We start from the raw sequence: 57,671 nt of genomic DNA, 5'->3' as shown, positions 1-57,671 counted from the left end.
AGATGATGCTGATCGTGCGCCGCACGGCCGTGAACGGCCGCATGGCGCTGCGCCGCTACGTGCACCTCGGCACCGGCAACTACCATCCGCGCACGGCACGCCTCTACACCGACTTCGGCCTCATGACTTCGCAGCCGAAAATGTGCGAGGACGTCCACCACGTGTTCCAGCAGCTCACGGGTATCGGTGGTGAGCTGCAACTGCATGAGATGTGGCAGTCGCCGTTCACGCTGCATCCGAAGATGATCGAGTCGATCCGCGCCGAAGCCGACGCCGCGCGCGCCGGCAAGAAGGCTCGCATCGTCGCCAAGATGAACGCGCTGCTCGAACCCACGGTGATCGACGAGCTTTACGAAGCGTCGCAGGCCGGCGTGAAGATCGACCTGATCATTCGCGGCGTGTGCTCGCTGCAGCCGGGCGTGCCGGGGCTTTCGGAAAACATCACGGTGCGCTCGATCGTCGGGCGCTTCCTCGAGCATCACCGCATCTACTATTTCTACGCGGGTGGCGCGGAAAATGTCTATCTGTCGAGCGCCGACTGGATGGACCGCAACCTGTTTCGCCGTGTCGAGGTAGCGTTCCCGATCCACGACCGGCGCCTGAAGCGCCGCGTGATCGCCGAAGGCCTCTCGTGCTTCCTCGGCGACAATCAGTGCGCGTGGCTCATGCAAAGCGATGGCCATTACCGGCGCCGCCGCGCCGGCAAGGCTGTGCGCAATGCGCAAATGAACCTGCTGGCGAAGTTCTGTTCCTGATTGCCGATGTTGCAGTGACGGCAGGCACATAAGCCTCGATGCAAAAATGCCGCTTCAATGAAGCGGCATTTTTTATTCTGCAAGCCTGAGCAAGGTGCGTGGCGCGTTTTGTGCGCGCCTCACACCGGCGCCGGCTGCCGGCGCGCCGTGCGCGCGGCCGGGAAGCGCACCGTGAAGGTGCTGCCGCGCCCTTCCTCGCTCTTCACTTCGAGCGCCGCATCGTGGCGCTGCAGCACGTGCTTGACGATCGCGAGACCGAGCCCCGTGCCGCCCGTATCGCGCGAACGGCTACGGTCCACGCGATAAAAGCGCTCGGTCAGGCGCGGGATGTCGCTCGCGGGAATGCCGTAGCCGCTATCGGTGACCGAGAACACCGCCTGACCGCCTTCGGTACGCCACGACAGTTGCACCGCGCCGCCGTCCGGCGTGTAACGCACCGCATTGGTGGCGAGATTGCCGAGCGCGCTCAATATTTCGGTCTCCGATCCAGTCAGGCTCAAGCCATCGTCGAAATCGGCCGTGATCCGATGATGCCCGCCCGAGAGGCTTTCCGCGTCCTCGCGCACGTGGCCGAGCACCGCGCGCATGTCGATCATCTGCTCGCCGGGCGCGCGCCCCTCGCCTTCGAGCTTCGCCAGCACGAGCAGGTCGGTCACGATATGGCGCATGCGCGAGGCCTGCTGCTCCATCAGATCGAAATAGCGCTCGCGCTCGTCCTCGGAGAGCGGCAGTTCACGCATCGTCTCCAGAAAACCCGACAGCACCGTGAGCGGCGTTTTCAGTTCGTGCGAGACGTTGGCGACGAAGTCGCGCCGCATGGAGTCGGTGCGCTCGAGTTCCGTGATGTCCTGCGACAGCACGAGCTTGCGATTCTCGCCGTACGGAAACACCTGCACCGAAATCACGTTCTGGCGCTTCACACCCATGCCGCGCATGACCAGCGTGTCCTGGTAGTCGTGCGAATTGAGGTAGCGCACGAAGTCGGGCTGACGCACGAGGTGGGTGATGTGCTGGCGCAGGTCGCGCTTCGCGTCGAGGCCGAAATGCACCTCGGAGATGGCGTTGCACCACTCGATCTGGTCGTGGTCGTCGAGCATGGCCACGCCGTTGGGCGACGCCTGGATCGCCTGGATGAAGCGCGAGTGCTGCTGCTCCACCTGGCGCACCTGGGCGTGCCAGCGCTTGGCGAGCTTGTGCAGGCGGTAATAGATTTCGCCCCAGATGCCGGGGGCGCTCGGCACTTCGCCGTAGACGGGCGCGTCGAGCAGGCGCCAGAGGCGCTGCTTATGGAAGGTGCTGAAAAACATTTGGCCGATCAGCACGACAACAGCCACGGCCAGCGCGACCTTCACGCCGAAGATCGCGCCGACGCCCGCGCAGACGAGCGCGAGCAGTACAAGCGATACGAGGGCGCGCGCCCAGATGATGTTCATGTTCCTGCGATCGAAGAGAATGACGGTCCGGACCGGGGCGCTGCGGATTCGGAACACCGGCGCTGCGTGAAACGCCGCGCCGGCGTGCTACTGCCTTGACTCGGGCGACGCGTTTCAGGCGCCCTTCGCGAGACGGTAGCCGCTGCCGCGCACCGTTTCGATCATAGCATCGCACCCCGCCGGCTTGAGCGCGGCGCGCAGGCGCTTGATATGCACATCCACCGTGCGCTCCTCCACGAATACGTGATCGCCCCACACCTGATCGAGCAATTGCGTGCGGCTGTGCACGCGCTCGGGGTGCGTCATGAAGAAGTGCAGCAGGCGGAATTCGGTCGGGCCGAGATCGAGCTTGATCTCGGAGCCTTCCGCGTGAGCGGCGACGCGGTGCGTGGCCGGATCGAGCTTCAGCCCGTTGATCGCCACCACGTCTTCGGTGAGCTGCGGCGCGCGGCGGCGCAGAACCGCCTTGATGCGCGCCATCAGCTCCTTCGGCGAGAACGGCTTCGTCACGTAATCGTCCGCGCCGATCTCGAGGCCGAGCACCTTGTCCTGCTCGTCGCCGCGCGCGGTCAGCATGATGATCGGAATATGCTTCGTGCGCTCGTTGTTGCGCAGATCGCGCGCGAAATTCACGCCCGACTTGCCCGGCAGCATCCAGTCGAGCAGGATGAGATCGGGCAGCACGTCGCTGATCAGGCTCTGCGCCTGCTCCGCGTTGTAGGCACGGATCGGGCAATGACCCGCGTGCTGCAGATTCACGGAAATCAGCTCGGAAATTGCGGGCTCGTCTTCGATGACGAGAATGCTGCTGGGCATCGGCACCTCTTGACCTTAAGACCTGTTGAAACGGTTGAATGCGCGAACCAACGCGCTACATATATTTAACTGAGCGCTTCGCGTTCGAGCGCGTCGCGCGACTTGTGCCGCACGTCGGTGCCCTTCACGATATAGATGATGAATTCGGCGATGTTCTTCGCGTGGTCACCAATGCGCTCAATCGCCTTGGCGATGAACAGATAGTCGAGGCCCACGGAAATCGTGCGCGGATCTTCCATCATGTAGCTCACGAGCTTGCGCACGAAGGCGCGGAATTCCTCGTCGATGGCCTTGTCGTCGCGCACGATCTGCGCGGCGGCTACCGTGTCCAGACGCGCGAATGCGTCGAGCGCGCGGCGCAGGATCGAGACGGCCATCTCGCCCGAGACCTTGATCTCGGCGATATTGACCGTGCGCGACGCGCCGTCTTCCATCAGGCGCTTCGTGCGCTTGGCGATCTTCTCGGCCTCGTCGCCGGCGCGCTCGAGGTTCGTGATGGTCTTCGAAATCGCGAGCACGAGGCGCAAATCGCGCGCGGCCGGCTGGCGGCGCGCGATGATATTGCTGCACTCCTCATCGATTTCGACTTCCATCGTGTTGAGGCGGTCTTCGGCGACGATCACGCGCTCGGCGGCCGCGCCGTCGAACTCGTTCAAAGCCTGCATCGCCGTGATGATCTGCGACTCCACGAGGCCGCCCATTTCGAGCACCTTCGAGGAAATCAGATTCAGGTCGGCGTCGAACTGGCTGGACAGATGCTTATCGGACATGTTGTTCCCCTTCTCGGCTCGGCGGATCAGCCGAAGCGGCCGGTGATGTAGTCTTCCGTTTCCTTGCGGACCGGCTTGATGAAGATCTTCTCGGTGTCGCCGAATTCGATCAGCTCGCCGAGGTACATGTAGGCAGTGTAGTCCGAGCAGCGCGCGGCCTGCTGCATGTTATGGGTCACGATCACCACCGTGTAATCGCTCTTGAGTTCGGCGATCAGCTCTTCGATGCGGCCCGTCGAAATCGGGTCGAGCGCCGAGCAAGGCTCGTCGAGCAACAGCACTTCGGGACGGATCGCAATGCCGCGCGCGATGCACAGACGCTGCTGCTGGCCGCCCGAAAGACCGTAGCCGCTCTGGCCGAGCTTGTCCTTCACTTCGTTCCAAAGCGCGGCCTTGGTGAGCGCCCACTCGACGCGGTCATCCATCTCAGGGCGCGAGAGCTTCTCGAACATCTTCACGCCGAACGCGATGTTGTCGTAAATCGACATCGGGAACGGAGTCGGCTTCTGAAACACCATGCCCACGCGCGCGCGCAGCAGCGAGATATCGCGGTTGTAGGTGAGCAGGTTCTCGCCGTCCATCAAGATCTCGCCCTCGGCGCGCTGCTCCGGATAGAGCGCGTACATCTTGTTGAACGTGCGCAAGAGCGTGGACTTGCCGCAGCCCGACGGGCCGATGAACGCGGTCACCTTGCCTTCGGGAATCTGCAGGTTGATGTTCTTGAGCGCGTGATACTTGCCGTAGAAGAAGTTCAGGTCCTTGACTTCGATCTTCGGCGTGGCCGACATGAGGCCGCGGTTGCCCTGGGCGGGGTCGATGCCGGACGGCGCCGTAGTGTTGAGGTGACTCTCTGCCATATTCATCGGATGACTCCGCCCTTACTTATTCGAAAAGATGGTGCGCGCGAGGATATTCAGACCCAGCACGCCCAGCGTGATCAGGAAAACGCCGGCCCAAGCAAGCGACTGCCACTGCGCGAACGGGCTCATCGCAAACTTGTAGATCGTGACCGGCAGGTTCGCCATCGGCTGATTCATATCGGCGCTGAAGAACTGATTGGACAGCGCGGTGAAGAGCAGCGGCGCGGTCTCGCCGGCGATACGCGCAATCGCGAGCAGCACGCCCGTCACGATGCCCGCGACCGACGCCTTGAGCGTGATCGAGAGCACCATCTTCCACTTCGGCGTGCCGAGCGCGAAAGCCGCCTCGCGCAGGTTATTGGGCACCAGCTTGAGCATGTTCTCGGTCGTGCGGATCACGATCGGAATCTGCAGGAGTGCGAGCGAAATCGCCCCCGCCCAGCCGCTGAAGTGGCCCATCTTCGCCACCACGAGCGCGTAGACGAACAGGCCCACGACGATCGACGGCGCCGACAGCAAAATGTCGTTGATGAAGCGCGTCACGCTCGCGAGCCAGCTTTTCTGGCCATATTCGGCGAGATAGACGCCCGCGAGAATGCCGATCGGCGTGCCCACCAGCGTCGCGACGCCCACCAGCATCAGGCTGCCGACAATCGCGTTGGCGAGACCGCCGCCATCGGTGTTCGGCGGCGGAGTCGACTGCGTGAAGAGCTGCACCGAAAGGCCGCCAATACCGAGCGAGAGCGTCGTGTAGAGAATCCACACGAGCCAGATAATGCCGAAAGCCATCGCGGCGAGCGAAAGCGTCAGCGCAATCGCGTTGGTCACTTTGCGGCGGCTTTGCAGCTTCGAGCGCATGCGCTCCAGTTCCGGGCCGTAGGCCGCACCGGGAATCTTCATCATCGGTTCGCTCATCGTGCGCCCTCCGACTTTTCAAGGCGCAGCAGCAGCAGCTTAGAGATCGCGAGCACGATGAACGTGATCACGAACAGAATGAGGCCGAGTTCCATCAGCGCGGCGGTATGCAGGCCGGGGCCGGCCTCGGCGAACTCGTTGGCGAGCGCTGAGGTAATGCTGTTGCCGGGCGAGAACAGCGACACGTTATCGAGCAGGTTCGTATTGCCGATCACGAACGTGACAGCCATGGTCTCGCCGAGTGCGCGGCCAAGACCCAGCATCACACCGCCGATCACGCCGGTCTTGGTGAACGGCAGCACGATCTTCCACATGACTTCCCAGGTCGTGCAGCCGATGCCATACGCCGATTCCTTGAGCAGCACGGGCGTGACTTCAAACACGTCGCGCATCACCGAGGCAATGTACGGAATGATCATGATCGCGAGAATCACGCCCGCGCACAGCATGCCGATGCCGATGGGCGCACCCTGAAACAGCGCGCCGACGATCGGCATGCCGCCCAGCAGCTGGCCGATCGGCTTCTCGAAGTACTGCGCGAAGATCGGCGCGAACACGAGCAGGCCCCACATGCCGTAGACGATCGACGGGATCGCGGCCAGCAGTTCGATGGCGATGCCGAGCGGGCGGCGCAGCCAGGCGGGCGAGAGCTCAGTGAGAAAGAGCGCGATGCCGAAGCTCACGGGCACGGCGATGATGAGCGCGATCAGCGAAGTGGCGATCGTGCCGTAGATGGGCACGAGCGCGCCGAACTGCTCGCTGGGGGGATCCCAGTCGGCAGTCCAGAGGAATGAGAGACCGAACTTGTGGATCGTCGGCATCGAAGCGACGATCAGCGACACGATGATGCCACCGAGCAGCAACAACGTGACGATGGCGGCGCCGCGTGCGAGGCCGCCGAAAATGATGTCCCCTGCCGGGCTGGGCGCTTGCTGCTGCGCGGCGCTGCCAGGCGGGTTCGAGACGAGCGGGACGTCGGACATGATGAGCTGTTTCCAGTGGCCGCGAGCGTCTGGCTCGCGACGTTGATGCGGTTCCGGAACCGCCGGCCGCCCGGTGACAGATCGGACGGCAAATCGTAGCGGGTGGTATTACGTGCTTTGTGGGTATTACGGGCGGTATGCGTACCGCGCTGCGGGGACCACTTCGGCCGGCATGCAGCATCGGCCAGCAAGCAGAACGGGCCGCGCGCGGTGTGCGCGGCGGCCCTTGCTTTGGCCCTGCCATTCAGCAGGGCCAGTCCGCCTTACTCGGCAACTGCCTTGCCGCCGGCGTCCTTCACCTTCTCTTTCCACTGCGACTCGATTTCGCTCACGACCGACTGCGGCAGCGAGATGTAGTCGAGATCGTTAGCCGCGCCCGAACCGTTCTTGAAGGCCCACTGGAAGAACTTGAGCGTTTCCTTGCCCTGCTCCGGCTTGTCCTGCGCCGTGTGCAGCAGCACGAAGGTCGCGCCGACGACCGGCCATGCGTCCTTGCCCGGCTCGTTCGTGAGGATCTGGTAGAACGACTTCTTCCAGTCCGCGCCGGCCGCTGCGGCCTTGAACGACTCGGTGGTCGGCTCGACGACCGCGCCCGACTCGTTCTTCATCGCAGTGTAGACCATGTGATTTTGCTTGGCGTACGCCCACTCGACGTAGCCAATCGCGCCCGGCAGGCGCTGCACGAAGGCTGCGACGCCGTCGTTGCCCTTGCCGCCCGTGCCGGTCGGCCAGTTCACGGTCGTGCCTTCGCCGACCTTGGTCTTCCACTCGGGATTGACCTTCGAGAGGTAGTTCGTCCAGATGAAGCTGGTGCCCGAACCGTCGGCGCGGCGAACCACGGCGATGTCCAGATCAGGCAGCTTTGCCTTCGGGTTCAGCGCGGCGATGGCCGGATCGTTCCACTTCTTAATCTTGCCGAGATAGATGTCGCCGAGCACCGGGCCCGACAGCGTGATTTCGCCGGCCTTGATGCCCGGCACGTTGATCGCCGGCACGACGCCGCCCACCACCGTCGGGAACTGGAACAGACCGTCCTTGGCCAGTTGATCGTCCTTCAGCGGGGCGTCCGAGCCTGCGAAGTCAACGGTCTTTGCCTGAATCTGCTTGATGCCGCCCGACGAGCCAATGCCCTGGTAGTTGACCTTGCCGCCACCCGACTTCTGATAGGCGTCCGCCCATTTCGTGTAGATCGGTGCTGCGAAGGTGCTGCCCGCGCCGGTGATGTCAGCAGCTTGCGCTGCGATCGCGAAAAGCGCGCCAGCAACGCCAGCGAGCGCGGTTTGCATCAGTTTCATGTGGCCTCCAGGTGTGTGAGCGGATAAACGACACCGCGAAGCTTAGGGGCTCTCTGTGACAGTAACGTGACGATTCATGAAGCAGCCGTGACAAAACCATTACCGGCTGAAAGCCAGGCGCATCGCGCTGGATGCGCCTGCTGCAAAGGCGTGCACGCCCCGTCGAACAGGGCGCTCGTAAATGGCACGCATGCCGAAGGCATTCATTGCGCGACTCGGGGTCGGATGAGCAAAATGCCTCATGCATGTGCGGGAGGAGGCTGACGCAATAGTGAAACGTTTGCTTCAGCCGAAATGCAATACAAAACGCGGCGTCATGCTGGCTGCATGACACCGCGTTCGATCGGTGCTGGATCGCTCCGGCAACGCCCGTGTCAGGCGATTGTGCGCTTGACCGTGTCGGCGATCGATTCGGCGTACTGAGCCGTGTCGAGTTCGTCGCGCGCTTCCACCATCACGCGCAGCACGGGCTCGGTGCCCGAAGCGCGGATCAACACACGGCCTTTGCCCTTGAGCTCGGATTGCGCGTCGGCGATCGCCTTCTGGATCTCGGCGTTGCCTTTCCAGTCCGCGCCCTGCGCGATGCGCACGTTGATAAGCTTCTGCGGAAACAGCGTCACGCCGTCGAGCAACTCCGCCAGGGTCTGGCCGCTGCGCTTCATCGCGGCGAGCACCAGCAGCGCCGAAACGATGCCGTCGCCGGTCGTGTGGCGGTCCAGCGACAGGATGTGCCCCGACCCCTCCGCGCCGATCAGCCAGCCGTGCTCGCGTAGTTGCTCCAGCACGTAGCGATCGCCCACATTCGCGCGCACGAACGGCACGCCGATGCGCTCGAGCGCCTGCTCGACCGCCAGGTTCGTCATCAGGGTGCCGACCGCGCCATCGACCTTGCCGTCGGTCGCGATGCGGTCCTTCACGAGCACGTAGAGGAGTTCATCGCCGTTATAGAGCCGGCCCTGCGCATCCACGATCTGCAGGCGGTCCGCATCGCCATCGAGCGCGATGCCGAGGTCGGCGTGATTCGCGCGCACCGCGCGCACGAGCGCATCGGGCGCAGTGGCGCCCACGCCGTCATTGATGTTGAAACCGTTCGGCGAGACGCCGATGGGAATCACATCCGCGCCCAGTTCATGAAACACATGAGGCGCGATGTCGTAGGCCGCGCCGTTGGCGCAGTCGACCACCAGCTTCAGCCCACGCAGGTTGAACGCCTGCGGGAAGGTGCTCTTGCAGAACTCGATATAGCGGCCGCCCGCGTCGTTCAGGCGGCGCGCCCGGCCGAGCTGCTCCGACGGCGCGCATTCAAGCGGCAATTCGAGTTGCGCCTCGATCTGCGTTTCGACTTCGTCGGGCAGCTTGTTGCCATCGGCGGAAAAGAACTTGATGCCGTTGTCGAAGTACGGATTGTGCGAAGCGCTGATCACCACCCCCGCGGAAAGACGCAGCGCGCGCGTGAGATAGGCAATGCCTGGCGTCGTCATCGGGCCCGCGAGCATCACGTCGATGCCAGCGGCCGAAAGCCCCGCTTCGAGCGACGCTTCGAGCATATAGCCCGAAATACGCGTGTCCTTGCCGATCAGCACGGACGGACGCGAACGCGACTCCCCTGCCGCGCCAGCCAGCACCTTGCCCGCCGCGTAACCCAGACGCAGCACGAAATCCGGCGTGATCGGCACTTCGCCGACCTTGCCGCGAACCCCATCGGTTCCAAAATAGCGACGACCCATGATTCAAACCTCACATTGGCATTGTTTTGCGGCGCATTCGTGCGCCGTGTTCGCTTAATGACGCGCCGCGTCGCGCATCGCACCCCAGACCTTGAGCGCATCGACCGTCGCCGCGACGTCGTGCACTCGGATAATGGCCGCACCCTGCTGGGCCGCGCACACCGCCGCCGCGACGCTGGCCGCTACGCGCTCGGCTGCGGGCCGGTTCACGAGTGCGCCGAGCATCGACTTGCGCGACATGCCAGCAAGAATCGGATACGGCGTGCCGTCAGCCGCAACGGGCGCCGTCTCGCGCAGATGCGCGAGCAACGTGTAATTGTGCTCGACCACCGACTTGCCGAAGCCAAAACCCGGGTCGACGCTAATACGCGCCTTCGCCACGCCAGCCGCCTCGAGTTCGGTACAGCGCGCCTGCAGGAACTCGCGCACCTCGCGCACGACATCCACGTAATCGGGCTCGCCGACCTGCATAGTCCGCGGCTCGCCGAGCATATGCATCACGCACAGCCCGCAGTTGCTCTCCCGCACCGCATCGATCGCGCCGGGCATGCGAAAACCCCATACGTCGTTGATCAGATCCGCGCCCGCCGCCAGCGCGTGGCGCATCACTTCCGGCTTGTACGTGTCGATCGAAAGCGGCACGTTCGCGCCCTTCAGCCGCTCGACCAGCGGAATCACCCGTTCGAGTTCTTCCTCGAGCGCAACGGGCGGTGCGCCCGGACGCGTCGACTCGCCGCCGATGTCGATCATGTCCACGCCGTCGGACAACATTTGCTCGGCGCGGCGCAATGCATCGTCGAAGGCAAGATACCTGCCGCCGTCCGAAAACGAATCCGGCGTAGCGTTGAGTATTCCCATGACGAGCGGACGCTCGAAAGTCAGTGTGAAACGGCCACAGATGAGCGGTTCGGGCCCAGCCGCGTTGGGGAGCGCACTGGACAGCGCGTTTGGCAGATTACCCTGCGAAGTTGGATTGGACACGTCAAGAAACGTCAGATATGTAACTTAATGATGCACGGCCAGAAATGCAAAACGGGCCGATGTGAACATCACACCGGCCCGCAACTTTAGCCGACTTGGCGCCGTATCCGGTCAGGCCGGTGCGGTGGCGTTGCCGGGCTTGACCTCAGTGCCCGTGCTGCCGCCTGACGAAGGCGCATCACCCGGCGACGGGGTGTTCTTCGGCGAGCGCGGCGGACGGCCAGCCATGATGTCGTTGATCTGATCGGCGTCGATCGTTTCCCACTCCATCAACGCCGCGGTCATGGCTTCCACCTTGTCGCGGTTCTCATCGAGCAGGCGCTTCGCGAGGCTGTACTGCTCGTCGAGCACGCGGCGGATTTCCGCGTCGACCTTCTGCTGTGTGGCTTCCGAGATCGCGCGCGTGAAACCCTTGCCGAACGCACCGCCGTCGTTGTCGTCGTCGGCGTAGACCATCGGTCCGAGCGCGTCGGTCATGCCGAAGCGCGTGACCATCGCGCGGGCCGTCTGCGTGGCCTTGTTGAAGTCGTCCGAGGCGCCCGTGCTGATCAGGTTCATGAACAGTTCTTCCGCCACACGGCCGCCGAACAGGATCGCCAGACGGTCGAGCAGATAGTCCTTCGAGTAAGTCTCGTTGTCATGCTCCGGCAACTGCCACGTCACGCCCAGCGCGCGGCCGCGCGGGATGATCGTGACCTTGTGTACCGGATCGGCCTTCGGCAGCAGCTTCGCAACCACCGCGTGACCCGACTCGTGGTACGCCGTCGCGCGCTTCGCCTCTTCGCGAATGACCGCCGACTTGCGCTCCGGACCCATGAAGATCTTGTCCTTGGCGTCTTCGAAGTCCTGCATCTCGACGATGCGCTTGCCGCGACGCGCCGCGAACAGTGCCGCTTCGTTCACGAGGTTCGCGAGATCGGCGCCCGAGAAACCCGGCGTGCCGCGCGCGATGACCGCTGCATCAACGTCGTTGGCGATCGGCACCTTGCGCAGGTGAACCTTCATGATCTGCTCGCGGCCGCGAATGTCGGGCAGGCCGACATAAACCTGGCGGTCGAAACGGCCCGGACGCAGCAGCGCCTTGTCGAGCACGTCAGAACGGTTGGTTGCCGCGATCACGATGACGCCCGAGTTGGCCTCGAAGCCGTCCATCTCGACCAGCATCTGGTTCAGCGTCTGCTCGCGTTCGTCGTTGCCACCGCCCATGCCGGCGCCGCGATGGCGGCCGACCGCGTCGATTTCGTCGATGAACACGATACACGGCGCATGCTTCTTGGCCTGTTCGAACATGTCGCGCACGCGGGCTGCGCCCACGCCGACGAACATTTCAACGAAGTCCGAACCCGAGATGCTGAAGAACGGCACCTTCGCCTCGCCGGCGATAGCACGCGCGAGCAACGTCTTACCGGTGCCCGGAGGGCCGACCAGCAGAACGCCGCGCGGGATGCGCCCGCCCAGCTTCTGGAATTTTTGCGGATCGCGCAGGAAGTCGACGAGCTCGGACACTTCTTCCTTGGCTTCGTCGCAGCCTGCGACGTCGGAGAAGTTGACCGCGTTGTTGTTCTCGTCGATCAGGCGGGCGCGCGATTTACCAAAGGAAAACGCCCCGCCTTTGCCGCCTCCCTGCATCTGTCTCATCATGTAGAACCAGAACACGATGATCAGGAGCGTCGGTCCAAGGTAATACAACGCAGAAACAAGCGCATTGGGCTCTTCGTCAGCCTTGCCGCTCACCTGCACGCCGTATTTCATCAGGTCGCCGACCATCCAGATGTCTCCCGGGGAGACGATCTGATACTTCTGGCCGTCGGCCGGAGTGACCGTGAGGTTCCGCCCCTGCACCACGACGCTCTTGACCTTGCCGGCCTTCGCGTCGTCCATGAACTGCGAGTACGAAACGCCTTCCTGGACACGGGGCTTGTCGAACTGCTTGAACACCGTAAACAGCACCAGTGCGATTACCAACCACACCGCTGCCTTCGAAAACATGTTGTTGTTCAAAGCACCACTCCTTCACTCATAGACGGGCGCCTACATTTGCCTTGCGACACCACCAAAGCATTCTAATCCAGTACGCAGGGGCTCGCCATAGCGTTTCGCTAAGACGGAAATAGCCCGGGCGCCTTGTCGGGACAGCGTCTCGAAGCCAATTCGAGGCGATCTTCACAGTCCTTGCAACACGCGTTGCGCACTGGAGCCGATCTTTGACCCTACCCCGGCTGACTGAATAATTAGCGGGGTCGCTTCAGATGTTTACCCAATATAAACGTTTCGGACGATTTATCGCGCGAAGCCTTCGGTTTGCGCGCGGCCACGACCTTGAACTGATGCTTGAACTTCTCGACGATCTGGCTGTAACCACTGCCGTGGAAGCATTTTACTAAAAGGGCACCATCGGATTTCAAATGATTCTGCGAAAACTCGAGCGCGAGGTCGCACAAGTGCTCGATACGCGCGGCGTCTGCCGACGCCACCCCAGACAGATTGGGTGCCATGTCGGAAATTACAAGATCCACGGGACGGCCACCCACCGCTTCTTCCAGTTGTGCGAGCACGGCGTCCTCGCGGAAGTCGCCCTGCAGAAATTGCACGTCGGCGATGGGTTCCATCGGCAGGATGTCGAGCGCAATAATCGTGCCGTCGATCCCGCCCTCGCGCTGGTCATCGCGCTTCGAACTCTGCACGAGCTTGTTGCGCGCATACTGGCTCCAGCTGCCCGGCACGGCGCCGAGATCGACGATTACCATGCCCGGGCGGATCAGCTTGTCCTGCTCGTCGATTTCCTTGAGCTTGTACGCAGCGCGGGCGCGATAGCCCTCCCGTTGCGCCATTTTCACGTACGGATCGTTAATATGGTCGTGCAGCCACGACTGATTGAAGCGGTTTTTTGCCATTAAAGGTGAACTCTTGCTGCGTGATATCGCGCTTTTAGCGGATAATACGCGTTTAATTCGTGCGGTCGTCGCGGCCCGTCGGGTTGCCGGCGCGCGGTTCTCACCGCCTCGCTCGCCGACCGCACCACGCCGTTGCCGTTCTCCACGGTTTTTCCATTGTTTCGACGCGCTCCCCGCCTGGCGGCCCCTAATTGTGTGGCCTGTCATGCCGGTGTTTCACGCTGACTGGCGGGCGCCGTCATTTTAGTCGAGTCTGCCACATCCCATGCCCGCCCTCACTCTTACTGCCGAACAGCGCTCCGAACTGCGCTCCGCCGCTCACGCGCTCAAACCGGTCGTGCTCATCGGCGCCGAGGGACTGACCGACGCCGTCCTCAAGGAAATCGAGGTCCATCTGGACGCGCACCAGCTTATCAAGGTGCGTGTGTTCGGCGACGAGCGCGAAGAGCGCATCGCGATCTACGAAGAAATCTGCGACCGCCTGAACTCGGCGCCCATCCAGCATATCGGCAAGCTGCTCGTGATCTACAAGCCCGAGGCAGCCAAACCGAAAACCGCCACGGCCCGCGCCGGCGCGCGCGGCACCGTCAAGCGTCCTGCCGGCGACGTACCGAGCGCGCGCGAAGCGGGCAAGCATGGCGCGGCGCCTCGCACCGTGAAGGTCGTCAAGCCGTCGGACAACCCGATGCGCAAACCGAAGTCGCAAAAAGTCGTCGTCAAGGGCAATGAACGTGTCACCCAGGGCGGCAACGTCAAGCGCGCCAAGAAACGCCAGACCAGTTCGAAGCGAGCCCATCAAGGCTCGAAGTAAGAAAAGCGCGGCCAATGTGCCGCGCTTTTTTCTTCTTACCGGAGCGCGCCTGAACAACGCGCAAGCGACGCCCGGCGTAGCGACGCCCGGATGAACGCTCTCAACGCCGCGCTTGCGTACCGCGCGCGGACGGCAGCAGCCAGACGAGCCACGCACCCAACACGCTCTGAACCAGATAGAACGCGCTCGACACGCCATGGAGCATGCCAAAGCGGCTCGCCCAGGCCGAATGCGCGATGTCGACGCCTGCCCGTATCGCATTCATGCGCATGGCGTTCATGAACGGCTGCAGCGCGTAGTAACCGATCAGCACGCACAACAGCATGCCGATCAGCAGCCAGCGCAGCCGCCGATAGCCGGTCTCGCCACGGCGGATCAGCACGTTCGCAAGGCCGAGCAGCAGCACGCCGCTCACGGCGCCCACCATGCCCTCGATGCGAAAAAGCTGCGCAGCAAGCGAGCCCGCTAACGCGCGATCGAGCGAGGTGAACAGCACCGGCGCGACCGCATAGCCAATCGTCACCTGGCTGCCCACCCACAACATGGCAAGCAGCGCGAACACGCGGTGCGCCACGAGCGGCGAAGCCGGGCTGACCGAATTCGTCGAGGTATTCACGTTCCCGCTACGTCAAATGTAGCGGACGTCGATGATTTCGTACTCGCGCACGCCGCTGGGGGCCTGCACTTCGGCAACATCGCCCTCGGACTTGCCAATCAGCGCGCGTGCGATAGGCGAGCTCACGGAGATCAGGCCGTGCTCGAGATCGGCTTCGTCGTCGCCGACGATCTGGTAGGTGACCGTCTTGCCCGAATCGAGGTCTTCGAGGTCGATAGTCGAGCCGAACACCACGCGGCCATCGGCTTCGAGCGATGCCGGGTCGATGATCTGGGCCGCCGCCAGCTTCGACTCGATTTCCGCGATGCGGCCTTCGATGAAGCCCTGCTTTTCCTTCGCGGCGTCGTATTCCGCGTTTTCCGACAGATCGCCTTGCGCGCGCGCTTCGGCGATGGCATTGATGACCGCCGGACGCTCGACGGATTTCAGGCGCTGCAGTTCTCCGCGAAGCTGGTCTGCACCGCGCCTGGTCAAGGGAATCGTGCTCATAAAACAACTCATTCAGCCACTTAGGGCCGTATTGATGCCGCACCAATAATTGTTGCGGCCATAAAAAAAATCACCGCGGTCAAGTGCATCCCGCGAGGGTGGCAGCGCGTACTGGCGCAGCCTGAAAAACCCTGTTGGGACGCCGCTTAACCGCGGCACATTCAGCTTTGTATTCAGCCTGTTGTCTGCCTTTTCAGTATTGGACAGACAATCGAAGCCTTAGTTTAGGCGAGCGTGGAGGCCTTGTAAATCATAGACTTCCAGGTTCTTCAGGTAACGCAAGCCCTCGACCGCGGCGCGTGCGCCGGACATCGTGGTGTAGTACGTGACCTTGTTCGCCTGTGCGCTCATACGGATCGAACGCGAATCGGCAATCGCGGCGCGGGTCTCGTCGACCGTTGTGAAAACGAGCGAAATTTCGCCGTTCTTGATCATGTCGACCACGTGCGGACGGCCATCCTTCACCTTGTTCACGACCTTCACCGGCACACCGGCCGCTTCGATCGCAGCAGCCGTGCCGCGCGTCGCGACGAGCGGGTAGCCGAGCTCATGCAGCATGCGCGCGACTTCGACGGCCTTGGGCTTGTCCGCGTCCATCACGGTGATGAAAACCGTGCCCGACTCGGGCAGGCGCGAGCCGGCCGCGAGCTGCGACTTGAAGAGCGCTTCGCCGAAGGTCTTGCCTACGCCCATCACTTCGCCGGTCGAACGCATTTCGGGTCCGAGCACCGGATCGACGGTCGGGAACTTCACGAACGGGAACACCGCTTCCTTCACGCTGAAATACGGCGGCACGACTTCCTTCGTCACACCCTGCTGTGCGAGCGTCTGGCCGACCATCGCGCGCGCCGCGATCTTCGCGAGCGGCAGGCTGGTGGCCTTCGAGACGTACGGCACGGTACGCGAAGCGCGCGGGTTCACTTCCAGCACGTAGATGATGTCCTGCTTCGAACCATCGGCCTGCGGCACTTGCTGGATTGCGAACTGCACGTTCATCAGGCCGACCACGTTGAGCGCCTTGGCCATCGCGGCCGTCTGACGCTTCAGTTCAGCCACCGTTTCCTGCGACAGCGAGTACGGCGGCAGCGAGCACGCCGAGTCGCCCGAGTGCACACCCGCCTGCTCGATGTGCTCCATCACGCCGCCGATGAACACGTCCGTGCCATCGGAGATGCAGTCGACGTCGCATTCGATCGCGTCGTTCAGGAAGCGGTCGAGCAGCACCGGCGAATCGTTCGACACCTTCACGGCCTCGCGCATGTAGCGCTCGAGGTCGCGCGGCTCGTGGACGATTTCCATGGCGCGGCCGCCCAGCACGTACGACGGACGCACGACGAGCGGGTAGCCGATTTCGTCGGCGAGCTTGAGCGCTTCGTCTTCTGCGCGCGCGGTACGGTTCGGCGGCTGACGCAGGTTCAGGTCCTGCAGCAGTTTCTGGAAGCGCTCGCGGTCTTCGGCCGCGTCGATCATGTCCGGCGAGGTGCCGACGATAGGCACGCCATTCGCCTCGAGATCGAGCGCAAGCTTCAGCGGCGTCTGGCCGCCGTACTGCACGATCACGCCGACGGGCTTTTCCAGGTCCACGACTTCGAGCACGTCTTCGAGCGTCAGCGGCTCGAAATACAGACGGTCGGACGTGTCGTAGTCGGTCGAAACGGTCTCGGGGTTGCAGTTGACCATGATCGTTTCGTAGCCGTCTTCGCGCATCGCGAGCGCGGCGTGCACGCAGCAGTAGTCGAACTCGATACCCTGGCCGATCCGGTTCGGGCCGCCGCCCAGCACCATGATCTTCTTGTTGGTGGTCGGGTTGGCCTCGCACTCTTCCTCATAGGTCGAGTACATGTAGGCGGTCTTGGTGGCGAATTCGGCCGCGCAGGTGTCCACGCGCTTGTAGACCGGACGCACGTTCAGCTCGATACGGCGCTTGCGCACGTCAGCGGCATTCGCGCCGAGCAGCTTCGCAAGACGGCGATCCGAGAAGCCGCTCTGCTTGAGGAAGCGCAGCTCGTCCTTCGAGAGACTGGCGAGCGTGCGGCCCTTGACGGCCTCTTCCTTCTTGATGATTTCTTCGATCTGCGCGAGGAACCACGGGTCGATCGCGGTTTCTTCGAAGATCTCTTCGCGCGTCATGCCCACGCGGAACGCGTCGCCCACGAACCAGATGCGGTCCGGACCGGCTTCGCCGATCTCGCGGATGACTTCGTCGCGGCTCGTGGTCTTCTCGTCGAGACCGTCGACGCCCACTTCGAGGCCGCGCAGCGCCTTCTGGAACGATTCCTGGAAGGTGCGGCCGATGGCCATCACTTCGCCCACGGACTTCATCTGCGTGGTGAGGCGCGGGTCGGCTTCGCGGAACTTCTCGAACGCGAAACGCGGAATCTTCGTGACGACGTAGTCGATGGTCGGCTCGAACGAGGCCGGCGTCTGGCCGCCCGTGATCTCGTTGCGCAGCTCGTCGAGCGTGTAGCCGACGGCCAGCTTCGCCGCGACCTTGGCGATCGGGAAGCCGGTAGCCTTCGAGGCCAGCGCCGACGAACGCGACACGCGCGGGTTCATTTCGATCACGATCATGCGGCCCGTGCGCGGGTCGATCGAGAACTGCACGTTCGAACCGCCCGTGTCCACGCCGATCTCGCGCAGAACCGCCAGCGAGGCGTCGCGCAGGATCTGGTATTCCTTGTCGGTGAGCGTTTGCGCCGGCGCGACCGTGATGGAGTCGCCGGTGTGGATGCCCATCGGGTCGAGGTTTTCGATCGAGCAGACGATGATGCAGTTATCCGCCTTGTCGCGGACCACTTCCATCTCGTATTCCTTCCAGCCGAGCAGCGACTCTTCGATCAGCAGTTCGCGCGTGGGCGAAAGGTCGAGACCGCGCTTGCAGATCTCTTCGAACTCTTCGCGGTTGTAGGCGATGCCGCCGCCCGAGCCGCCCAGCGTGAAGGACGGACGGATCACGATCGGATAGCCGCTCGTACCGGTGATCTCGGCGATCTCGGCGTGAACCTTGGTCGCCTCTTCCATCGAGTGGGCCACACCCGACTTCGCCGAGCCGAGGCCGATCTTCGTCATCGCGTCCTTGAACTTCTGGCGGTCTTCGGCCTTGTCGATCGCTTCCGGCGACGCGCCGATCAGCTCGACGTTGTACTTCTTGAGCACGCCGTGGTGATGCAGGTCGAGCGCGCAGTTCAGCGCGGTCTGGCCGCCCATCGTCGGCAGGATCGCGTCGGGGCGCTCCTTCTCGATGATGCGCTCCACCACTTCCCACGTGATCGGCTCGATGTAGGTGACGTCGGCCGTGTTCGGGTCGGTCATGATCGTCGCCGGATTGCTGTTGACGAGAATGACCTTGTAGCCTTCCTCACGCAGCGCCTTGCACGCCTGCGCGCCCGAGTAGTCGAACTCGCAGGCCTGGCCGATGATGATCGGCCCCGCGCCGATGATAAGAATGCTCTTGATGTCTGTCCGCTTGGGCATAACGCTCTCGCTAAATATTCCTGTGTCTTTTACGTCTTGCGGCTTGCTGCTCGCCGCCGGGTACGCGCGTGGGCCGTTTTTTGACTCCGGCTCGCTGCGCACCCTGCTCTGCTCGTTCCTGCTGGCTCGCTCGATAAGCGCTTACGCCTTCGCCTTGTCCATCAGCGCGGTGAAGCGATCGAACAGATAGCCGATGTCCTGCGGGCCGGGCGACGCTTCCGGGTGGCCCTGGAAGCAGAACGCGGGCTTGTCGGTGAGTTCGAAGCCTTGCAGCGTACCGTCGAAGAGCGAGACGTGCGTAACGCGCGTGTTCGCCGGCAGCGTGTCGGCGTCCACCGCGAAGCCGTGGTTCTGCGACGTGATGACGACGCGGCCGTCGCCGAGATCCTTCACCGGATGATTCGCGCCGTGGTGGCCGGTCTTCATCTTGATGGTCTTCGCGCCGAGCGCGAGGCCCATGATCTGGTGACCAAGGCAGATGCCGAAGGTCGGAATGCCGCGCGCGATGAATTCCTGCGTGGCCTTGATCGCGTAGTCGCACGGCTCCGGGTCGCCCGGGCCGTTCGAGAGGAACACGCCGTCCGGGTTGAGCGCGAGCGCGTCAGCCGCGGTGGCCTGCGCCGGCAGCACCGTGACATGGCAGCCGCGCTCGGCCAGCATGCGCAGGATGTTCTGCTTCACACCGAAGTCGAACGCCACGACCTTGTACTTCGGCGCGGACTGCGTGCGGTAGCCTTCGCCCAGGCGCCATTCGGTGGTCGTCCACTCATACGGCTTGTCGGTCGAGACGACCTTCGCGAGGTCCATGCCCGCGAGGCCCGGGAACGAGCGCGCGAGTTCGATGGCCTTGGCTTCGTCGTCGGAGCCCGCGAGGATCGCGCCGTTCTGGGCGCCCTTCTCGCGCAGGATACGCGTGAGCTTGCGCGTGTCGATGCCGGCGATCGCCACCACGCCTTCGTCCTTCAGATAGTCGCCGAGCGTGCGCTCCATGCGGAAGTTCGAGGCGAGCGTGGGCAGGTCGCGAATGATAAGACCGGCGGCATGGACTTTCGTGGCTTCGACGTCTTCGGCATTGACGCCGACGTTGCCGATATGCGGATACGTGAGGGTAACGATCTGGCGAGCGTAGCTCGGGTCAGTCAGGATTTCCTGATAACCGGTGATGGCCGTGTTGAACACGACTTCACCGATCGTATGACCCGGCGCGCCGATCGAGTAACCACGAAAGACCGTGCCGTCGGCGAGCGCGAGCAGAGCGGGAGAGAATGACGGCAACACGGGAGACTCCTTGGGGAGCACCCTGTGCCGACCTGTTATCCGACGTTGCGTGTCTTGCGACCTGGGAACGGCTGCGGCGTCGGCACCCTGATCCAGGTGATCAGGACGCGCGCGCGGCGCGCTCCGCAGTCTGCTTACGCGACTTATCCGTGTTTGACCGTGTGTCGGGCGCCGGGCCGCGAAGGTGCGTTTGTGACGCTCGATCGGGCGGCAGCCAGCCAGTTGAAACGGAAAGCGCGGGCGGCGGATGAACGAATGGGGGAGGTAGGCGCTAGGGTGCGGGTTGATAAGCTCAAACCTTGAAATTATAGCGCGAAAACGCCCTTTCTTTCAAATTTCGGGATGACGCCCACCGGGCGGCGCGGCGCTGCCAGTTGGCACAGCGCCCTTTCCACTATAGCCCCCGAAAAACGCACAACAAGCGCAGCGCGGGTCATCCACGGCGTGCTAAAGCTGCGATCGCACCCTTTTCCCCGCAAATGAAAACGCCGCCACCCGGCAGGGTGGCGGCGTGAGCACCAAGTGGCAAAAGTGATCGGAGCGAAACACCATGCACTGCCCCCGCAGTGCACGGCTGAGCATCCTTCGCCAGCCGCTATTTGGATTTTTGCTTCTGCGTTTGGGTCCCGGCCTTCGGGCGGCTTGCCGCACCCTTCGACGCCTTGCTGGGCGCTGCGCTGGAGGCCTTTTCCTTGACTGGTTCGGAAACCTTGACAACCTCGGTATGCGCGCGACCGTGCTTCTTATCGTAGCGCGACTTGGAGCCCGTGTCTGCAACCCGGGTCCCGATGCGCTGCACGCCACCACCGGATACATTCGTCGCCAGCTTCTCCGGACCGGGCTCGCTCGGCATCGCCTTGCCGACCGGCACGTGCAGCACGAGCACCTGCCCGGGGCTCACTGCGTCGCGACGCGTCTTGTTCCAGGCCTTGAGCTGGCCGACCGAAACACCATAGCGCCCTGCCACCGTTTCCATCGACTGCTTGCGGCGCACGCGGATCAGCATCTTGCGCGTGTCGGGCACGTCCGGCTCCATAGCCAGCACGGCGCTTTCGGCAACGTCAGCGCTGATGTCCTCGTCGTCGCCGTCGTCGGTGCGCGGCACCACGAGCGTCGAGCCGGCCTTCAGGCGCATGCCCGCCGGAATCTTGTTGACCGACATGAGCGTGTCGGCGTCCACGCCAATCTTCTGCGCAATGGCCGCCGGCGTGGCGCGCGAATCCGTCGTATAGGTGGTCCACGACGAAAGCTGGCCCGAATACGACTTCAGGTTGCGCTCGAACGCGCCGGCGTTATCGAACGGCAACAGGATCTGCGGATCGCTCGATCCGAGAATGATCGGCTTCTTGAACGACGGGTTGAGCGAGCGGAACTCGTCAGGCGTCATGTTCGCCAGCTTGGCCGCCACGTCCACGTCGATGTCGTGCGACGTGGTGACCGTGACGAAATACGGGTGGTTGGGAATGGACTGCAGCACGAGCCCGTATTGCTGCGGGTTCATCACGATGTTCTTGACCGCCTGCAGCTTGGGCACGTAGTTGCGCGTCTCATTGGGCATGCGCAGGCTCGCGTAGTCGGTCGGCAGACCGGCCGCCTGGTTGCGCGCGATGGCGCGCTGCACATTGCCCTCGCCCCAGTTGTAGGCGGCGAGCGCGAGATACCAGTCGCCGAACATGTCGTGCAGGCGCGTGAGGTAGTCGAGTGCCGCGCTGGTGGAAGCGAGCACGTCGCGGCGCTCGTCCTGCCACATATTCTGCTTCAGGTTGTAGGTGCGGCCCGTGCCGGGCACGAACTGCCACATGCCCGCCGCCTTCGCGACGGAAAGCGCCTGCGGGTTATATGCGGATTCGATGAACGGCAGCAACGCAAGCTCGGTCGGCATGTGCCGGGCCTCGAGCTCCTCGACGATGTGGTAGAGATATTTCTGCGAACGCTCGGTCATGCGCGCGACATAGTCGGGGCGCTGCGCATACCACTGGGCGTTCATGTCGACCAGGTCGCTCTGCAGGTCGGGCATCTGGAAACCACGGCGAATACGCGCCCAGAGATCGGCGTCGGGGCTCGTCAGCTGGTCGACCGAACCTTTGTCAACGTTGATCGTTTCTTTCGCTGCGGAGGTTTTGCGGATGGCGTCGGCACGCGCCTGGGGATCGGCTGGGGAAAGCGAGTTCGCAGTCGGCCCCCCGCTCGCACAGGCTGCGAGCATGAGAACCAGCAGCGCGCTTAGGATAAATCGCATGAACGTCTACTTGCTAATGGCGGGAATTTGCAGCCGATAGTACGGAACGCACACGTTTCCGTCAATCGGAATAATTGGAGAAATCCCAAGGAAATCCGCAGCTTGCACGACGTTCCATACTTTTGGGATGAGGATGCCCTCGCGCGCCGTCAGGTCAGCGGAATCGGTTCTTCCATTCGCGCATCAGCGTGAAGGCCGCCAGCCGGTCCGACACCGTTTCATGGAGCGCGTCGGCAAGCGTCGCCTGCACGGCTGGATCGCCGGCGCGCAGGAATGGATTCACCGCACACTCGTGCGCGATCGTGGTCGGCAAGGTCGGCACGCCGCGCTCCCGCAGCGCCGCCGCTTCGAGACTCCAGTCGCGCAAGTTGGCGTTGTGCGGATCGCAGGCGAGCGCGAAACGGATATTCGAGAGCGTGTACTCGTGTGCGCAATGCACTTCTGTGCTGCCCGGCAGCGCCGCGAACGAATCGAGCGAAGCGAGCATCTGTGCGGGCGTGCCCTCGAAGAGGCGCCCGCAGCCGCAGGCGAACAGCGTGTCGCCACAAAACAGATGCGGCTTGCCCGCCGGGTCCGAGGCCTGGAAATAAGCGATGTGGCCGCGCGTATGTCCCGGCACGTCCATCACCTTGAAGTCGAGCGCCGGTGCGTCCAGATGCACCGCGTCGCCCCCCTTCACGCGCGTGACGAACCTGTCGAGCGGGCCGAGCGCCTCGCCGGCCGGGCCGTACACCGGCACGCGCTCATCCGAAAGCAGGTCGGCCACCCCGCCGACGTGGTCGTTGTGGTGATGGGTGAGTAAAATAGCGGCAAGCCGCCAGCCTCGCTTCGCCAGATACGCGCGAACCGGCGCGGCGTCGCCCGGATCGACGACAACGGCATCGAGGCCGTCCGATACGACCCAGATGTAGTTATCTTCAAAAGCCGGAACCGGTACGTAATCGAAATTGGCGGCAAGCGTGGCGGCTGGCACGGATGCGTGCTCAAGCGGACTATTCATGGGGCGGCGAACTTTTCGACATGTCTGACCGAACAATTATAGACTGGCCCGCCTGGACCGAATCGCCCGCAGGCAAGTACGTCCTGGGCTGGGAACAGGAGCAGCTCGACCGCGTGGTGTCGAATATCTTCGGCTACCATGCGCTGCAGCTCGGCCTGCCGCAGCTCGACGCCCTGCGCGAGAACCGAATGTCGTGCCGGGGCCTCGTGCTCGACGCAGCCAGCGCCACGAGCGCGCCGTACACCGTGCCGGGCGCGGAGCCGCTGCCCGCCTTGCCGCGGTCCGGCGCACTCCACGCGCCGGCCGGGCGCAGCACGGTCTGGTGCGACCATCTCGATCTGCCGTTCGAGGCCCAGAGCGTCGATCTCATCGTGATGCCGCACACGCTCGAATTCACGAGCAACCCGCACCGCCTGCTGCGCGAGGCCGAGCGCGTACTGATGCCCGAAGGGCAGTTGCTGATCGTCGGCTTCAATTCGCTCTCGCTGTGGGGCGCGCGCCAGTCGGCGGCAAAGGTCACGGGGCATCCCTTCCTGCCCGCGCGCGAAGATCTGATCGCCTTCACGCGCCTGAAAGACTGGATCAAGCTGCTCGGTTTCGAGCTTGAACGCGGACGCTTCGGCTGCTATCGTCCGCCGCTCGCCACCGAGAAATGGCTCGGGCGCTACGCCTTCATGGAAGCCGCCGGCGACCGCTGGTGGCCGATCTTCGGTGCCATTTATATGGTTTCGGCCATCAAGCGCGTGCGCGGCATGCGCCTCGTCGGCAAGGTGAAGGTCAAGAAGCCGGCGCTGGCTGCAAGCCTGGCGCCCGCGGCCACCACTCCCTCCCCTACTCGCAACAAGGACTCATGAGCTCACCCGACTTCGTCGAAATCTTCACGGACGGCGCCTGCAAGGGCAACCCCGGCCCCGGCGGCTGGGGCGCGCTCCTGCGCTTCGGCGCGCAGGAAAAAGAACTGTTCGGCGGCGAGCCCGGCACGACCAACAACCGCATGGAGCTGATGGCGGTGATCGCCGCACTCGACGCGCTCAAGCGCCCGTGCAAGGTGATCGTGCACACCGACTCGCAATATGTACAGAAAGGCATCAGCGAGTGGATTCACGGCTGGAAGAAGAAGAACTGGATGACGGCCGCGAAAACGCCCGTCAAGAACGACGACCTGTGGAAGCGCCTCGACGCGCTCGTCGCGCAACATGAGGTGGAGTGGCGCTGGGTCAAGGGTCACGCCGGGCATCCGGAGAACGAGCGCGCCGATGCGCTCGCGAACCGCGGCGTCGCCACGCTCGCCGAACTCTGAGCGGCACGTACGCCACTATGGCGCCGTTACGCCAGACGCGCCACCTCCGCCTCCTACGCCATCACGCTTCAAACGACATGCGACAGATCATTCTCGATACCGAAACCACCGGCCTGAACCCCCGCACGGGCGACCGCATCATCGAAATCGGCTGCGTCGAGCTGGTCAATCGCCGGCTGACGGGCAATAACCTGCACTTCTACGTCAACCCGGAGCGCGACAGCGATCCGGGCGCGCTGGCCGTGCACGGCCTCACGACAGAATTCCTCTCGGACAAGCCGAAGTTCGCCGAGGTCGCGAACGAGATCCTCGACTTCGTGCGCGACGCCGACATCATCATCCACAACGCGCCGTTCGATATCGGCTTTCTCGACGCCGAGCTCGCGCTGGTCGGCAAACCGGCGTTCAGGGAGCACTGCGGCGAGGTGATCGACACGTTGGTGCAGGCCAAGCAGATCTTCCCCGGCAAACGCAATTCGCTCGACGCGCTGTGCGACCGCTTCGGCATCAGCAACGCGCACCGCACGCTGCACGGCGCCCTGCTCGACTCGGAACTGCTCGCCGAGGTTTATCTGGCGATGACGCGCGGCCAGGAAAGTCTCGTCATCGACATGGCCGGCGCCACCGAAACGCCTGGCGCAGTGGCAACGCCGCGCGTGAAGTTCGAGACGCTCGCGCTGCCCGTGATCGCAGCAAGCGAAGAGGAACTCGCCGCGCACGAAGCGCTGCTCGACGGGCTCGACAAGGCGATGAAGGGCACCTCGGTATGGCGCACACAACCTGTCACTGCCGACGGGAACGCGGGTACTACGCAAAATACTTAAAAAAGGTCTTTACAAGATCGGAAACGCCCGGCATAATTTGAATCTCTTCGGGTGGTTAGCTCAGCGGTAGAGCACTGCCTTCACACGGCAGGGGTCACTGGTTCGATCCCAGTACTACCCACCAGAATTCCTGGTGTTGGTAAAGACAAGCACCGAAGATCAAAACCCCGTTGCGTACGCAACGGGGTTTTTTCATTTCCGGCCCGGAATTCATCAGTAGTCAGGATGACGATATAAACCGCCCTCCTCGTTGTCCGCCGGGTTATGGTGAGTCGCGCTAGTCGCCGAACATGCCAATCCCGACTCCGCGCGCCATCCCCGTCGCGGCAAACACCATCACGACGAGCAACACCGTCTGCCATACGCCGATGCTCGCGTACTTCGGCGCTCCGGTGAGATCCGGCACATCGCCGCGACGCACGGCGAGGCGCCAGCGCAGCAGCGCCATCATCGGCGCAATCTCGAGCAACAGGATCAGCACGAGCGCACCCATCTTCACGTGAAAGAGCGGCTCATGCAGGTAATAGTCGGCGCCCTTCTCGAAGCCGCCGAACGCCCGCACCGCCCCGGTCACGATCAGCAACACCGCCGAGATGCCCCAACCGTTGTCGGCGCTGAAGATCTGGGGTAGCGCCTCGGTAGAGGTGCAGCGGCGCAAGCCGCGCGTGCGCCGCAGAATCGACGCCAGTGCAAGGCCGAAGGCCAACAGATGAATAGCGGCAAGCAACCAGCGTACGAGCATCGCGACTCCTTCGAATTGACGACGGGATCGACAAGCTTGCGCGAATGCCCTTCGCGCAGGGACTGCCTGAAGCGGCACTGCCGGGCTGTCCGCCCGGCAGTGCCTTCACGCTGCCACAGTGGGCCAGTCCTGCTTCAGAACGGCGTCGAGCGCGCGCGCAGCGACGCGGTCGCCTTCAGTGGCGAGCCTAACGCGCAGAACGATCTGGCGATTGTGGCCCGCCGCCGCCGGCGAATCCCACAGCAATTCGATCTTTGGCCGGCGCCCGGAGTCGCGCGCCGGTGCGGGGGGCTTGGGCGATGGGAGCGACGTCGCGAATGCAGTCGAGTTGGCCGACTCAACAGCCGGCGCCGAGTGCGCCGACTCGGCTGTCGGCTGAAGATCCGCCGGCCAGCGCACTGACAGCTCCCGCGCATCGTACTGCCCAACCTTGCGGCTCTCGAGCCATACAACCGTGGTGCGCGTCGCTGCGTCGACCGATACCGCGTAGCGCCCGATCGCGAAGCGCCGCGCCGCCACATTGGTGCGCCACAATGCGCGCGGACGGCAAATCCACACTACGGCCGCATAAAGCGCCGGCGCCACGACAAGCCAACCGTTGGTGGCCTCGATCGCCTGCACCGCGCGCCGCCAGCCGTCGGCCCATACGAACACGCCAATCGACCACAACGCGAACAGACAGCCCAACACGCCGAAGACGCGCAACGCCTGGCGCAGCCATTGAGGCAGCGGATGGAACGGCCGCTCGGCGCGGGCCTTCCCGCCCGGCAGCACGATTAGCAGAAACAGGAAGATCAGGTTCAGGCACGCGACCGGCGACGAAGCCATGCCCCGCAGCGCCACCAGAAAATTCATGTCCCCCATCGAATGGAGCCAGCGCGCGAGAATCACGAGACCGATCGCGCGCAGCGCGAACAGCTTCCCGGCGCCGGGAACGGCGGCGGCGGGGCGCGTCGGTCGGGATCTCGCCAAGGCACTTCTCCTGAGGTCGCGTTTGTGTTGCGCAGTAGTCGTCATGCAACGTCGTCTTGCGCGGTCGTCGCGCGCGTCTGTCGTGAATGAATTGCGGATTTCGCGGAACGGCCATTATAGGGACATTGCCGCTCCCCCTCACGCTCGCCGATGCGTTTGTGCTGCCCCGCAAACGGGTGCGGCGAAAATGCGACAACGCCCCGGTGCAAAGCACCGGGGCGTTGGAGTGGCGGCTTGCCAGGGTTGTCTGCGCGCTTGCCTTGCAAACGCGCAGGTCCGGCCGACGCCAGTTAGCCGGCGTTGACTTCGCGCAGCACCGTGCGGTGCTTCTGGCGCAGCAGGTCTTCGTACACGGCAACGTAGTTGCGTGCCATCACCTTCGACGAGAAGCGTGCCTCGAACGCGCCGCGCACCTTCTCGCGCGACAGCGTCGACAGGCGCTTGACCGCAGCGACCGCGCTGATTTCGTCTTCGACGACGAAGCCCGACACGCCATTTTCGATAACTTCCGGCACCGAGCCGCGCTTGAACGCAATGACCGGCGTACCGCAAGCCATGGCTTCGATCATGACGAGACCGAAGGGCTCCGGCCAGTCGATCGGGAACACCAGGGCGTGCGCATTGCCGAGGAATTCACGCTTTTCGTGCTCGCCGATTTCGCCGATGTACTCGACGTGCGGCAGCGCCATCAGCGGCTTGATGACTTCTTCGTAGTAGGCGCGGTCGGCCTTGTCGATCTTGGCGGCGACCTTGAGCTTCATGCCTGCCTGACCGGCGATGCGAATCGCCTTGTCGAGACCCTTCTCCGGCGAGACGCGGCCGAGGAAAGCGAGGTAGCCGGGCTCGACGTTCGGAATCGGCTTGAGCACGTCTTCCGGCAGGCCGTGGTAGACGGTCTGCTGCCAGGCGGCTTGCTGCAGCGGGAGGCGCTGGTTGTCCGAGATCGAGACAACCGGCACGTCGTTGAACGCGCTGAAGATCGGCTGCAGTTCAGGCAGGTCGAGACGACCGTGCATGGTCGTGACGAACGGCACCGGCTGACGCTGGAACAGCGAGAACGGGTAGTAGTCGATGTGGAAGTGCAGCACGTCGAATTCGTCCGCGCGGCGGCGCACTTCTTCGAGCAGCAGCATGTGCGGAGCCATCACGTCGCGAATCGTCGGGTCGAGGCGCAGCGCCTGCGGCCAGAATGCTTCGAGCTTTGCCGAGGTAATCGAATCGCCGCTGGCGAAGAGCGTGACGTCGTGCCCTTGCTCGACCAGCGCTTCGGTCAGGTAGGAGACCACCCGTTCCGTGCCGCCGTACAGCTTGGGAGGAACCGCCTCGTGCAACGGAGCAATTTGAGCGATTCGCATAGTGGTGAACTCCTTCCTCGAAATAATCGGGCTAAGTACTGCAATTTTGACAATCGACCTCGCGAGCTACGGCATCGTTGCCGCTCGCCCTACCAGGCGTTCCGTACCGCTAACCGCGCCGGTAGCCCGGCACACAGACCGACGCAGTTGTGATGTGTTGTGTTGACACAAGCGGCAGTTCAGGCGGTAAACGCGCAGGGTTCGCGGTCGTTGACATTCATGCTGTCAAATTCCCTACGCTGTTCGAGTCGGCATTATCCGGGTTTGCACCCATAGCCGGCTACGAGATTTCAAACTCTTTACGTTGTTACAAAGCGGAAACACTCCGCAACCCCTTGTTTTTTAAGCCCGTTCTAGATTTGGGGTTCGTTTCCGGGCAGCGCGGCTTCGAAATCGCGGTCAGAATGCTGTTTTATTTGACCCTGGTTTCGTGGTTGTTGCGGCTCGGGGGCGGGTCGCGCCTGCGGTACGGCGCGTCGTGTGAGCGCGAATGGCGCGTCACAACAGAATCTGTAATTGTAGCTCGAAAAGTGCCGCGAAAACCCACCGAGCATCCGGCGCGACAACATGTCCCCAAGGAGTCCTCGCTGCGGCATAGTCGCGATAAGATTCGCGTCCCTTGGGCACGAGCCGTGCGGCTTGCGCGTGGGGTGTTTACAATGCGGGAATTCCGCCAGGTTTGCCGTTGCGCGCCTTCTTGTCTCTTTTTTTACCTTGCACGGACAAAGCTCCGCCAGACCGACCATCGATCAATTGGAACAACATCTGACCATCGCCCAGCGTAACGCCCACAACGCAAAGCTTGCGAGCTATGCGCGACGGCCACTTGCGTTCCTTTTCCGCTACATCAAGCGCCATCCATTCGCCCATTCCGTCGTGCTCGCCAGCGTGTTCGCGGCCGTGGGCTGCGCCCTCGCCTCGCAGTACGCGATCAAGCATCTGATCGACGTGCTCGGTGCGGGCCGCCACCACCCGGGCCCGCTGTGGACGGCGTTCGCGATCCTCGTCGGCCTGATTGCCGCCGACAACCTGCTCTGGCGGGTGGGCGGCTGGTTCGCCGCGCACACCTTCGTCACCGTCACGGGCGACTTGAGGCGCGACCTCTTCCAGTACCTGAGCGGCCACTCGAACACTTATTACGCGGAAAAGCAGCCCGGCACGCTCGCGAGCCGCATCACCGCCACCTCAAACGCCGTCTACACGGCCGAGAACACCACGGCCTGGAACGTGCTGCCGCCGTGCATCGCCGTGGCGGGCGCCATCGTCATGATCATTTCGGTCAATCCGTTGATGGCAGCGGGCCTGTTGCTTTGCTCGGCAATCCTTTCAGTCATTCTCTTCAAGCTGGCCGGGCGCGGCTCGGCGCGCCATCACACCTTCGCCTCCAAGGCGGCCGCCGTGGACGGCGAACTCGTCGACGTGATCGGCAACATGGCGCTCGTGCGCGCCTTCGGCATGACGCTGCGCGAGCAAAAGCGCTTCGGCACGACGGTGAAAGCCGAGCTGGACGCGCGCCGCTCGAGCCTGCTCTATCTGGAAAAGCTGCGCCTGCTGCACGCCGTCATCACGGCGATGCTCTCGGCCGGCCTGCTCGGCTGGGCGCTGTGGCTCTGGAACCAGGGCAAGGCCACTTCGGGTGACATCGTGCTGGTGAGTTCACTCGGCTTCACGATCCTGCACGGCACGCGCGATCTGGCCGTGGCGCTCGTGGACGTCACGCAGCACGTCGCGCGTCTGGCCGAAGCCGTGCAGACGCTGCTCGAGCCGCACGGCATGCCCGACCGCGACGACGCCACCGAACTCGTGGCCCAGGGCGGCCGCGTGGACTTCGAAGGCGTCACCTTCGCGTACCCGCACCGCAAGCCGATCCTCGATCACTTCGACTTGAATATCAAGGCAGGCCAGCGCGTGGGCCTGATCGGCAAGTCGGGCGCGGGCAAGACCACCGTGCTCGCGCTGCTGCAGCACTTTTACGACACCCAGAGCGGCTCGATCAAGATCGACGGCCAGGACATCGCCCACGTCACGCAAGACAGCCTGCGCCACGCCATCGCGCTCGTGCCGCAGGACATTTCCCTGCTGCACCGCTCGATCTACGAGAACATCGCCTATGGCCGCCCCGAGGCAAGCCGCGACGAAGTGCTCGCCGCAGCCCGCGAGGCGCGCTGCGCCGACTTCATCGAGGCCATGCCCGAAGGCTACGACACGCTCGTGGGCGACCGCGGCGTGAAGCTCTCGGGCGGCCAGCGCCAGCGCATCGCGATCGCGCGCGCGATTCTCAAGAATTCGCCGATCCTGCTGCTCGACGAGGCCACCTCGGCGCTCGACAGCGCCTCGGAGGAAGCCATCCAGCACGCGCTCGACCGGCTGATGGTGGGCCGCACCGTGGTCGCCATTGCGCACCGGCTCTCCACGCTGCACAACTTCGACCGCATCATCGTGATGAGCTCGGGCAAGGTGATCGACGACGGCAGCCCCGAGGAATTGCGCAATCGCCCGGGCCTGTACCGCGACCTGCTCGCCAAGCAGTATGGCAAGTCGTCCACACTCCATCTGGGCAGCAAGAAGGCCGACGAAAAGCACGTGGCCTGACGCCAGGCACCTTGAGCACGCCGTGCGCATCAAATGAAAAAGCCGCTTCTTTCATGAAGCGGCTTTTTCGTTTTCGGCAGTACTCGAAGCGCTCGCGACACGTCGGCGCGCGCCCTGCCCCTACGGTTGTTGCGCGGGCTCCACGGGCGGCAGCGACACGCCAACGCGCGCGGCGATGCCCGTCAAATCGCGCATGAAGCGATCGCGCCAAACCGAGACGTTGTTCTCGCGCAATTGCACCATCATGTCGTTATAGCGCGCGAGGCGCTCGGCTAACGGCATTGCGAGCGCCTTGCCGAGCGCATCGGCCATGCCGTCGATGTCGAGCGGATTCACGATCAGCGCACCGCCCAGTTCCTGCGCGGCGCCCGCGAAACACGAAAGCACCAGCACACCCGGATTCTCGGGATCCTGGGCGGAGACGTATTCCTTCGCGACAAGGTTCATGCCATCGCGCAGCGGGGTTACGTAGCCCACGTGCGAAGCGCGAAACAGCGCCGCGAGCACGGCGCGCTCGTACTGGCGGTGGATGTACCAGATCGGCGTCCAGTCGAGTTCGGCGAAGCGGCCATTGATGCGGCCCGACTCGGCCTCGAGCCGCAGGCGGATGTCCTGATACGCGTGCAGGTCGGCGCGCGTGGGCGGCGCGATCTGCGCGAACGACACCTTGTTGCGCTGCCCCGGCGCATGCTCGAGCAGCCGCTCGAACGCGCGAAAGCGTTCGACGAGACCCTTCGAGTAATCGAGCCGGTCCACGCTCATGATGACCTTGCGGCCATGCAGCGCGGCCTTGAGCGTGCGCACCGGCTTGTCACGCTCGCCGTCTTTCGCGAGCTCGGCGACTTCGTCGGGATAGACGCCGATCGGATAATCGTTCGCGCACAGCGTCTTGCCGAATGCCTCGATCTGCGTGAGGCCATCGGCGCGCTTCGTGACCGAGCCGCCCGCCTCGTTCACGATGTAATCGCAGAACGCGCGCAAGTCGGGCTTGGTCTGGAAGCCGAGCAAATCGAACGAGCACAGCGCCTGAGCCAGCTCGCGGTGCGGCGGCACCGCCAGCAGCACCTGCGAAGCTGGAAACGGGATGTGCAGGAAGAAGCCGATGCGGTTCTTCACGCCCGCCGCGCGCAGCGCCTCGGCGAACGGAATCAGGTGATAGTCGTGGACCCAGATGACATCGTCGTCGCGCAGGAGCGGCACGAGCTGCTGCGCGAGCCACGTGTTCACGCGGCAATAGCCCGCGTATTCGTTGCGGTCGTACTGCACCAGATCGGCACGGTAGTGGAACGCCGGCCACAGCGTGGCGTTCGAAAAACCACGGTAGTACTGGTCGTAATCGCGGCGCAGCAAGCCGATGGTCGCGAAAGTGACCGGCCCCCGCTCTTCGAGCTGGATCTGCGGCTGGCCGGACGAGAGCACCTCGCCGCTCCAGCCGAACCACATGCCGCCGGTTTCCTTGAGCGCGTCGTAGACGCCGACCGCAAGACCGCCCGCAGCCGGGCCGCCTTCGGAAATCGGCGCGACCCGGTTCGACACGATGATCAATCGGCTCATGAGATGCAGGTTCCGTGCAGAAAAGAAGTTAGGTACGGGTGCGCCAGATCAGGTACCGATCAAACACCGCGGGCCGGCGCGACGAGCGCGTCGAGCCACGCGAGCAACGCCTCGACCGACTCGACGCGCGTTTTCGCGATCGTGTCGCCGCCGCCGACCTTGATCGACAGACCGCCCTCGGCGTTGACCACGGCGAAGCCCTTCTCGTCGGTCAAATCGTCGCCGGCGAACACCGGCGTGCGGCCCGCGAACGGCGGCTCGTCCAGAAAAGCGCGCAGCGCGCGGCCCTTGTCGACGTCTTTCGGCTTGATCTCGTAGACCATCTTGCCGGGCTGCAGCACATAGGCGTCGGCGAATTCGGCTGCGAGTTTTTCGGTGACCGCGCGCGCAACGTTCTCGTGCTCGGGCGCAGTGCGATAGTGGAGCGCGAGCGCCGCGCCTTTAATCTCGAGCAGCATGCCGACGTGCGTGCGCACCACCTCGGCGAGCACCTGCTCCATGTGCAGAAGACGTTGATCGTTGAAGCCGACGCGCTGGGTGTCGCCGTTGGCGTCGCGGCGCTCCGCGCCGTGCAGGCCCGCGACGGGCAAATCGGGCATGCCGAGGAAGCTGTCGATGCTCTCGACGCCGCGCCCGGACACAATGGCCACCGCACCATGGGTCACACGACGCAACGTCGTGAGCACCGCCAGCATGTCGGGGCGCACCAGCACGCCGTCGGGCGTGGGCGCAAGATCGACGAGCGTGCCGTCGAAATCGAAGAAAAACGCCGTCTTGTCGAACGGCAATTCAGCCGGAAGTACTTGCATTACGTTCGTTTCATCCCTCGGCGCATGGGCCGGGTGTTGATCCGGCGAGCGCTGGCCCACCGGAGAAAGTGTGCGCATCTTACCGCGCATCGTCCTGATTATCGAGAAAGGAAAGCCGGCGCAACCATTGTGCTGGCCTTGCCCAGGCAGGCCCTGCACTCGGCGACAAACACCCTGTCGATGCCGATTCGTTCCGACGCTTTTTTCGCTCTTTGCCAGCTGCCTGCCATGCAGATCGACCTCCACCGGCACGTCAGATGCGTCAAATTGCCCCTGCCGCCCCGCCGCAGCGCACACTCAATTTTGCTACAGTCCAGCGACGCGGCGTAAGTTGGCCACGCTCGCGCCCTTGTAAATCGAGTTAACGAGAGAGCCTTTGTTCCCCGAGTTCGACGCTTCACGCACGTCACGCTTCGCACTGCGCGCCGTAGCCCGCCCCGCGTTACTGCTGGCGCTCGCCGCCGGCTCCGTACTCCTCGCAGCATGCACGCGTGCGGCCGAGCCGTGGCAACTCACCGACGTGAGCGGCCATCTGCCCGACCTCACGTTCGCGCTCACCGAAGACAGCGGCAAGCCCATCACGAGTGCGGATCTGCATGGCAATACCACCCTCGTGTACTTCGGCTACACGCATTGCCCGGACGTCTGTCCGGAAACGATGGCGCGTCTGATGCAGGTCATAGCGAAACTCGGACCCGACGCACAGCATGTGCGGATACTCTTCATCAGCGTCGATCCCGCACGCGACACGCCGCAGGCGTTACATGCCTACGTGAGTGCGTTCGACGCCCACCACGCGCTCGGCCTCACCGGCACCGATGCGCAAATCGAATCGCTGGCAAAACGCTATCGCGTGGCGTATCAGATGGAGCAGCGCGACCCCGACGGCAGCTACGAAGTCACGCACAGCTCGGCCGTCTACGTGTTCGATGCACAAGGCCGCGCGCGCCTGCTCGCCACCGACAAGGATTCGCCCGACGCGATCGCGCACGACGTGCGCCGCGTGATCGGCCCGGCCGCGTAGGCGCCGGCGCGATCCTCAACCCAATTTCCGGACCACTCGCAACAGGAACTGCCATGACGATGAAAATGAAGTCCCGCAGCGTGACTGCCACGAACCCCATGACCCGCTGGAGCGCCACGATCGGCTGCGCCCTCGCCTGCACATTCGCAGCGTTCGCCCCGGCGGCGCATGCCGCCGACGCACTCACCGCGCAGAACGCCTGGGTCCGCTGGCTGCCCAACGATCTGCCGGCGGCGGGTTACGTCACGTTGAAGAATGACAGCGACAAGCCGGTCGACCTCGTGAACGTGACAAGCGACGACTACGGCATGGTGATGCTGCATCAGACCGTATCGAACGGCTCGACGCAGAAGATGGTGATGGTGCACAACGCTACGGTGCCCGCGCACGGCACGCTGTCGATTGCGCCGGGCGGCTATCACCTGATGCTGGAACACGCGAAGCACAAGATCGCACCCGGCGACACGGTCCACGTGAAGCTGCAGTTCTCAGACGGCGCGACGCTCGACACGCCGTTCGCGGTGAAGCCGCCGTCGCAGCAGTAATGCGGCAATGAAAACCCGCGCCATGAATCCGCGGAGAAGCGCTCGATGAACCTGCGTAAAAGCCCACGATGAACCTGCTCTACTGGCTCGACCCGTGGGAGCCGTCGCCAACGGTGGTGATCGCGATAACCCTGGCGGCGGTACTGTTCATACGCGGCCAGCGCCACGCGAGGGTCTCGCTGGCGCGCCGGATCTCGTTCTGGTTCGGCCTCGGTGCGCTCTATGTCGCGCTGCATACGCGGCTCGACTACTTCTTCGAGCATGAGTTCTTCATGCACCGCGCGCAGCATCTCGTGCTGCACCACCTCGGGCCATTCTTCATTGCGCTCGCCTATCCGGGCGCGGCGCTGCGCGCCGGCATCCCGTTCGCGTGGCGGCAACGCTTCGTGCGGCCCGCGCTGAACGCTCGACCGGTGCGGGCAATGCTCGACGTCGTCATGCATTCGGTGGTCGCCGTGACGCTGTTCGTCGGACTCATCTACTTCTGGCTGCTCTCGCCCATCCACTTCATCGCGATGCTCGACTGGCGGCTTTACCGCGTGATGAACTGGAGCATGGTGATCGACGGTCTGCTGTTCTGGTGGCTCGTGCTCGATCCACGCCCCGCGCCGCCTGCGCGCCTCGCGCCCGGCAAGCGCGTGCTGGTGGTGATTGCGGCCATTCCGCCGCAAATCGTGCTCGGCGCGTTCATCTTCTTCACCTCGCACGAGCTCTATCCGGTCTATTCGATTTGCGGACGCGCATTCACATGGCTCTCTCCCATGCGCGATCAGCAGATCGGTGGCCTGCTATTGTGGATTCCGGGATCGATGATGAGCGTGGTCGGCGCGTTGATCGCGCTGCGTCACTGGATGCGGCTCTCGGCGCGCGGGCGGCTTAAGCCCACGCGAGGCGTGCGCCAACGCGCGCGGCATTCGCACAGCGCTCAACACACCTGAGCGCTCGCAAGGCGTTAGCACGGAGCCCTACGCGGCTCCCTGCTCCGAACGCATCCACACGTGCGGTATGCCGTCTTCGTCGTGGATCTCCGAAACCGGCTCGAAACCGAACGCGCCGTAGAACTTCTGCAGATGCGCCTGGGCGTGCAGCCGCATCGGCACGCCCGGCCATTGCCGGGCAATGTGCGCGATCGCGCGTTCGAGCAATCCGTTGCCGAGCTTGATGCCGCGAAAGTTCTGCGATGTCACCACGCGGCCGATGCGCACGTCCGGATCCTCCGCGTCTGGCAGCAGCACGCGCAGATAGCCCGCCAATTCACGCACGCCGTACCGCTCCCCCCACGCGAGCAGATGCCAGGCATCGCCGTCGAGGCCGTCGATATCGCCGTACACGCAGTTTTGCTCGACCACGAACACGGCCGAACGCAGCCGGAGCATTTCATAGACATCGCGCGAAGAAAGCGCATCGAATGCGGTCCATTGCCAGTCGAGTTGGGCCGTTGGCAATGCGGGAGGCTGCGCAATCATGGAATTTCCATCAAGTCTTGCTGAAACGCCGATTATGCCCCGCGGCGCGCGTACGGCACAAACGCCAGCCGGGACCGCCACTGGTCACTCGTCACTTGCGCCGGCGCGGCGACTCGAACTTGCGCCAGTACTGAAACGGCTCTTCGTGAAGGTCGATGTCGAGCTCGACGATACGCGCCTGCATGCGCTCCTGCGCATCGGCGATCGCCCGGTTATAAACAGCGGGCGCGATCTCTTCGAGAAAGAAGCCCAACAAGCCGCCCGCGGCAACATTGCCGATCGGCTCGTCCATGTTGGTGTCGAAGTAGCGCTGGATCGACGCAATCGCGGCAGCGCGCGCGTCTTCGGGAAGTTCGATGGGCATGGAGAAAGTCCGGAGGAAAGCGATGCGTCGATTGTGCGGGAACCCGTAGGACGGCACATCATCTGTTTGGCCAGGCATCGAATGCGCCGTAGAAAAAAGAAAAGCCACCCGAAGGTGGCTTTTCTTGTCTTACCTGGAGGCGCGAGCCGGAGTCGAACCGGCCTACACGGCTTTGCAGGCCGCTGCATAACCGCTTTGCTATCGCGCCAAAAGCGGACTGTTCGATGTTTCGCACGCACCGCACTGATTGCGCACACAACCATCGACCAGATTTTGTGCGGCGGCCTTGCGGCCCGCCAAACAAAAGGGGAAGCGCTGCTTCCCCGGAATTCTGGAGCGGGAGACGAGTCTCGAACTCGCGACCTCAACCTTGGCAAGGTTGCGCTCTACCAACTGAGCTACTCCCGCATTTTTACTGCCGAACTGCCTTTACTGCCCCGGCGCCCCGCTTTACATTACTGCAAAACGCTGCCCCAAAATTTGGAGCGGGAGACGAGTCTCGAACTCGCGACCTCAACCTTGGCAAGGTTGCGCTCTACCAACTGAGCTACTCCCGCATTTTCCTGCTTCGCCGCTGATTTACCGCTTAACTTCAGCGATCTCCACCGCATCTGCTTCGTTTGCTGCTTGTCGTGCAGCGGAGAAGTGAGATTATGTATAACCTGCTGAATCGTGTCAACCCCCTCGGGGAATCTTTTTAAAAAAGATTCGCGGGAATCCCGAGTTGCGCCACTTACAGGCTTCCCCGCTCGCGGATCTGCGGCCACGCGAGCTTCATGTAATAGAGCATCGACCAGATCGTCAGCACGGCCGCCACGTAGACGAGCCACGTGCCCCACACGCGCGAGTCGAACAACGTGTGCCCGCCGATCGTCAGCGGCGCATAGAACAGCAGCATCGGGATCGCCACCATCTGGCAGGCCGTCTTGAACTTGCCGAGCTGGTTCACGGCGACGCTTTTTGACGCACCGATCTGCGCCATCCATTCGCGCAGCGCCGAAATGGCGATCTCGCGCCCCACGATCACGAGTGCGATCGCTGCGTCAAGGCGTTGCAGATGCACGAGCACGAGCAGCGCGGCCGTCACCATGAGCTTGTCGGCCACCGGGTCGAGGAATGCGCCGAACGACGAGGTCTGATTCCACTTCCGGGCGAGATAGCCGTCGAACCAGTCGGTCAGCGCCGCCAGCACGAAGATCACCATCGCCGCGATGTTCTGATGCATCGGGCTCAGCACCGTTTCCGGCAGATAAAACACGCCAACCACGAGCGGAATCAGCACAATCCGCAGCCATGTCAGAAGAATTGGAATATTGAACGGCATCGTGTGGCGCAGTCTGTCAGGGAGAAGATCGCAATGATGGGAGATGCAATTGTGCCGCGTCACCGGACCTGCCACAAGCAAACGTAAGACAGCGCGGCGGGTGAAGCGGTCGTGAGATCCATCGCGGGATCAATGAAGCTGCTGATAGATCTGCTCGGCGAGCGCGTGCGAGATGCCCTCCACGCTCGCCAGATCCTCCACGCTCGCGGCCATCACGCCGCGCAAGCCACCGAAGCGCGCGAGCAGGCGCTGGCGACGTTTCGCGCCCACGCCCTCGAGTTCTTCGAGCCGCGAAGTCTGGCGCGTCTTGCCGCGCTTCGCGCGCATGCCCGTGATTGCGAAACGATGCGCCTCGTCGCGGATCTGCGCGACCAGCATCAGCGCCGCGCTCTCCTTGCCGAGTTCGAGCGGCGCGCGGCCGTCGGCGAACACCAGGGTTTCGAGACCGACCTTGCGCCCCTCGCCCTTGGCCACGCCCACCAGCATCGCAGGGTCGAGCCCCAGCTCGTCGAACACCTGGCGAGCGACCTCGACCTGGCCTTTGCCGCCATCGATCAGCACGATGTTCGGCAGCGTGCCGCCGGGCGCGGGCGGCTGCGCGCCTTCAGGCTGCACCGCGCTGGCATCGGCGCTATCTGGGCCATTGGGCGCGTCGAGAATCTCCGGGATCCGCACTTCGTCGCCTTCGTCTGCGCCGTCGGCCTCGTTGCGCGCCGATTGCGCGACCATCTTTTCGTAGCGCCGTGTGAGCACCTGGCGCATGGCCGCGTAGTCGTCGCCGCCCGTGATGCCGGTGATGTTGTAGCGCCGGTACTCGCCCGACTGCATCTTGTGATGGTGATAGACAACGCACGATGCCTGGGTCGCCTCGCCCATCGTATGGCTGATGTCGAAGCACTCGATGCGCAGATGCGCGAGGTCGTCGAGTTCCAGGCCGAGCATCTGCGCGAGCGTGCGCGTGCGCGCCTGCTGCGAGCCCTGCTCGGAGAGCAGGCGTGCGAGCGCGAGCCGAGCATTCTGCTCGGCCATCGCGAGCCATGCGCGCTTTTGTCCTTGCGGCTGGCGCAACAGCGTGACCTTGTGTCCGGCCTGCTCGCTGAGCACGTCGACGAGTTCGCTGTTCGCCGGCGGATGGCTCACCACCAGCACCGGCGGCACGCGGTTGCCGAAGTAATGCTGGGCGATGAACGCATCAAGCACTTCGGATTCAATGCCCGTCTCGCGCTTGCGGCGCGTGCTGGCGCGAGCGGACGCCGCGGAATCGGCGCCTGCCTCGCCCTCTTGCGCCTCGCTCGCGAGATCCGCCGCGAACGCGAGCGGATCGGCCTCAGCGTCTTCAGCGGTTGGCTCGCGCCCGTCGCCGCTTTCTTCACCTTCCTGGCCAGCATGCGCGCCCGCAGCGGACACCATGGCCTTGCGCGCGAGCGACGGCAACGACTTCAGCGCCGATGCCGCCAGCACGGTCTCGCCATCGATCTCCTCGGCGACACCGCCTTCCTCGTCGGTCAGCGCGCGCTCGACGTGGGCCGGGAAGTACGCCTTGTCGCCCAGATGCCGGCCGCCGCGCACCATCGCAAGATTCACGCAGACCCGCCCGCCCAGCGCCACCACCGCGAGGATGTCGACGTCGCTCTCGCCGCCGGTTTCGATGACCTGTTGATGCAGCACCGTCGCGAGCGAGCTCATCTGGTTGCGCACGGACGCCGCCTGCTCGAACTTCAGCTCGGCCGCGAACGCGTGCATCTTCGTCTCCAGCTCCTTCATCACCTCGTTCTGGCGGCCGAGCAGAAAACGCGAGGCGTTGCTTACGTCGCGCGCGTAATCGTCCGCGCTGATCGCGCCCACGCACGGCGCGGTGCAACGCGCGATCTGATGCAGCAGGCACGGCCGCGTGCGGTTGTTGAAGACCGAGTCTTCACAGGTGCGCAGCTGGAACACGCGCTGCAGGATCTGGATGCTCTCGCGCACCGCCGAAGCACTCGGAAACGGCCCGAAGTACTGGTTGTTGCGATCGACCGCGCCACGGTAGTACGCCATGCGCGGAAACTTGTGTCCCGTGAGCTTGAGGAACGGATACGACTTGTCGTCGCGAAAGAGGATGTTGTAGCGCGGCGTCAGCGCCTTGATGAGGTTGTTCTCGAGCAGCAGCGCTTCGGCCTCGGAACGCGTCACCGTGGTCTCGATGCGCGCAATGCGCGTGACCATCATGGCGATGCGCGGCGAAAGCTGGGTCTTCGTGAAATAGCTCGACACGCGCTTTTTCAGGTCGCGCGCCTTGCCCACGTAAAGCACCGCGCCTTGCGCGTCGTAATAGCGATACACGCCGGGCAGATGCGGGAGCTGCGCCAAGACCTCTTTCGGGTCGAAAACGTCGGGTTCGGTGGAAGCGGTCATCCAGTCTGGGGGCGTGGGGTGGCGTCAGCGGGCAGGCCGCGCCGCGTGCGCGACGCCGTCATGCGGGTATCTTAGAATCGCAAGTTTAGATCATTCCGCGCGCGGGCCGAGCCCGTCGGCTGCCTTGGCCAGCGTCGCCTTGACGGCCGTGCTTGCGGCCCCGCACCTGCCCCCCCCCAGCCCCCACCTCCGTCATGCCACACAGCAAACGTCCCGCAGCAAGCAGCCAACGCGACGCCGCATCAGACGCAGCCGAATCAGCAGCCGCATCGCGCATCGCCTGCGATATCTTCTGCGCCGTGATCGACAATTTCGGCGACATCGGCGTGTGCTGGCGCCTCGCGCGCCAGCTTGCGCACGAGCACGGCTGGGAAGTGCGCATCTTCGTCGACGATCCGCATGCGTTCCAGAAGCTGTGCCCCGCGCTCGATCCCGGGCGAGCGACGCAGACCATCGAAGATGTCGTGATCGAACACTGGCACGAGCCCGATCACGCGGGCGAGACGCTCCAGATCGCCGACGTGGTGATCGAAGCGTTCGCGTGCGAACTGCCGGGCGTCTATGTGGCCGCAATGGCGCAGCGCGAGCGCACGCCCGTGTGGCTGAACCTCGAATACCTGAGCGCCGAAGACTGGGTTGCCGATTTTCATTTGCGCCCCTCCCCCCATCCGCGCTACCCGCTGCTCAAGCACTTCTTCTTCCCTGGCCTCGGCCCGGGCACCGGCGGCGTGCTCAAGGAGCGCAGTCTCGATGAGGCACGCGCCGCATTCGAGCGCTCGGCCGAGGCACGAGCAGCGTGGTGGCAAAACGCCACCGGCGGTCCGCCGCCCGACCCGCAAGCCACGGTGATCTCGCTCTTCGCTTACGAAAATCCCGCCGTCGACGCCCTGCTCGAGCAGTGGTGCGACAGCCCGACGCCGATCGTGCTGCTCGTGCCGCAGGGCCGCATCTCCGGCGCGATTGCGCGCTTTTTCAGTGTCGCATCGTTCGATGCCCACGCACACGCCGAGCGCGGCCCGCTGCGCGCGCACGGCCTCGCCTTCACGGAGCAGCGCGGCTACGACGCGCTGCTATGGGCCAGCGACGTCAATTTCGTGCGCGGCGAAGACTCATTCGTGCGCGCGCAGTGGGCCGCCCGGCCGTTCGTCTGGCAGATCTACCCGCAGGGAGACGACGCCCATTTGCCCAAACTCGATGCGGCGCTCGAACACTACGCGCGCACGCTCGCCGAGGCGCCGCGCAACGCGCTCGCGCGCTTCTGGCACGCCTGGAACGGCAACGACGCCCATGCGGCTGATGCTCCGAACCGGACGCCCGGCACCGTCGATGCGCCCCCGCAGATCCCGCCGCCCGTGCCCGACTGGCGCGATTTCGCGCAATATTTGCCCGAGTTCAAAGCCCGCTCGCAGGCCTGGGCGAGCGAACTGGCGCAGGCCGGCGATCTCGGCGGAAATCTAGCCGAATTCGCAAAAACTCAGTTAAAATAAGCGGTTACCCGACGGCACCCGTCTCAAGCGCTTCGATTTTCGTTCTCCGGGTCATCAAGGGGACACACCATTCGAACCGCTTGCGACGTTTGCCGTCGCGCACACTTGAAGCTATTTAATCTGGACAGGACTGTTTTTTATTATGAAGACCGCACAGGAACTCCGCGTCGGCAACGTCGTGATGATTGGCAACGACGCCATGGTCGTGCAGAAGGCTGAGTACAACAAATCGGGCCGTAACGCCGCCGTCGTGAAGATGAAGTTCAAGAACCTGCTGACCGGCGCCGGCATGGAAACCGTGTACAAGGCTGACGACAAGTTCGACGTCGTCGTGCTCGATCGCAAGGAAGTGACGTACTCGTACTTCGCCGACCCGATGTACGTGTTCATGGACGCCGACTACAACCAGTACGAAGTCGAAGGCGAGATGATGGGCGACGCCCTGAACTACCTCGAAGACGGCATGGCTTGCGAAGTCGTGTTCTACAACGAGAAGGCCATCTCGGTCGAACTGCCGACCGTGCTCGTGCGCGAAATCATCTACACGGAACCGGCCGTCAAGGGCGACACGTCGTCTGGCAAGGTCCTGAAAAACGCCAAGCTGCACACCGGTTTCGAACTGCAAGTGCCGCTCTTCTGCAACATCGGCGACAAGATCGAAATCGACACGCGTACGAACGAGTACCGCAGCCGCGCCTAACGCGTTCGTCTGCATGCGCCTGCGGCGCACGCGTGCATCCGCAACGTTTCCGCAAGCGCACGCAACGCCATCCCGATGCATGGCGAGTGCAAAAAATAAAAGCGCCCCAAGGGGCGCTTTTTCTTTTTTTCACGAACGTGTATGTTTGTGACTACATGGGAAATCCTTACCGGTTATTCAGGCGCGCAAATCAGACGCGTCTCGCAGTGGTAAGGCCCCGCACTCATGGCACGGTTTCTGCTGGTTCTTTTTGAGACACACTCGCGATGACGCAACCCGCGAGCATCGCTCTTCTCTGAACCGAGAGAAACACGATGAATAACGACATCGCTGCATGCAACTGGAAGCAGTGGCCTGGCAAGGCCAAGGTCATCCGGAGCAAGCCTGTGGACGACGCGCTCATGAAGCTCGCACAGCGAAGCGCACGAGCCGCGCCATGGATCGACACGGATCGATTGACTGATGAAGCGGCTCGCGGCACGGCCGCTCCGGCACTCGACAAAGCAGCTTGTTTGCAGCATGGGGGTAGTACAGCTTGAGCGTTGCACGTTGCGGCGGGCCCGCGCAATTCCGCGCGCCTGCCGTCAATCTGGGAGGACCGGAACTGAACAACATACTTCGAGAGATCTCGGTGATCTCCATGAAATCACCCGTATCGTGCCGCGCCGCAGTACGCCGCCACGTCGCGCCTGCTCGCCACCTGCCCGGCATGCGCGCAAGCGTGGCTGTCCGGCGCACCCGCGCTCATCCGTAAGCCGCCTCCGCCATGCCACACGCCCTGATTGTCGAAGACGATCCCAACAGCCTGTCCGGCCTTTCGGCCATCCTGGCCGCCGACGGCTTTTCTGTCGATACCGCAGCCACGCTCGCCGATGCGCGTGCCGCACTCGCACGCTTCATCCCCGACGTCGTGCTCGTCGACCTGAATCTGCCCGACGGCGGCGGCCTGGAACTGCTGCCCCACCTGCCTGCGCAGCCACCGGGCGGCGCGTTGCCCGTGATCGTGATGACCGGCAATGCGACCGTCGAAAGCGCGATCGAAGGCCTGCGCCACGGTATCTGGGACTATCTGCTCAAGCCCGTCAACATTCCGCGCCTGCGCAGCTTGCTCGCACGCATTCCGCGCCCCTATGAGCTGACCGAGGAAGTCCGCGCGCTGCGCGCGATGCTGCGCGAACTCGGCCGCTTCGGTCCGATGGTGGGCCGCAGCAGTGCGATCCAGCACGTCTACGACGCGCTCGAACAACTCGCGCCCACCGAATCGGCCATCCTCGTGCACGGCGAAGCGGGTACCGGCAAGGAAGTGGCAGCGCGCACGCTGCATCAACTGAGCCGCCGCCGCAAGGGGCCGTTCATCGTCTGCGACGCGCATGCGCGAGCGGCCGAAGCCGCCGCCGGGCGCCCGCTCGCGAGCCTCCTCTTCGGCCACGAGCGCGGTGCGTTCAACGGCGCGGAGCAGCGCGAGCCCGGTCTCGTCGATCAGGCGAGCGGCGGCACGCTCTTCATCGACGAACTCACCGAGTTGCCGCGCGCCGAACAGGAAGCGCTGCTGCGCGCGCTCGATTCGCAGACCTTCATGCGTGTGGGCGGCAATAGCGAAGTGGGCACCGATTTCCGCCTCATCGCGGCCACGCGCACGGTGCCGCGCGACGCGGTCCGGCAGGGCATGCTGCACGAGGATCTGTGGATGCGCCTCGATGCTGCGGCGGTGCAATTGCCGCCGCTGCGCGAGCGCGAAGACGACGCGGCGCTGCTCGCCGCAGCGCGTATCGACGAACTCAATCTCCAAGCGCACGCACGCGGCCTGACCGGCACGACTCGGCTTGTCGCGCCCACCTTCCTGCGTGAGTGCCTCGCCTACGACTGGCCCGGCAACGTGCGCGAGTTGCACGAGCGCGTGGAGCGCGCGTGGCATGCGTCCGACGATATCCTCGAAACCTTGCAGGCCGAGGAAACCAGCAGCGTCTCGCCGCGCGAAGTCAATGGCGGCCGCGTGCAGGTCACGGTCGGCACGCCGCTCGCCGACGTCGAGGAAATGCTGATCCGCGCCACGCTAGACGCCGTGGGCGGCACGCGCCACCGCGCGGCGTCGCTTCTCGGCATCAGCCCGAAGACGCTCTATAACAAGCTCCAGCGCATGCGGCTGAATTGACGCCCGCGACGTTTCTGGAGCACGAAAAAACGGCGGCCCTTCGAATTCGAAGGGCCGCCGTTCCGTTTTTTGGAGCCGTGTTCGCGCGCCGTGTTACGTAACGCGCGGGCAACCGCGCGCACCACGTTCAGCTCAGGGCAACACGGTACGCAACAACGCCTGCGCGGACTGATAAGCGGGATCGGCCACGAGCTTGTCCCAGCGCAGCGCCTTGCCGCGCGGCCGCAGCCGCCTGATACGTTTGGCCGACGCCTGCGCCTCGCGCGTGGGCTCGGCGACGCGCAGCGCATCGAGCACCTTCTCCGCCTCGTGCGGCTGGTTGCAGATCAGCACCATGTCGCAGCCCGCCTCGAGCGCCGCGCGAGCGCCCTCGGTCAGCGTGCCGCCCTGGCGCGCGGCCTCCATCGAAAGATCGTCGCTGAAGATCGCGCCCGTGAAGCGCAGGCGCGCGCGCAGAATCTCCTGCACCCAGATGCGCGAGAAGCCGGCCGGCTTCGAGTCGACCTTCGGATAGATCACGTGGCCCGGCATGGCGGCCGTGAGCGAGAGGCCGAGCCAGTCATAAGGCTGCGCGTCCTCGCCAAGAATCGACTCGAGCGGGCGTTCGTCCACCGGCACCGCGACGTGCGAATCGGCGGTCGCGAAGCCGTGACCCGGAAAATGCTTGCCGCAGTTCGCCATGCCTGCAAGCGCGAGGCCGTGATTCAGGCTCTTGGCGAGCAGCGTGACGACACGCGGGTCACGATGGAACGCGCGGTCGCCCACCACCTTCGACTGGCCATAGCCCAGATCGAGCACGGGCGTGAAACTCAAGTCGATACCGCAGGCGCGCAACTCGCTCGCCAGGATATAGCCGACCGACGTGGCCAGCTTGGTGGCAAGCAGCACGTCCTTGTCCCACAGCGCACCGATGCGCCCCATCGCGGGCAGCACCGTGAAGCCATCGGTGCGAAAGCGCTGCACGCGGCCGCCCTCATGGTCGACGGCGATCAGCAGGTCCTCGCGCACCGCGCGGATGGCGTCCGTGAGCGCGACGAGTTGCGCGCGGTTCTCGTAGTGGCGCGCGAACAGGATCACGCCGCCGGTTGAGGGATGCGCGAGACGACGGATGTCGTCGTCGTTGAGCGTCGTGCCGACCACGTCGAGCATGACCGGTCCGGGAATTCTCTTCATCGATCTGGCGTTGAATGGGCAAGAAAAAACCGCGCGCGGCGTCTGCCAGGCGCGGCGGGATTGAAAATCAGCGCACCGGTTGAGCGGCGGGTTGATCGGCGGGTCGATCGGTTTCAGCAACCACGAACGAAACCGCGTAGTCCTGTTCGTCGGTGATCGAAACCTGCGTGGTGATACCGCGCGCCTCGAGCCATTGCGCGAGCTCGCCCGAGGCCACCATATACGGCTTGCCGCCGGGCGCGTTGAGCGTCTGCACGGCGCGCCAGGTCATCGGCATGCGGATGCCGAGGCCGATGGCCTTCGAGAACGCTTCCTTCGCGGAAAACCGCGTGCACAGATACGCGAGCCCGCGCTTTTCCGAGCGCGCCTTGCGCGCTTCATAAACCGCGAGTTCGTCGGGGCCGAGCACGCGCTGCGCAAAGCGCCCTTCGGTGCGCTCCATGACGGCCGCGACGCGGCTCACCTGGATGATGTCGGTACCAATGCCGTAAATCGCCATGCATTCCTCGTCGCCGGGTGGGCCAAAGAGTGTGCCAATCAGAAGCAGGTCACGCGCGCGTCGCGGCAAGACGCGCCGCAACCATGATCGCCTTCATCTCGCGCACCGCGTTCTCCCAGCCCGCGAAGATCGCCTGCGCGACGATCGCATGGCCAATGTTGAGCTCGTGAATGCCGTCGATGGCGGCGATCTGCTGCACGTTCGTGTAGTGCAGCCCGTGACCCGCGTTCACTTTCAGCCCGAGGCCGATGCCGCAATTCACGCCCAGTACCACCCGCTCGAACTCGCGCTGCTGTTCGGCGGCTTCGTGCGCTTCGGCATAGCGGCCCGTATGCAGCTCGATCACGGGTGCGCCGGTTTCGTGCGCCGCGCGAATCTGCGTCTCGTCCGGGTCGATGAAGAGCGACACGCGGATGCCCGCGTCGGCCAGCTGCCGGCAAGCAGCGGCCACGGCGTCGAACTGCCCTGCCACGTCGAGGCCGCCTTCGGTCGTCAATTCGGCTCGCTTCTCGGGCACAAGGCAGACGTCTTGCGGCTTGATCTCGCACGCAATGTCGAGCATCTCGGCCGTGACCGCGCATTCGAGGTTCATGCGCGTCTTGAGCAGCGGACGCAGCTTGCGCACATCGGCGTCGACGATATGCCGGCGATCCTCGCGCAGATGCAGCGTGATGACATCGGCGCCCGCCTCTTCGGCAAGCAGCGCCGCGCGGATCGGATCGGGATAGGCCGTGCCGCGCGCGTTGCGCAGCGTGGCGACGTGATCGATATTGACGCCGAGGTCGATCACGTTGGGCGAAGTGAGGAAGAAGCTCATAGATTCTGCAGGTCGATCAGGATCTGGCGCGTCGCGAGCGGCGTGCCACCAAGGTAAGTGTGCAACAGGAAACGCATCAGCGCCTTGCTCTGCGCGACGGTCTGGGGTCGATGGTAATCGTCCTCTTCCATGTCGAGCAACGTCTGGCCGGAAAGCACGGGCCATTGCGCCGGCCATTCGTCGGAGGCCTCGCGCACGCCGCGCTCGGGATCGAACACATAGCGCCCTTCCGCCACCACGGCCTTGCGGTTCACAGTGCGGTTGAGCGCTAGCGCATAGCCGGTTTCGCGCAGCAGCACGCGCTCGAACGAGCGCAGGACCTGCACGGGCGGCTCGTCGTGCGCGAGACGCGTCATCGTCACGACGTAGTGGCGGAACAGCGGCGGGTGCGGATCTTCGCGCGCGCAGAACTTCACCAGCAGCTCGTTGACGTAGAAGCCGCACAGCAGCGCGTCGCCGGCGAGCGGCAGCATGCCGCCCACCCATTCGGCGCCGGTGAGCGTGCGCACTTCGCCCTTGCCGGTCCACGAAAGCGTGAGCGGCTGGAAGGTTTGCAGCACGCCGCGCAGCGCCGAGTGCGGGCGCTTGGCGCCCTTCGCGACTAGCGCGACGCGGCCGTGATCGCGCGTGAGCACGTCGATGATGAGGCTGGTTTCGCGCCAGGGATAGCTGTGCAGCACGAACGCAGGCTGTTCGGCGACGCGGTAATCGGGCGTCGCGCTGCGCGGCGCGCGCGGCAAGGTGGAGCGTGCGCTGGTCTTGCGCGAGGTGCGCGATGAGGGGCCGCGCTCGAGCGTGACGTCGGCGCCTTCGGCCAGGTCGCCGTGCGCAGCGGACGATGACTTGCGCGCGCCACGTGCTGGCGCACGCGCGGGGCGAGCGCGATCGCCGGCGGGCGACTCGAAGTCGGCGTCGTCGGCGTTCATGCCCGCGTCGGGTGCGGGCCAGTCGTCGTTCAGGGTTCCGGCTGCGCCGTCATTCATCCTGGCACCTGCGCCTCGCACTCGCAGCGGGTCACTCGTAACCGTAAGCGCGCAGGCCGGCTTCGTTGTCGGCCCAGCCGCTCTTCACCTTCACGAAGGTCTCGAGATAGACCGGACCGTCAAACAGCTTTTCCATGTCGAGACGCGCCTCGGTGCTGATCTGCTTGAGCTTGCTGCCCTTCTGGCCGATCACCATGGCCTTCTGGGTGTCGCGATCGACGAGGATCGTCGCGAAGATGCGGCGCAGACGCCCTTCCTGCTCGAACTTCTCGATGAGCACGGTGCTCGTGTACGGCAACTCGTCGCCGGTCCAGCGGAAGACTTTTTCGCGCAGGATCTCGGCGGCGAGAAAGCGCTCGCTGCGGTCGGTCAGGTCGTCTTCGCCATAGATCGGCTCGCCTTCGGGCAGGTACGGCTTGAGCGTTTCGAGCAGGCGCTTGATGTCGTCGACATTCTTGGCCGAGAGCGGAACGATCTCGCGGAACTCGCGCAGCTTCTGTACGCCCTCGATGAACGGATACAGCGTGGCCTTGTCGGTCACGCGGTCGATCTTGTTGGCGATGAGAATCGTGGGCGCGTTCGGCGGAATCAGGTCGAGCACCTTCTGGTCGTCGGGGCCGAACTTGCCGGCTTCGATCACGAACAGCACGGCGTCGACGGAACTGAGCGTCGAGGTAACGGCGCGGTTGAGCGAGCGGTTGAGCGCGGTACTGTGGCGCGTCTGGAAGCCCGGCGTGTCGACGAAAACGTATTGCGCGTCTTCGACCGTGTTGATGCCGGTGATGCGATGGCGCGTGGTCTGCGCCTTGCGCGACGTGATGCTGATCTTCTGGCCGACCAGCGCGTTCATCAGCGTGGACTTGCCGACATTCGGACGGCCGACGATCGCGACCATGCCGCAGCGGAAACCGGCAGGAGTGGAAGTGGGTGCGTTCATGATCGGACCGGAGTAATGAAGCAAAGGAAGCTAAACGGGAACAGAGCGCGCGGTTCAAACGCCGCGCGCCCGGGTTGAATCAGTGGCCGCCGGCATCGGCGGCCCGCACGGGAACCGCTGTACCGACTTCGGCGGTGGAGCCTGCAGTTGAGCCTCCCGTCGAGCCCGCCGTTGAACCGTTAGATGCGCTGGACGGCGCGCCTGGCGACGGTTCGTCTACCGCGCTGGTCGTGCCGTTGCTAGCCTGTGCATCGCGACCGCGCGACACGCGTGGCGCGATCGAACCGGCAGACGGCACGGCATCGAATTTATCGGCAGGCTTTTCGGCTGACTTCTCCACGGGGGCGCGTTCGCCCTTCTCCGCACCGCGCTCCTGCACGTGCGCCGCGCGAATCACCGCGAGCGGCGCGGCCGCCACATTTGCAGCCATACGTTCGCCCGACTCCTCGCCCGCCGTGGTGGCATGGTGAGCGCCGGCGCCCAGACGCTCGCCGCGCGCACGACGCTCGGGCGAACGCAGATCGAGTGCGCCCTGCACGCCCGTCACGCCGGGCACGACCTCGAGTTCAGCCTTGGGCGCGCGTGCACCCTTCGAGCGGCGCGGCTTGGCGACCAGCGCGGGCGCGGCGGCCATCACCTCGTCGAGCGCTTTCTTCGCGGCGGCTTGCTCGGCAGCGCGACGGCTCGCCCCCGAACCCGACACCTTCACGTCGAGCTTGGGCACTGTGCATTCGACTTCGAACTGCTGATTGTGCGCCGCACCATGCGTAGCGACGACGGTATAGGTCGGCAGCGCGATCTTGTGGCCCTGCAGATACTCCTGCAGCAGCGTCTTGGAATCCTTGCCGAGCGTACGCGGGTCGATGTGGTCGAGGATCGGAATATAGAGGCGCTTGATGACCGTCTGGGCGGCGTCGAAGCCGCCGTCGAGAAAGATCGCGCCGAAGATCGCTTCGAGCGCATCGGCCAGAATCGAAGGACGGCGGAAACCGCCACTGCGCAGTTCGCCCTCGCCCAGGCGCAAGCCGTCGGCGATATTGAGGGCCTGAGCAATCTCGTACAACGATTGTTGCTTGACCAGATTCGCGCGCACGCGCGAGAGGTCGCCTTCGTCCAGCTTGCTAAAACGTTGGAACAATAGGGCTGCCACCGCGCAATTCAGAACCGAATCCCCAAGGAATTCGAGGCGTTCGTTATGCGTGGCACTGTGGCTGCGGTGGGTCAAAGCCTGGCGCAACAATTCCGCATTGCGAAATTCGTAGCGCAAACGGCTTTCCAACGGAGATAGGGGCATGGGGAGAGTATAACGCGCCCGCCGGCCCCGGCGAAAACGCCGGCCGGCGGGCGAAAAACCATGATGAAGCGACGTTACCGGCGCTTCTTCAAGTAGCGCGCGAAGATGCGTCGCGAATCACATGCGAGTCACAGACATACTGCACGCATGCATCGCAATCGAACACGCATTACTCGAACGAGCCGATGCGCTTCAGACTGCTGAAGTTCATCCAGATGAAGAACGCGCGGCCAACAATGTTGGCGTCGGGCACGAAGCCCCAATAGCGGCTGTCCGCGCTGTTGTCGCGGTTATCGCCCATCATGAAGTAATGACCCGGCGGCACCTTGCAGATCACGCCGCGTGCGTTGTACTGGCAGTTGTCGCGATACGGATAATCTTCCGCGCCCACGATGAACGGCGGCACGGCGGGATTATTGAGGATGTTGTTCTTGCGGTCGCCGAGGTCTTCGGTGAACTGCTTCGCATAGCCGATGCGCTCTTCGTCGAAGTAATCGGCTTGCGGCGTTTCAGGCACCGGCTTGCCGTTGATCGTGAGCTGCTTGTCCTGATACGCCACCACGTCGCCCGGCAGGCCGATTACACGCTTGATGTAGTCGACCGACTCGTCCTTCGGATAGCGGAATACCACCACGTCGCCACGCTCGAGCCCGCGGCCCTGGGTGATCTTCGTGTTGGTGATCGGCAGACGCAGACCGTAATCGAATTTGTTCACGAGGATGAAGTCGCCCACGAGCAGCGTGGGCACCATCGAACCCGACGGGATCTTGAACGGCTCAACGATGAAAGAGCGCACGAAGAACACGATCAGGATCACGGGGAAGAAGCTCGCCGTGTATTCGAGCCACCACGGCTGGCGCAGCTTTTCGTTACGCAGGTTCTGACGCGTTGCGGGCGCGTTCTCGTCGGCGAAGCGCTCGCCAATGCGTGCCTGCTGCCGGTCGAATTCGGCGACCGCCGCATCGGCGGCGAGGCGCCGGCGCGGCATGAACACCATCTTGTCTGCAACCCACGCGATACCCGTCAGAACGACGAGCACAAAAAGAATCAGCGCAAAATTCATGAAAAGGTCCGTTGTTCTGCTTATCTGCCCAGCTTATTTGTCTTCGACCCGGAGAATCGCGAGGAACGCCTCTTGCGGGATTTCGACAGAGCCAACCTGCTTCATCCGCTTCTTGCCTTCCTTCTGCTTTTCGAGAAGCTTCTTCTTACGCGAGATGTCGCCGCCGTAGCACTTGGCCAGCACGTTCTTGCGCAGCGCCTTGATGTTCTCGCGCGCGATGATGTGCGCGCCGATCGCGGCCTGAATCGCCACGTCGTACATCTGGCGCGGGATGATCTCGCGCATCTTCGCCGCCACTTCGCGGCCGCGATATTGCGACTGCGAGCGGTGCACGATGATGGACAACGCATCAACCTTGTCACCGTTGATCAGCATGTCGACCTTCACGACGTCCGCGGTGCGGTTCTCCTTGAACTCGTAGTCCATTGACGCATAGCCGCGCGACACCGACTTCAGACGATCGAAGAAGTCGAGCACGATTTCGGCCATCGGAATTTCATAGGTGAGCTGCACCTGACGACCGTGGTACTGCATGTTGATCTGGTTGCCGCGCTTTTGCGTACAGAGCGTGATGACCGAGCCCACGTAGTCCTGCGGCATGTACAGGTTCACGGTCACGATCGGCTCGCGGATCTCGGCGATCTTCGAGGGCTCCGGCATCTTCGCCGGGTTCTCGACTTTGATCAGCGTGCCGTCCGCCTGCACGACTTCGTACACCACGGTGGGCGCCGTGGTGATGAGGTCCATGTCGAACTCGCGCTCGAGACGCTCCTGCACGATCTCCATGTGCAAGAGACCGAGGAAGCCGCAGCGGAAGCCGAAGCCCAGCGCCTGCGAAACTTCGGGCTCGTACTGGAGCGAGGCGTCGTTGAGCTTGAGCTTTTCGAGCGATTCGCGCAGCGCGTCGTACTGGTTCGCCTCGACCGGATAGAGGCCCGCGAACACCTGCGGCTTCACTTCCTTAAAACCTGGCAGCGGTTCTTCGGCCGGCTTGGTCGCGAGCGTGACGGTGTCGCCCACCTTGGTGGCGGCGAGTTCCTTGATGCCCGCGATGATGAAGCCCACCTGCCCCGCCGAGAGCGATTCCAGGTTGCGCGACTTCGGCGAGAACACGCCCACGTGCTCGACCGGATATTGCGCGCCGGTGGCCATGAGCTTGATCTTGTCCTTCGGACGCAGCGTGCCGTTGACGATGCGCACGAGCATCACCACGCCCACGTAGTTGTCGAACCACGAGTCGATGATGAGCGCCTGCAACGGTGCATCGGGGTCACCCTTGGGCGGCGGCACCTTGGCGATGAGCGATTCGAGCACGTCGTCCACGCCGATGCCGGTCTTCGCGCTGCAGCGCGTGGCGTCGGTGGCGTCGATGCCGATCACGTCCTCGATCTCTTCGATGGCGTTTTCGGGGTTGGCGGCGGGCAGGTCGATCTTGTTGAGCACCGGCACGACTTCCACGCCGAGTTCGATCGCCGTGTAGCAGTTCGCCACGGTCTGCGCTTCCACGCCCTGGCTTGCGTCCACGACGAGCAGCGCGCCCTCGCACGCCGAAAGCGAGCGGCTGACTTCGTACGAGAAGTCGACGTGCCCCGGCGTGTCGATCAGATTCAGGTTGTAGACCTTGCCGTCACGTGCCTTGTACGTGAGCGCGGCGGTCTGCGCCTTGATCGTGATGCCTCGCTCGCGCTCGAGATCCATCGAGTCGAGCACCTGCGATTCCATTTCACGGTCGGACAGGCCACCGCACAGCTGGATGATGCGATCGGCGAGCGTCGACTTGCCATGGTCGATGTGCGCAATGATCGAGAAGTTACGAATATGATCCATTCAGTACCGATCAAGCGAAAAAGGCGCGCCCCAACGAAAGCTGGACACGCCTCGTAAACAGATGAAAAAACGATCTATTTTAGCCGAAAAGGGGGCCGCCCGGCGAACCGTGCAGTAAGTCACCGATATATCACGGTGCAGCGACACCCTGCGACGCGCCATCGGGCGCCGCAGCGCCCAAGCCCAGCGCGGTACGCACGCGCGCCTCGTCCAGCCAGTAGTGGCACAGTTCGATACCATCGCAGACCAGCACCGGCACGAGTTCATCGTAGCGCGCCTGCAGCGCGGGGTCGGAATCGACATCGATCATCTCGATGTGCGCCCCCGCCACTGCCGCCAACGGCTCAAGCGCCGCACGCATGTCCTCGCACAGATGACACCACGCACGGCCATAAAGCACGAGATGCGCTCCCGTACGCGAACCCGTAGCGGCCGGCTTCAGGGCAGGAGCGCTCATCGCTTACTTCTGCCCCGGATTGCGCGGGCGCAGCGGCACGAACTGCGTGTTGTCGCCGCGGCGCACGAGGATCGCCACCATCTTCTGCGAGTCGAGCCGCGACGTGACTTCCTGGAACTGCTTCGCACCCGTGATATCCGTGTCGCCCACACGCAGGATGATGTCACCCTTCTGCAAGCCCGCGCGCGCGGCCGGGCCGTCCACCGAGTCCACCATCACGCCGCCCTTGATCTTGAGCTGGCTCAGTTGATCGGCGGTGAGGTCCGTCACGGAAAGACCCAGGGCATTCGCCGCGCGCGGCTTGGGCTCCGGCGCCTTGCGCTGGTCCGCCTTCGTGCCCTTGTCCGGCTGCAACTCGGCCACGGTGATCGGCAAATCGCGCGTCGTGCCCTTACGCCAGATCGTGATGGTCGAGCGCGTGCCCGGCTTGGTGTCGCCCACCATGCGCGGCAAGTCGGTGGCCGCATCGACGGTCTGGCCGTTGAACTTCTGGATGATGTCGCCCGGCTGGATGCCCGCCTTGTCGGCCGGACCGCCCGGCTCGACGCTCGACACCAGCGCGCCCTGCGCCTTCGGCAGGCCGAGCGAATCGGCCACGTCCTTGGTCACCTCGCCGATCGCCACCGCAATCCGGCCGCGCGTGACCTTGCCCGTGGCCTTGAGCTGATCGGCCACGCGCATCGCCTCGTCAATCGGAATCGCGAACGAAATGCCCATGAAGCCGCCAGTGCGGCTATAGATCTGCGAGTTGATGCCGATCACCTCGCCCTGCATATTGATGAGCGGGCCGCCCGAGTTGCCGGGGTTCACGGCCACGTCGGTCTGAATGAACGGCAGATAGTCGCCCGTATCGCGCCCCTTCGCGCTCACGATGCCAGCAGTCACGGTGTTTTCGAGTCCGAACGGCGAACCGATCGCCAGCACCCACTCGCCCACGCGCACCTTGTTCGAATCGCCGATCGTAATAGCCGGCAAGTTGTTGGCCTGAATCTTCACGACCGCCACGTCGGTGCGGTCGTCCACGCCGATCAGTTTGGCCTTGAACTCGCGCTTGTCGGTGAGCGTGACGTAGATGCTGTCCGCGTCGTCGACGACGTGCGCGTTGGTCATCACGTAACCGTCGCTCGTCATGATGAAGCCCGAGCCCACGCCGCTGCTCTGCTCAGTGTCGTTGCCGCTGTCCGGGCCGGAGTCCTGGCCACCGCCTTGACCGCCGCGCGGCGACTGGCCGCCCTGCGGCCCCTGTGGCACGGGAATGCCAAAGAAGCGGCGGAAAAATTCCGACATGTCGCCGTTGTCCATCCCCGGCGGCAGCCCGCGCGGCGAGAGCGTCACGCGCGTGGTGGTGCGGATGTTGACGACAGAGGGCCCCACCTTGTCCACGAGATCGGTGAAGTCCGGCAAATTGGCGGCGGGCGCCGCCAATGCCGTGAGCGGGGCGAACGGCAGGCATACCGCCACCACCGCGGCCGCGAAGAATTTGCGCAGCGGGAGGATCGTCATATCGAAATCGGCCGTAGCGGTTACTTGGGAGCTTTGTATTCTATGGCAGACGCGAATTGCTGCAACGTGGCCTGGGGCACCTCGCCAAGCAAAGTGATCCAGTAGTCCCCGCTGCGCTTCACGAGCACGTGGGTCGCGCCGCTGCTGCCCGAGCCTTCCTTGCGGCTATTGTGCTCGACTGGCTCGACAAACACGGAGACGGCCGACAGCCCATCTGAGAACACGGCCTGATCGACGGGAATGGGCGGCTCGTTGGCATCGCGTGCGGCCATCGGGCGACGCACTTCGCGAATCATGCGAAAGCCCGGCACCGTTTGCGCGAAGGTCCAGCCTTGGGCCCCCATATCGACTGTTTGTAGCGGCGCACGCACGACCGTCCAGCCGGCGGTGTTGCGCATGCCGGCCACGATCGGCGCCTTGTCCACCGGCACGCCGATACTCACCTGCGTAAAGGAGAGTTGCTGGAGCACCTGGCCATTCGACGGATCGAGCGTCTGCGCGCGCAGCAGCAGGCCCGTTTTCGCATCGACCCACAGCTTGTAGGCAAAGCGATAGGCGTCCTTCGGGCTGAGTTCGATCACGCTGCTGTCGATGCCGGCCACACGGTCGCTACCGAGCATTTTCGGCTCATAGACGGCGAGCACCTGTTCGCCATTCGTAGCGAGCAGTGCGGGGAAGGCTTCCTTGTTCTGGCGTTTTTCGACGACGCACAGCTTGCGTTCGGGCACGAACGTGTAGAGATCGTCGTTATGGCGCAGCATCTTGCGCGGCTTGCCGTCGAGGCTTTCGAGCTGCTCGTACTCGCCATCGCTCTTGGTGGCGTAGTGCGTGATGCGCGAGGACTGCACGAACGCGCCGCGCTGGTAGACGAAGGTGCCCGCATAGTTCAGCTGCTGCGCAGCCTGCTGGATGCGATCTAGCCACTGCAGGGCGCTCTGCCGCGCAGCGGGGTCTACCGCGGAGGCGGCAGACGCGCCCTGCGCGTGTGCGTGCGTGGCGGCGGACAGAGCGGTGAACATTACGGCTGCACAGCACAGCAATGCCGGCAGCCGCCCCAAGATTGTCGTTTTATTGAACCGCTCTATCTGCATCAGACTTTACTGGCCTTGCGTGGTGAGGGCGGCAGACCGGATGAACGGCATCGAATCCGACATGACCGGCTGCTGCGCGAACTGCTGGTGCGCTTCGAGATATTCGTCCAGACGCGCATCGCGGATGATATTGCCGTCCTGCATGGCAGCCGCCGTCTGCACCGGCACGGTATTCATGGCCACGCGCTGGACATTGTCGCCAGCGGATTGCACCGCGGCGATCTGCGGCGCGCCGGCCATGCCGACGCCGCGCATTTGCGGCATGACGATCCACGTGAGCGTAGCGGCCGCGGCGGCCACGGCCAGCGACGGCACGACGCGGCGGCGCAGCGCAAGAATGCGCGAGACGCGGCCGTTATGCGTGGCGGATTGCCCCGATGCAGCGGGCAGAGCTGCCGGCGCGAGCACGTGCGGCTCCGCCTCGAAACGCGCGGCAAAGCCCGCCATGAACGACTGGCTCGCGGCCGGGCTCATCGCCAGGTCGTCGGAACGCAGCACGTCGCCGATCAGATGATAGCTCGACCAGGCCTTGCGGCCCTCTTGATCGAGCCCCGAAAGAATAGCGTTCAGATGCTGTTCATCGCCGGCCATTTCGCCGTCGACGAAGGCGGACAGTTGCTCGCCGCGCGAGCTTGACACCGATTGCATCGAAACCGACCCCATGATGCTCCCCATTTTCTTACAGAGCCCCGTAGTGACACACACCCACATCCAGTGAATTGCGTCCGTGCCCGGCGCAGCGCTGGTGTGCTACCAGCGCTTGCCTTCCGGTGTGTCCAGCAGCGGACGCAATCTTGCCGCAATGGCTTCGCGAGCACGGAAAATTCTCGATCTGACAGTGCCGATCGGGCACCCCATCATTTCGGCGATTTCCTCGTAGCTCAAACCCTCAATTTCCCGAAGCGTAATGGCGGTGCGCAGTTCTTCCGGTAAAACCGCCATGGCAGCGTTAACCGTCTCGGCAATCTGCTTGCTCATCAACATCGACTCGGGCGTATTGATATCCCTTAGTTGATCGGCGTCCGAGAAAGTTTCCGCTTCTTCTGCATCTGCTTCGGTGGATGTGGGGGCGCGTCTTCCCTGGGTC

Annotated in this window: 52 protein-coding genes and 4 tRNA genes (2 of these 56 cut by a window edge); 14 read left to right on the top strand and 42 right to left on the bottom strand. The window is 64.0% G+C overall.

Annotated elements, in window-relative coordinates:
- A protein-coding gene (gene ppk1, locus HV773_RS20240) for a polyphosphate kinase 1 (RefSeq protein ID WP_162497813.1) crosses the window boundary here: on the top strand, positions 1-755 show its end. 1,309 nt of this gene lie to the left of the window's left edge; only the last 755 of its 2,064 coding nucleotides appear in the window; its start codon lies off the left edge, out of view; the stop codon is at positions 753-755.
- 119 nt (positions 756-874) lie between these two features.
- Here the strand turns inward: ppk1 and phoR are convergent, their stop codons facing one another.
- From phoR to HV773_RS20185, 11 genes are all read right to left on the bottom strand, one after another.
- A complete protein-coding gene (gene phoR / locus HV773_RS20235; RefSeq protein ID WP_129562407.1) occupies positions 875-2,188 on the bottom strand; it encodes a phosphate regulon sensor histidine kinase PhoR in 1,314 nt (437 codons plus the stop codon).
- Between the two features lie 114 nt (positions 2,189-2,302).
- Entirely contained in the window at positions 2,303-3,004 is a 702-nt protein-coding gene (gene phoB, locus HV773_RS20230; protein ID WP_035522777.1) for a phosphate regulon transcriptional regulator PhoB, read from the bottom strand.
- Positions 3,005-3,069: 65 nt separating this feature from the next.
- Complete coding sequence (phoU, locus tag HV773_RS20225; RefSeq protein ID WP_129562408.1) at positions 3,070-3,774, bottom strand: phosphate signaling complex protein PhoU; 705 nt, start codon at positions 3,772-3,774, stop codon at positions 3,070-3,072.
- A 26-nt stretch (positions 3,775-3,800) separates the two neighbouring features.
- Complete coding sequence (gene pstB / locus HV773_RS20220) at positions 3,801-4,637, bottom strand: phosphate ABC transporter ATP-binding protein PstB (protein ID WP_129562409.1); 837 nt, start codon at positions 4,635-4,637, stop codon at positions 3,801-3,803.
- A gap of 15 nt (positions 4,638-4,652) precedes the next feature.
- The gene (gene pstA / locus HV773_RS20215; RefSeq protein ID WP_377729042.1) at positions 4,653-5,537 is read right to left on the bottom strand and encodes a phosphate ABC transporter permease PstA; all 885 of its coding nucleotides are present in this window, start codon (positions 5,535-5,537) and stop codon (positions 4,653-4,655) included.
- A gap of 8 nt (positions 5,538-5,545) precedes the next feature.
- Positions 5,546-6,532: a phosphate ABC transporter permease PstC gene (pstC, locus tag HV773_RS20210; RefSeq protein WP_129562411.1), complete on the bottom strand. Its 987-nt coding sequence runs from the start codon at positions 6,530-6,532 to the stop codon at positions 5,546-5,548.
- A gap of 263 nt (positions 6,533-6,795) precedes the next feature.
- Positions 6,796-7,827, bottom strand: a complete 1,032-nt coding sequence (gene pstS, locus HV773_RS20205; RefSeq protein WP_129562412.1) for a phosphate ABC transporter substrate-binding protein PstS — start codon at positions 7,825-7,827, stop codon at positions 6,796-6,798.
- Positions 7,828-8,201: 374 nt separating this feature from the next.
- On the bottom strand, positions 8,202-9,554 hold the full coding sequence (gene glmM, locus HV773_RS20200) for a phosphoglucosamine mutase (RefSeq protein ID WP_129562413.1): 1,353 nt from the start codon (positions 9,552-9,554) through the stop codon (positions 8,202-8,204).
- A gap of 54 nt (positions 9,555-9,608) precedes the next feature.
- Entirely contained in the window at positions 9,609-10,412 is an 804-nt protein-coding gene (folP, locus tag HV773_RS20195) for a dihydropteroate synthase (protein ID WP_129562414.1), read from the bottom strand.
- Positions 10,413-10,646: 234 nt separating this feature from the next.
- Entirely contained in the window at positions 10,647-12,536 is a 1,890-nt protein-coding gene (gene ftsH / locus HV773_RS20190; RefSeq protein WP_129562415.1) for an ATP-dependent zinc metalloprotease FtsH, read from the bottom strand.
- 230 nt (positions 12,537-12,766) lie between these two features.
- Positions 12,767-13,429 carry an RlmE family RNA methyltransferase gene (locus HV773_RS20185; protein WP_129563361.1) on the bottom strand — a complete coding sequence of 221 codons (663 nt, stop codon included), beginning with the start codon at positions 13,427-13,429 and terminating at the stop codon, positions 12,767-12,769.
- A 265-nt stretch (positions 13,430-13,694) separates the two neighbouring features.
- Here HV773_RS20185 and HV773_RS20180 point away from each other — a divergent pair, with 265 nt between their 5' ends.
- Positions 13,695-14,240 carry a YhbY family RNA-binding protein gene (locus HV773_RS20180; protein ID WP_129562416.1) on the top strand — a complete coding sequence of 182 codons (546 nt, stop codon included), beginning with the start codon at positions 13,695-13,697 and terminating at the stop codon, positions 14,238-14,240.
- A 100-nt stretch (positions 14,241-14,340) separates the two neighbouring features.
- Here the strand turns inward: HV773_RS20180 and HV773_RS20175 are convergent, their stop codons facing one another.
- The 6 genes from HV773_RS20175 to gloB all read right to left on the bottom strand — a co-directional run bounded on the left by HV773_RS20175 (position 14,341) and on the right by gloB (position 23,336).
- Entirely contained in the window at positions 14,341-14,814 is a 474-nt protein-coding gene (locus HV773_RS20175; protein ID WP_129563362.1) for a DUF4149 domain-containing protein, read from the bottom strand.
- 54 nt (positions 14,815-14,868) lie between these two features.
- On the bottom strand, positions 14,869-15,345 hold the full coding sequence (gene greA, locus HV773_RS20170) for a transcription elongation factor GreA (RefSeq protein ID WP_129562417.1): 477 nt from the start codon (positions 15,343-15,345) through the stop codon (positions 14,869-14,871).
- 219 nt (positions 15,346-15,564) lie between these two features.
- Positions 15,565-18,819, bottom strand: coding sequence for a carbamoyl-phosphate synthase large subunit (gene carB, locus HV773_RS20165; protein ID WP_129562418.1), 3,255 nt, complete (start codon positions 18,817-18,819; stop codon positions 15,565-15,567).
- A gap of 141 nt (positions 18,820-18,960) precedes the next feature.
- Positions 18,961-20,097 (bottom strand): glutamine-hydrolyzing carbamoyl-phosphate synthase small subunit, encoded by a 1,137-nt coding sequence (carA, locus tag HV773_RS20160; protein WP_129562419.1) that lies wholly within the window; start codon positions 20,095-20,097, stop codon positions 18,961-18,963.
- A 595-nt stretch (positions 20,098-20,692) separates the two neighbouring features.
- Positions 20,693-22,336 (bottom strand): transglycosylase SLT domain-containing protein, encoded by a 1,644-nt coding sequence (locus tag HV773_RS20155; RefSeq protein ID WP_129562420.1) that lies wholly within the window; start codon positions 22,334-22,336, stop codon positions 20,693-20,695.
- 154 nt (positions 22,337-22,490) lie between these two features.
- Positions 22,491-23,336, bottom strand: a complete 846-nt coding sequence (gene gloB, locus HV773_RS20150) for a hydroxyacylglutathione hydrolase (protein ID WP_129562421.1) — start codon at positions 23,334-23,336, stop codon at positions 22,491-22,493.
- Positions 23,337-23,356: 20 nt separating this feature from the next.
- On the opposite strand from gloB, the gene HV773_RS20145 reads away from it, so the two are divergent.
- The 4 genes from HV773_RS20145 (at position 23,357) to HV773_RS20130 (ending at position 25,584) form a co-directional block, all read left to right on the top strand.
- Entirely contained in the window at positions 23,357-24,190 is an 834-nt protein-coding gene (locus HV773_RS20145; protein WP_129562422.1) for a class I SAM-dependent methyltransferase, read from the top strand.
- The gene (gene rnhA / locus HV773_RS20140) at positions 24,187-24,636 is read left to right on the top strand and encodes a ribonuclease HI (RefSeq protein WP_129562423.1); all 450 of its coding nucleotides are present in this window, start codon (positions 24,187-24,189) and stop codon (positions 24,634-24,636) included. The genes HV773_RS20145 and rnhA overlap by 4 nt, the downstream gene beginning before the upstream one ends.
- Before the next feature lie 77 nt (positions 24,637-24,713).
- Entirely contained in the window at positions 24,714-25,460 is a 747-nt protein-coding gene (dnaQ, locus tag HV773_RS20135) for a DNA polymerase III subunit epsilon (protein WP_129562424.1), read from the top strand.
- 49 nt (positions 25,461-25,509) lie between these two features.
- Positions 25,510-25,584 (top strand) — tRNA-Val (locus tag HV773_RS20130).
- A gap of 153 nt (positions 25,585-25,737) precedes the next feature.
- Here the strand turns inward: HV773_RS20130 and HV773_RS20125 are convergent.
- From HV773_RS20125 to HV773_RS20115, 3 genes are all read right to left on the bottom strand, one after another.
- Positions 25,738-26,202, bottom strand: coding sequence for a DUF2214 family protein (locus HV773_RS20125; RefSeq protein WP_129562425.1), 465 nt, complete (start codon positions 26,200-26,202; stop codon positions 25,738-25,740).
- A 105-nt stretch (positions 26,203-26,307) separates the two neighbouring features.
- Positions 26,308-27,174, bottom strand: coding sequence for a hypothetical protein (locus tag HV773_RS20120; RefSeq protein ID WP_129562426.1), 867 nt, complete (start codon positions 27,172-27,174; stop codon positions 26,308-26,310).
- 290 nt (positions 27,175-27,464) lie between these two features.
- Positions 27,465-28,529 carry a glycosyltransferase family 4 protein gene (locus HV773_RS20115; protein ID WP_129562427.1) on the bottom strand — a complete coding sequence of 355 codons (1,065 nt, stop codon included), beginning with the start codon at positions 28,527-28,529 and terminating at the stop codon, positions 27,465-27,467.
- Between the two features lie 744 nt (positions 28,530-29,273).
- Here HV773_RS20115 and HV773_RS20110 point away from each other — a divergent pair.
- A complete protein-coding gene (locus HV773_RS20110; RefSeq protein ID WP_129563363.1) occupies positions 29,274-31,121 on the top strand; it encodes an ABC transporter ATP-binding protein in 1,848 nt (615 codons plus the stop codon).
- A gap of 120 nt (positions 31,122-31,241) precedes the next feature.
- Here HV773_RS20110 and otsA read toward each other — a convergent pair whose 3' ends face one another.
- Complete coding sequence (gene otsA, locus HV773_RS20105) at positions 31,242-32,675, bottom strand: alpha,alpha-trehalose-phosphate synthase (UDP-forming) (RefSeq protein ID WP_129562428.1); 1,434 nt, start codon at positions 32,673-32,675, stop codon at positions 31,242-31,244.
- A 59-nt stretch (positions 32,676-32,734) separates the two neighbouring features.
- A complete protein-coding gene (gene otsB, locus HV773_RS20100) occupies positions 32,735-33,484 on the bottom strand; it encodes a trehalose-phosphatase (protein WP_129562429.1) in 750 nt (249 codons plus the stop codon).
- 376 nt (positions 33,485-33,860) lie between these two features.
- Here otsB and HV773_RS20095 point away from each other — a divergent pair, with 376 nt between their 5' ends.
- The 3 genes from HV773_RS20095 to HV773_RS20085 all read left to right on the top strand — a co-directional run bounded on the left by HV773_RS20095 (position 33,861) and on the right by HV773_RS20085 (position 35,991).
- Complete coding sequence (locus tag HV773_RS20095) at positions 33,861-34,508, top strand: SCO family protein (protein ID WP_377728936.1); 648 nt, start codon at positions 33,861-33,863, stop codon at positions 34,506-34,508.
- Positions 34,509-34,606: 98 nt separating this feature from the next.
- Positions 34,607-35,053: a copper chaperone PCu(A)C gene (locus HV773_RS20090; RefSeq protein ID WP_129563365.1), complete on the top strand. Its 447-nt coding sequence runs from the start codon at positions 34,607-34,609 to the stop codon at positions 35,051-35,053.
- 68 nt (positions 35,054-35,121) lie between these two features.
- A complete protein-coding gene (locus HV773_RS20085) occupies positions 35,122-35,991 on the top strand; it encodes a cytochrome c oxidase assembly protein (protein ID WP_129562430.1) in 870 nt (289 codons plus the stop codon).
- Between the two features lie 27 nt (positions 35,992-36,018).
- Here HV773_RS20085 and HV773_RS20080 read toward each other — a convergent pair whose 3' ends face one another.
- From HV773_RS20080 to uvrC, 7 genes are all read right to left on the bottom strand, one after another.
- Positions 36,019-36,519, bottom strand: coding sequence for a GNAT family N-acetyltransferase (locus HV773_RS20080; RefSeq protein WP_129562431.1), 501 nt, complete (start codon positions 36,517-36,519; stop codon positions 36,019-36,021).
- A 91-nt stretch (positions 36,520-36,610) separates the two neighbouring features.
- Positions 36,611-36,883, bottom strand: a complete 273-nt coding sequence (locus HV773_RS20075; protein WP_129562432.1) for a DUF2164 domain-containing protein — start codon at positions 36,881-36,883, stop codon at positions 36,611-36,613.
- A gap of 134 nt (positions 36,884-37,017) precedes the next feature.
- Positions 37,018-37,091 (bottom strand) — tRNA-Cys (locus HV773_RS20070).
- 124 nt (positions 37,092-37,215) lie between these two features.
- A tRNA-Gly gene (locus HV773_RS20065) sits at positions 37,216-37,291 on the bottom strand.
- A gap of 73 nt (positions 37,292-37,364) precedes the next feature.
- Positions 37,365-37,440: transfer RNA gene (locus HV773_RS20060), tRNA-Gly, on the bottom strand.
- A 176-nt stretch (positions 37,441-37,616) separates the two neighbouring features.
- Positions 37,617-38,207 carry a CDP-diacylglycerol--glycerol-3-phosphate 3-phosphatidyltransferase gene (pgsA, locus tag HV773_RS20055; RefSeq protein WP_129562433.1) on the bottom strand — a complete coding sequence of 197 codons (591 nt, stop codon included), beginning with the start codon at positions 38,205-38,207 and terminating at the stop codon, positions 37,617-37,619.
- A 129-nt stretch (positions 38,208-38,336) separates the two neighbouring features.
- Positions 38,337-40,601: an excinuclease ABC subunit UvrC gene (gene uvrC, locus HV773_RS20050; RefSeq protein WP_129562434.1), complete on the bottom strand. Its 2,265-nt coding sequence runs from the start codon at positions 40,599-40,601 to the stop codon at positions 38,337-38,339.
- Between the two features lie 194 nt (positions 40,602-40,795).
- On the opposite strand from uvrC, the gene earP reads away from it, so the two are divergent.
- From earP to HV773_RS20030, 4 genes are all read left to right on the top strand, one after another.
- Positions 40,796-42,088, top strand: coding sequence for an elongation factor P maturation arginine rhamnosyltransferase EarP (gene earP / locus HV773_RS20045; RefSeq protein ID WP_129562435.1), 1,293 nt, complete (start codon positions 40,796-40,798; stop codon positions 42,086-42,088).
- A gap of 142 nt (positions 42,089-42,230) precedes the next feature.
- Complete coding sequence (gene efp / locus HV773_RS20040; RefSeq protein ID WP_129562436.1) at positions 42,231-42,788, top strand: elongation factor P; 558 nt, start codon at positions 42,231-42,233, stop codon at positions 42,786-42,788.
- A gap of 314 nt (positions 42,789-43,102) precedes the next feature.
- Positions 43,103-43,327 carry a hypothetical protein gene (locus HV773_RS20035; protein ID WP_129562437.1) on the top strand — a complete coding sequence of 75 codons (225 nt, stop codon included), beginning with the start codon at positions 43,103-43,105 and terminating at the stop codon, positions 43,325-43,327.
- A 227-nt stretch (positions 43,328-43,554) separates the two neighbouring features.
- The gene (locus HV773_RS20030) at positions 43,555-44,940 is read left to right on the top strand and encodes a sigma-54-dependent transcriptional regulator (protein ID WP_129562438.1); all 1,386 of its coding nucleotides are present in this window, start codon (positions 43,555-43,557) and stop codon (positions 44,938-44,940) included.
- 132 nt (positions 44,941-45,072) lie between these two features.
- Here the strand turns inward: HV773_RS20030 and nagZ are convergent, their stop codons facing one another.
- From nagZ to rpoE, 13 genes are all read right to left on the bottom strand, one after another.
- A complete protein-coding gene (gene nagZ / locus HV773_RS20025) occupies positions 45,073-46,113 on the bottom strand; it encodes a beta-N-acetylhexosaminidase (RefSeq protein WP_129562439.1) in 1,041 nt (346 codons plus the stop codon).
- Between the two features lie 67 nt (positions 46,114-46,180).
- Positions 46,181-46,612 (bottom strand): holo-ACP synthase, encoded by a 432-nt coding sequence (gene acpS / locus HV773_RS20020; protein WP_129562440.1) that lies wholly within the window; start codon positions 46,610-46,612, stop codon positions 46,181-46,183.
- A gap of 49 nt (positions 46,613-46,661) precedes the next feature.
- Positions 46,662-47,429: a pyridoxine 5'-phosphate synthase gene (gene pdxJ, locus HV773_RS20015; RefSeq protein ID WP_129562441.1), complete on the bottom strand. Its 768-nt coding sequence runs from the start codon at positions 47,427-47,429 to the stop codon at positions 46,662-46,664.
- Positions 47,426-48,355: a DNA repair protein RecO gene (recO, locus tag HV773_RS20010; protein ID WP_129563366.1), complete on the bottom strand. Its 930-nt coding sequence runs from the start codon at positions 48,353-48,355 to the stop codon at positions 47,426-47,428. The genes pdxJ and recO overlap by 4 nt, the downstream gene beginning before the upstream one ends.
- 88 nt (positions 48,356-48,443) lie before the next feature.
- On the bottom strand, positions 48,444-49,349 hold the full coding sequence (gene era / locus HV773_RS20005) for a GTPase Era (RefSeq protein WP_129562442.1): 906 nt from the start codon (positions 49,347-49,349) through the stop codon (positions 48,444-48,446).
- Between the two features lie 79 nt (positions 49,350-49,428).
- Positions 49,429-50,643 (bottom strand): ribonuclease III, encoded by a 1,215-nt coding sequence (gene rnc, locus HV773_RS20000; protein WP_129562443.1) that lies wholly within the window; start codon positions 50,641-50,643, stop codon positions 49,429-49,431.
- Positions 50,644-50,812: 169 nt separating this feature from the next.
- Positions 50,813-51,706 (bottom strand): signal peptidase I, encoded by an 894-nt coding sequence (lepB, locus tag HV773_RS19995; protein ID WP_129562444.1) that lies wholly within the window; start codon positions 51,704-51,706, stop codon positions 50,813-50,815.
- A gap of 33 nt (positions 51,707-51,739) precedes the next feature.
- The gene (lepA, locus tag HV773_RS19990) at positions 51,740-53,533 is read right to left on the bottom strand and encodes a translation elongation factor 4 (RefSeq protein WP_129562445.1); all 1,794 of its coding nucleotides are present in this window, start codon (positions 53,531-53,533) and stop codon (positions 51,740-51,742) included.
- 130 nt (positions 53,534-53,663) lie between these two features.
- Entirely contained in the window at positions 53,664-53,990 is a 327-nt protein-coding gene (locus HV773_RS19985) for a glutaredoxin family protein (RefSeq protein ID WP_129562446.1), read from the bottom strand.
- A gap of 3 nt (positions 53,991-53,993) precedes the next feature.
- Complete coding sequence (locus tag HV773_RS19980; protein WP_129562447.1) at positions 53,994-55,493, bottom strand: DegQ family serine endoprotease; 1,500 nt, start codon at positions 55,491-55,493, stop codon at positions 53,994-53,996.
- 20 nt (positions 55,494-55,513) lie between these two features.
- Positions 55,514-56,584, bottom strand: coding sequence for a MucB/RseB C-terminal domain-containing protein (locus HV773_RS19975; RefSeq protein ID WP_129562448.1), 1,071 nt, complete (start codon positions 56,582-56,584; stop codon positions 55,514-55,516).
- 6 nt (positions 56,585-56,590) lie between these two features.
- A complete protein-coding gene (locus tag HV773_RS19970) occupies positions 56,591-57,247 on the bottom strand; it encodes a sigma-E factor negative regulatory protein (protein WP_129562449.1) in 657 nt (218 codons plus the stop codon).
- A gap of 87 nt (positions 57,248-57,334) precedes the next feature.
- Positions 57,335-57,671, bottom strand: partial view of an RNA polymerase sigma factor RpoE gene (gene rpoE / locus HV773_RS19965; RefSeq protein ID WP_129562450.1) — the 3' portion only. It continues 263 nt past the right edge of the window; the window shows 337 of its 600 coding nt (coding positions 264-600); its start codon lies beyond the right edge, outside the window; its stop codon occupies positions 57,335-57,337.

It is taken from the genome of Paraburkholderia caffeinitolerans (genome assembly GCF_902859945.1).
GTDB lineage: Bacteria > Pseudomonadota > Gammaproteobacteria > Burkholderiales > Burkholderiaceae > Paraburkholderia > Paraburkholderia caffeinitolerans.
Note: the sequence above shows the minus strand (reverse complement) of the source record. Positions and strands in the feature narration are given on the sequence as shown.

Coding starts and splice junctions, on each gene's coding strand:
- phoR (WP_129562407.1), bottom strand. CDS start 2,188: ATGAACATCATCTGGGCGCGCGCCCTCGTATCGCTTGTACTGCTCGCG.
- phoB (WP_035522777.1), bottom strand. CDS start 3,004: ATGCCCAGCAGCATTCTCGTCATCGAAGACGAGCCCGCAATTTCCGAG.
- phoU (WP_129562408.1), bottom strand. CDS start 3,774: ATGTCCGATAAGCATCTGTCCAGCCAGTTCGACGCCGACCTGAATCTG.
- pstB (WP_129562409.1), bottom strand. CDS start 4,637: ATGAATATGGCAGAGAGTCACCTCAACACTACGGCGCCGTCCGGCATC.
- pstA (WP_377729042.1), bottom strand. CDS start 5,537: ATGATGAAGATTCCCGGTGCGGCCTACGGCCCGGAACTGGAGCGCATG.
- pstC (WP_129562411.1), bottom strand. CDS start 6,532: ATGTCCGACGTCCCGCTCGTCTCGAACCCGCCTGGCAGCGCCGCGCAG.
- pstS (WP_129562412.1), bottom strand. CDS start 7,827: ATGAAACTGATGCAAACCGCGCTCGCTGGCGTTGCTGGCGCGCTTTTC.
- glmM (WP_129562413.1), bottom strand. CDS start 9,554: ATGGGTCGTCGCTATTTTGGAACCGATGGGGTTCGCGGCAAGGTCGGC.
- folP (WP_129562414.1), bottom strand. CDS start 10,412: ATGGGAATACTCAACGCTACGCCGGATTCGTTTTCGGACGGCGGCAGG.
- HV773_RS20185 (WP_129563361.1), bottom strand. CDS start 13,429: ATGGCAAAAAACCGCTTCAATCAGTCGTGGCTGCACGACCATATTAAC.
- HV773_RS20180 (WP_129562416.1), top strand. CDS start 13,695: ATGCCCGCCCTCACTCTTACTGCCGAACAGCGCTCCGAACTGCGCTCC.
- greA (WP_129562417.1), bottom strand. CDS start 15,345: ATGAGCACGATTCCCTTGACCAGGCGCGGTGCAGACCAGCTTCGCGGA.
- carB (WP_129562418.1), bottom strand. CDS start 18,819: ATGCCCAAGCGGACAGACATCAAGAGCATTCTTATCATCGGCGCGGGG.
- HV773_RS20155 (WP_129562420.1), bottom strand. CDS start 22,336: ATGCGATTTATCCTAAGCGCGCTGCTGGTTCTCATGCTCGCAGCCTGT.
- gloB (WP_129562421.1), bottom strand. CDS start 23,336: ATGAATAGTCCGCTTGAGCACGCATCCGTGCCAGCCGCCACGCTTGCC.
- HV773_RS20145 (WP_129562422.1), top strand. CDS start 23,357: ATGTCTGACCGAACAATTATAGACTGGCCCGCCTGGACCGAATCGCCC.
- rnhA (WP_129562423.1), top strand. CDS start 24,187: ATGAGCTCACCCGACTTCGTCGAAATCTTCACGGACGGCGCCTGCAAG.
- dnaQ (WP_129562424.1), top strand. CDS start 24,714: ATGCGACAGATCATTCTCGATACCGAAACCACCGGCCTGAACCCCCGC.
- HV773_RS20125 (WP_129562425.1), bottom strand. CDS start 26,202: ATGCTCGTACGCTGGTTGCTTGCCGCTATTCATCTGTTGGCCTTCGGC.
- HV773_RS20115 (WP_129562427.1), bottom strand. CDS start 28,529: ATGCGAATCGCTCAAATTGCTCCGTTGCACGAGGCGGTTCCTCCCAAG.
- otsA (WP_129562428.1), bottom strand. CDS start 32,675: ATGAGCCGATTGATCATCGTGTCGAACCGGGTCGCGCCGATTTCCGAA.
- otsB (WP_129562429.1), bottom strand. CDS start 33,484: ATGCAAGTACTTCCGGCTGAATTGCCGTTCGACAAGACGGCGTTTTTC.
- HV773_RS20090 (WP_129563365.1), top strand. CDS start 34,607: ATGACCCGCTGGAGCGCCACGATCGGCTGCGCCCTCGCCTGCACATTC.
- HV773_RS20085 (WP_129562430.1), top strand. CDS start 35,122: ATGAACCTGCTCTACTGGCTCGACCCGTGGGAGCCGTCGCCAACGGTG.
- HV773_RS20080 (WP_129562431.1), bottom strand. CDS start 36,519: ATGATTGCGCAGCCTCCCGCATTGCCAACGGCCCAACTCGACTGGCAA.
- HV773_RS20075 (WP_129562432.1), bottom strand. CDS start 36,883: ATGCCCATCGAACTTCCCGAAGACGCGCGCGCTGCCGCGATTGCGTCG.
- pgsA (WP_129562433.1), bottom strand. CDS start 38,207: ATGCCGTTCAATATTCCAATTCTTCTGACATGGCTGCGGATTGTGCTG.
- uvrC (WP_129562434.1), bottom strand. CDS start 40,601: ATGACCGCTTCCACCGAACCCGACGTTTTCGACCCGAAAGAGGTCTTG.
- earP (WP_129562435.1), top strand. CDS start 40,796: ATGCCACACAGCAAACGTCCCGCAGCAAGCAGCCAACGCGACGCCGCA.
- efp (WP_129562436.1), top strand. CDS start 42,231: ATGAAGACCGCACAGGAACTCCGCGTCGGCAACGTCGTGATGATTGGC.
- HV773_RS20035 (WP_129562437.1), top strand. CDS start 43,103: ATGAATAACGACATCGCTGCATGCAACTGGAAGCAGTGGCCTGGCAAG.
- HV773_RS20030 (WP_129562438.1), top strand. CDS start 43,555: ATGCCACACGCCCTGATTGTCGAAGACGATCCCAACAGCCTGTCCGGC.
- nagZ (WP_129562439.1), bottom strand. CDS start 46,113: ATGAAGAGAATTCCCGGACCGGTCATGCTCGACGTGGTCGGCACGACG.
- acpS (WP_129562440.1), bottom strand. CDS start 46,612: ATGGCGATTTACGGCATTGGTACCGACATCATCCAGGTGAGCCGCGTC.
- pdxJ (WP_129562441.1), bottom strand. CDS start 47,429: ATGAGCTTCTTCCTCACTTCGCCCAACGTGATCGACCTCGGCGTCAAT.
- recO (WP_129563366.1), bottom strand. CDS start 48,355: ATGAACGCCGACGACGCCGACTTCGAGTCGCCCGCCGGCGATCGCGCT.
- era (WP_129562442.1), bottom strand. CDS start 49,349: ATGAACGCACCCACTTCCACTCCTGCCGGTTTCCGCTGCGGCATGGTC.
- rnc (WP_129562443.1), bottom strand. CDS start 50,643: ATGCCCCTATCTCCGTTGGAAAGCCGTTTGCGCTACGAATTTCGCAAT.
- lepB (WP_129562444.1), bottom strand. CDS start 51,706: ATGAATTTTGCGCTGATTCTTTTTGTGCTCGTCGTTCTGACGGGTATC.
- lepA (WP_129562445.1), bottom strand. CDS start 53,533: ATGGATCATATTCGTAACTTCTCGATCATTGCGCACATCGACCATGGC.
- HV773_RS19985 (WP_129562446.1), bottom strand. CDS start 53,990: ATGAGCGCTCCTGCCCTGAAGCCGGCCGCTACGGGTTCGCGTACGGGA.
- HV773_RS19980 (WP_129562447.1), bottom strand. CDS start 55,493: ATGACGATCCTCCCGCTGCGCAAATTCTTCGCGGCCGCGGTGGTGGCG.
- HV773_RS19975 (WP_129562448.1), bottom strand. CDS start 56,584: ATGCAGATAGAGCGGTTCAATAAAACGACAATCTTGGGGCGGCTGCCG.
- HV773_RS19970 (WP_129562449.1), bottom strand. CDS start 57,247: ATGGGGTCGGTTTCGATGCAATCGGTGTCAAGCTCGCGCGGCGAGCAA.